A 57,671-nucleotide genomic window follows, 5' to 3' on the forward strand; every position below is an offset into this window, starting at 1 on the left:
CTTTTGATTCGACATTATTGTTCAGTGAAGAGCATATAAAATCTTGACGTCCAACAGAGTATCTACAAAAACACCAATACAGTGTGAAACAAAGATAAAACCTATTTTTGCCACGGAATCCACGGAACCCACAGAAAAATTAAACTGAGATAAGAGCGAAAAGTGCCATGAGATCTTATTAGTAAGAGCAAAAACAGAGCGTAGGACCGGTTTTTGTTCGTGCCATGGCTTTTTTGTACGATTGAATTCGTCCCTATAAACAGCTGACAGCATAAAGCTTGGCTTTAGACCTTGCCCATTAAATATATTTTCAGATCTGATCACTATTTTTCCGTGTTCTTCCGTGTATTCCGTGGCAGAAAAGTCTTTAGTCCATGTTTTTTTCGCTGGGCGCAGCCCTTAAACTTCGTAATAAAGTACGGGTTCGGCTTGGGCTGCGAGTTGTTCGTGCAGCTCAATTTCTGCCATTTCATCGGGCTTTTGGCTGACGCCGCTGGGGCGTAACCCTAGGCGTTTGAACAATTGCATATCGCTGTTTTCATCGGGATTGGGCGTGGTGAGCAGTTTGCAGCCGTAGAAGATAGAATTAGCTCCGGCCATAAAGCACATGGCTTGCATTTGATCGTTCATTTTTTCGCGCCCAGCAGATAAGCGCACATGACTTTTAGGCATCAAGATGCGAGCCACGGCGATGGTGCGAATAAAATCAAAATCATCTAAGTCGGCCTGATTTTCCATCGGTGTGCCTTTCACTTTTACCAGCATATTGATGGGCACACTCTCGGGCTGGCGCGGTAGATTAGCCAGTGCTTGTAGTAACCCTGCCCTGTCTTCAGGACTTTCACCCAAGCCCACAATGCCACCCGAGCAGACTTTCATACCGGAATTACGTACGTTTTCTAGGGTGACTAACCGGTCAGCATAGGTGCGGGTGGTAATAATATCGCCGTAAAACTCGGGGCTGGTGTCTAGGTTATGGTTGTAATAATCCAGCCCAGCATCGGCCAGGCGGTCGGCTTGGTTGTCATTCAACATGCCCAAGGTCATGCAGGTTTCTAGGCCCAGTGCTTTCACCTCTTGCACCATTTTCACCAAATACGGCATGTCTCGCTCTTTGGGATTACGCCAAGCAGCCCCCATGCAAAAACGACTCGAGCCATTATCTTTGGCCTCTTGAGCACGCTCCAGCACGTTTTCCATTTCCATCAAGCGTTCAACTTCAAGTCCGGTGTTATAGCGGGCACTTTGTGGGCAATATTTGCAGTCTTCGGGGCAGGCGCCCGTTTTAATAGACAGCAAGGTGCTCACTTGCACTTCGTTGGCGTCAAAGTGAGCGCGATGCACTTGTTGAGCTTCAAACAACAGGTCGAATAGCGGGCGTTCAAACAATGCCAGTACCTGCTCACGGCTAACTTGCTCACTACTAAAGTGGGGTTGGTTCATTAGCTTGCCTGTATCCTTTCTTATTTTAGTGATGATGATTATTTAGCGGTATTTTGGTTGGCTAGTGTAAGCCCCAATGTTAGCCTGTCAATCATAAACACCAACTCCAGTTTACGACTGATTATTTTATGAACAATCACTTTGACGATACTTTTTCTGCCGATGCCATCAGCAATGCCGAGTTCGATCTACACCACCTTTGGCACCCCTACACTTCGCTCACCCGCCCTTTGCCCTGTTATCAGGTAGAGCGAGCCGACGGCGTATATTTACAATTAAGCGACGGCAGACGACTGATAGATGGCATGTCATCTTGGTGGGCCTGTTTACACGGTTACAATGTGCCCGAGCTAAATGCGGCCGTTACCGACCAGCTAACCAAGATGTCGCATGTGATGTTTGGTGGCTTAACCCATGATCCGGCTATTAATCTGTGCCGCGCTTTAACTGAGGTGTTACCCACCGGATTGGATCGCTTCTTTTTGGCCGACTCGGGTTCGGTATCGGTAGAAGTGGCCTTAAAAATGGCCATTCAATATTGGCATGGCAAAGGCACGCCAAAGACCGTATTTGCCGCGCTAAACAAGGGCTATCACGGAGACACCTTTGGCGCCATGAGCGTATGTGACCCTAAAGGTGGCATGCACAGTTTGTATAACGGTTTTTTGCCCGAGCATGTGTTTATAAAAAGCCCGCAAAGTCGCTTTGGCGGCGACTGGAACCCCACTGATTTGCAGCCACTGGAGGCATTGCTAGCCGATCGCCATCAAGAATTGGCGGCACTGGTGCTAGAGCCAATAGTGCAAGGCGCAGGTGGCATGTGTTTTTATCATCCTGAATTTCTTAAAGGCGCGCGCGACTTGTGCAGTCAGTATGAGGTATTGCTGATTGTGGATGAAATTGCCACCGGCTTTGGTCGTACTGGCAAATTATTTGCTTGCGAATGGGCAGAGATTGCGCCAGACATTATGTGCATTGGTAAGGCGCTTACCGGCGGCTATATGACCATGGCCGCGACGATAACAACCCAGCATGTGGCCGAGACCATTTGTAATGGACCCGCAGGGGTATTGATGCACGGCCCCACGTTTATGGCCAACCCACTGGCCTGTGCGGTGGCGCTAGCCAGTTTGCGTTTGCTGCTAAGCTCACCCTGGCAGGCGCGCATTCAGGCGATTGAGCAGCAATTAACACGCCAGTTAGCGCCCGCGGCCAATTTACCAGCCGTGGCCGATATACGGGTATTGGGGGGCATAGGCGTGATTGAGTTGCACCAACCGCTAGCTGTGGCAAAGGTACAGCAACAGCTAGTGGAGTTAGGGGTATGGATCCGCCCCTTTGGTAAGCTGTTATACGTTATGCCGCCCTACATTATTACGCCCGAAGAACTCAGCCAGCTGACAAAAGCGATGCTAACAATATGTGAAGAGTGAAGGGTAAAGCGAACGACATCAAAAGATAAAGTCTTGCTCATCCGGCATGCCGATACCGGGTCAAGCCCGATGTATGACGTAGCCTGGGTATCTCGCTGTTGCTTCTAACACCTAAGCCGAGATCCTGACGTGCGTCAGGATCTCGGCTTAAAACATCGCGTACACCTTGTTTCTGTAGCCCAACGCTTTAGCTGCCCGCAAAGAGTCGTTACGAGAGGCCTTTAGCTTTACAGTAAGCTGAAACTATCTACAGAGTTCACGACATAAGTGATGCGATATTGCATATGCAGCCGACAATGGTATTTTAACCTTTCGCCAGCCATGCTGATGACCAAATTTAAAAGGGTGATGCCATCAATGGAATTGACGCTGTTTTTACTCGCGACCATCTTAAGTGCTGTTATTACGCTATTGCCGTTATGGAATTATGAGGCTTGGTGGGTAAGAGGATTCGACTTTCCTCGGGTACAGTTTTTTAGTTTCATACTGGTGATTATACTGCTGGTCCTGTGGCGACTCGATTTATCACAGGCAAGCAGCTTGGGATTACTGGCCATCAATCTCGCCTGTCTGCTTTATCATGGCTGGTGGATCCTGCCCTATACACGATTACATTCGCTAGAAGTGAAATCGGCCACTGTCGGCCAAGCACCGCACGCCATCAAAATACTGTCGTCTAATGTGCTGGCCACCAACAACCATGCCGCTTGCCTGATTGACCTGGTGCGTCAACATGACCCCGACATACTGGTAACACTTGAGTCTACTCATTGGTGGCAGCAACAGCTTGCCGTATTAGAAGCAGACTATCCGCATACCATTAAATGCCCGCTGGATAATTTGTATGGCATGCATGTTTACTCACGCCTACCGTTAGAAAACAGCACTATCGAGTATCTGGTGCAAGACGATGTGCCCTCTATGCACTGTTTGGTGAAGCTGGCTGATGGCATCAAAATAAGAGCCCATTTCGTGCATCCGGCACCACCCAGCCCCACCGAGAATGACGAGTCGACCGAGCGCGATGCCGAGCTGTTGGCCGTGGCCAGAAGTGTGGCCGACGCGCATTTACCCGTGATTGTAGCCGGCGATCTCAACGACGTGGCCTGGTCTACCACCACACGCTTATTTAGAAAAATTAGCGGCTTGCGCGACCCCCGTATTGGTCGCGGCATGTTCAATACCTTTCATGCCGAACATTGGTTTATTCGCTGGCCGCTAGATCATTTGTTTCACAGTCATCATTTTCGCGTGATCAAACTGCATCGTTTAACACTCACCGGTTCCGATCACTTTGCGTTACTTACCCACCTTAGCTTTAATCCAAAGCAAGATAATGGTCACCAAGACTTGCAAGTCGACGCCGACGATAAGCAACTGGCCGATGAGAAAACGGCAAAAAAAAACGTCAGTAAAAGTGACGTACCCGAGCTCACCAAGTAGCAACTGACTAGCAATATGGCGCATGCTTAGCGTTATGTAACACGGTTAGTTGTTAATATCTGCTCGCGAGCTTGTATGTTGGCATAACACATCAAGTATAGCTCAGCAGCTGGGGCGCGGTGCGGCGCAGCGCCAAATACACCCGCAGGCTGGCATAGGCGTCGTTGGCAGCATAGCTCTGTTGGGCGCTAGATAACGACGCGCCCGCCCAGTTAGACAGCGTCACCTTTCTGGATTTGGGCAAATATTCGCCCAGCACGATAGCCACTGCGGCCTGCAGCCCCACCTGTTGCTTGTACCCCAACCGCTTCACCGCCCCAGACAACTCTTGGGTAGCGCTTAGCTCGATGCCAAACTTGCGCAGCACCGGCCCTCGGTCCGATTTAAGCCCAAAGCCCACTTTCATTATCTGTGGCGACTGAAGAATATCGGCCAGCAACTGATGCGCAGCGCCATTGCTGGCCAGATGATGAGCCCTAAACAAAAAAGCGTGTTCGGGGGTCGCCAGCTGCACCAGATGCGGGCCGGTGCTGGCCTCCCCCACCATAAAGGTGGGCTTGCTCTCGGTATCAAACCCCAGGTGAGTACAGTTGCTAAGCCGCGCTTGGGCAAAGCTTACTTCCTCGGTGCTCTCCACTAGATGAATGTGCGAACTAGGTAGGCCGCTAAAGGCTGGGAGCTGACGCATCACGTCTTTGCTGGGTCTTTCTAGGTACTGACGAGCGTCCATATCGGCCTCATGTTATTACTTGAATTTTTCTCATTTGAGACAGCTAATATACGCAAACGGCCACATCGGCAAAGGCTTGGTGCTTACATTTAAAGCCACTTTTCAGCCTCGGTCATCACCGTTATTACCCGATTGGGTATCGGCTTGCGTTGCGGTACCCCAAGATAGAGGGTTTCACTAACCGGATGTGTCAGAGCATGGGTGCGCACCAGCTCTGGCTTTGCAAACGCAGCTACCGCATGGGCCGGCAACACCGTAAACCCCAGCCCCATGCTTACCGGCTCCAGTATCAGACTGATCTGATTAGAGAATCCTCTTTTTTCAAACATATTGCTGTGTTGAAACTCAGGATAGTTGGCCCCCAGCAGCAAGCCGGCATGATGAGCACCATCGGGGTGATCAATAAAGCCAAGCCGCATTAACTGTGTCCAGTCAGGCTCGGTTATTGCAGCCGGCGTCACCAGCAAGAGTGGCTCTCGGCCAATGGCTCGGCAGCTCACCTCTGCATGTCTGGATGCTTGGGTCATAAAACCCATATCCACCTCATAGCCGGCAATAGCGGCCTCTATATTGGCGTTGGGCGCAAATCGATAATCAATCACCAGCTTGGGGTACAGGCGTTGTAGTGCCAATAAATGCGGATATAACTTAAGCCCCACACTACCTGGCGACATGATTCTGACCAGCCCTTCAAAGGCAGGATCTGCCCCAATGCGCTGCTCTAGGCTCGACAAAGACTCGATAATCGAACTGGCTTCACGATACAGGCGTTCGCCGGCATCGGTCAGCATAAACTGCTTGCCCTGTCGGATCAGCAAGTCTCGCCCCAGCTGTTGCTCCAACTTTTGCACATGCTGGCTAACGCCAGACTGCGTCATGTGCAGCTGCTCTGCCGTACGGGTAAAATGACCCACCTCAACCAAGGTACAAAAACTGCGTAGCCAGTGGGTATTTATCATTACACTTTGTACTCATTACCATCACAAATGATAATTTTAGATAATCAATTAAGCTTTGTACACTGTCATCTCGTTAAGAAGGAGGAGCAGACAATGAACAAGGTTTATCCTAGAAATTTTTCACACATCGGTATTTCGGTACCCGATCTCGACCGCGCAGTGGAATTTTACACTCAGGTAATGGGCTGGTATCTAATCATGAAGCCTACCGAGATCCAGGAAGACGACAGCGCCATTGGCGAAATGTGTACCGGAGCTTTGGCGCCAAATGGGGCAGCTTTCGCATTGCCCATCTGTCTACCGGCGACCGAGTTGGCGTAGAGCTGTTTCAGTTCAACAATCAGGTTAGCCCAGAAAACAACTTTGAATACTGGAAAACCGGCATCTTCCACTTTTGCGTGCAAGACCCTAACGTAGAAGAGCTGGCCGAGCGCATTGTCGCCGCCGGCGGTAAAAAACGCATGGCAAAGCCCCGTTACTACTACCCGGGCGAAAAGCCGTACCGTATGATTTATATGGAAGACCCCTTCGGTAACATCCTGGAAATTTACAGCCACAGTTACGAGCTAATTTACAGCGAAGGCGCATACTAATACCAATCTAAGTAAGTATGTGATCTGTTTTGAAGTTGAGCGCTACAGGTACAAAGGTCAGCTTTAAGCGCTAATATTTATCCAAGTAAAAGCACAAAAAAATGGTAAATACCAACCCACCCCGAGCGCAGGGTCGCCTTATCTAGGCAAGGAGTATTCGACCTCTCTTTAGGCCGTGCTATGGCTGTTGGTCGATTGAAATCGACCCTACGATCAGGGTGGCTCCTTGTTTTTTGTAGGGGCGAATTTATTCGCACAATAATGGTGGCACGGCCTAAAAGAGACCAACCTACAAAACTAACGTGAGACCTTGACACCCAACAGAGTATCTACAAAAGACATAAAAATCTGATCAGTTAGTTTTCCTGATTGCTATTACTTCAGGTTAAGCTTGAACAAACAGCCTAATCCACCGACATGCTGCAAGCACATCAGTGGATTGGTTGTTGAACCGCTGTATGATCGAGTATAAAGCCGTCCGCTTAAGCGGGTTCAGGCCAGACGAAATCAGGATGCAAACCTTCATAGACCGGGCGACCATCCGATGGCTTGGGGTAGTCTTTTAATGCGTCGTAGAATGCGTGATAAGTGGGCTTGGGGAACGAGGCTTCTTGGTAGCCCATGACGTTGGGCACAGCAACGCGAATGCGTTTCTGTTTGTCATCCAGCATCAGAGCGGCGCCACAATCGGCACAGGTGCAAAGCTCAAGCGGCCCGCTTGGGTTTTCTTTATTGAACGGCTGACGGTTCATTTTTTCGGGATGATCGACCGAGAGATCTGCGTAGTTGAAGAAAGCCACATGCGTGGTCTACTGGCCTGTCACGCCCTTGCAGACATTACAGTGACAAACGTGATTATCAATTGGTTCTGCCTTGGCGTTAATATGAACGTGCTCGCAGCCGCCTGTATATAAACTGGTCATAATCTCTTTCCTTTTGTGCGTATCCAGCTGGAGCGCAACTTCCGTGAAAACAAATAACGACAGAAGCCTTTATGTAGGCCGCCACCGATGACAGTTACAACTGAACATCATTCACACTCGGCAGAGCCGATGCAAATTGTTGAAAATCAGAGATGCTCCCACTGTGGATTGATGCCTTTCGCTCGATAAGTCTAGTAGATCTATTTTGTAAAACAAATACCTGAGTTAACAACAATAATCGCTGTTCTACCCAACCCCGGCAATGCTCAACGGATTAACCAAAATAGTGCTCGATACACATAACAGCGTCCGCCTTGCCCTATGGCCATCGATTAGTCCGACACCGTCAAATAGTAGTCGGGGGTGGTATTCAGCGGGCAGGAATAAAGGTATTCGCCGGCTTCCAGCTCAATTTCATAATCCTGGCTAGCTCCAGTAACTAAGCCGCCGCCGGAGACGCTGGGCAACAGTGCCCGATCTAGCAGGCCTGCTCCCCGCAGCCAAAAACCCAGTTCATAGGGCACATCTCTGTTGGTTACCCTGAAGATATAACGACCGGGTTCTAGCTCCAGAGTGCGAGCCTGTGCCAGCCGTTCAGAGGAGGTCTCGGCGTTAATGCGATCACAATCCGCCTTGGCGTGGGTGACATAACCGTGATCCAGTCCGTTCTCGCTCTCAATAAACTGGCAGCCCGTCTGGGTTAACTCGATGACCATCGGCTCTGCGGCCTGAATGGTATAAGGCAAGACCAATGCCAAGGTACAGACACTGGCGCGTAACAGTGAGGAAAGAAAAAAACTGTTCATGGTATTTACCTCTATGATATCCGGTTCATACAGGACCAATGTCCCTAAGGCTGTCTCGGTATTCAAGAGCCCTGTTAAAGATGACCGGCACAAGCGGCAAAAAGTGCCGAGCTTGAGCGCTATATGCAGGAAGACAATCATCTAGCTTGGGTGTCTTACTTAGTTTTTTCCGAATTCATAGATTAAGGTTATAATCACGCCTTACCAATACCCACTCCCCTTTTGCATTCTAAATCTCGGGCATATCACTGTGAGCACACTCCATCGAAGTAAAAACAACCAAACCAAGCCTGACAGCAAAGGCTTGCACCCGAGAAATCTACACCAGCAAGGCTATGATTTTCCCGCGCTCAAAAAAAGTTATCCGCCACTAGCCCTCTATGTGAAAACAAACGCTCACGGTAACCTTTCCATAGCATTCGCAGATCCACTGGCAGTAAAAGCATTAAATGCCGCGCTATTAAAGCGACACTACAATATTGTCGATTGGAGTATTCCAGAAGGTGCTCTTTGTCCGCCCATCCCAGGCAGAGCCGACTACATCCATTACATAGCTGAGTTGCTTGGGGTTGGCGAGCCCACTACGAGTCTGGTTAATACCCAGCCCAAAATAACTTTACTCGATATAGGTACGGGGGCAAATGGCATATACCCGCTGTTGGCCTGCCAACTCTACGGTTGGCATTGTGTGGGTAGTGATATTAATACTCAGTCGCTGGAGAACGTGGCCTCAATTATCGCTAATAATCCCCAGCTAAACGGCAGCTTCACGCTGCGTACGCAAAAGGATAAACATCATATTTTTGAGGGTATCATTCAAGCGGGAGAATTCTTTGATGTCAGCGTGTGTAACCCACCCTTTCATGCTTCAGCAGATGAAGCACTTAAAGGCAGCATGCTTAAACTCAATAACCTTGCTCGTCATCGCGGTGAGCAAACATCCAACCCCACAGCGCCCACTCTAAACTTTGGTGGTCTAGACGCAGAGCTTTGGTGTAAGGGTGGCGAACAAATGTTTCTAAAAAAATTAATAAAAGAAAGCCACGTTTTTTCAACTCAATGCCGCTGGTTTACCAGTCTGGTTTCGAAAACTGACAATGTGAAGCCTGCAAAAAAGTTGATTCGTAAGCTAGGTGCCGTCGATATACGGGAAATAGAAATGAAGCAGGGAAATAAAATTACCAGAATATTAGCTTGGACGTTCATCTAAGTCTCGCAAGCATTACATCGGGCTAACTAATAGCGTGCAAACAATGTGGTTTCTTCTACTAAGTAATCACGCCCTCCTGTGGAATTCTCGGCCAGCTTACTCCTTAAAAGCTACAGACCTTTTTGCCACGGAAGAAACGCCTCTTTATTTATGAGAAGCACGGAAAAATAGAGATCAGATCTGAAAGTGATCTTTATGGGTAAGAGCCAAACACAAGTGCACCATCATAGGGGCGACAAGGTCTTACCCCCTCAAGGTACATCATCATCGCGTAGGCGGGGACGGGAATCCAAGGCTTGTGGCGCAGATTTGTCAGCCTGCGCTTTTCCTGCAAAGGCACTGGACCCCCGCCTTCGCGAGGATAAAGGGAATCACATAACAGGGATGTTATGTGTTTGAGCGTACAGGGGGCGAGCTTGTCTCGCCGTGACGAGTGGCTTAGCCTACTGCAAACATCCAGTGAATGTTTGCAGTAGGCTAAAGCCGTGAGTGTCATTAATCCGCAGCGGGTCGGTGGAGTTGACTTTTTGTTCGGCTTTTATACAAACAAAAATAGATCAGTTAGTTTTCCAGATTGGTATTATTGTGGGCGGGTGGCAGACACTTCAATTTCAATCAGCCAGCCGGGGACGGCCAAGGCGGCCACTTCTACTGCCGAACGCACCGGCAGATTAGGCTGTTCTGTGGTGCCAAAGAACTTGGTGTAACCCTTCATGAAGCCAGAAAAGTCTACTTTTCCGTCTTCGGCAACCAAAAACACCTGCATGCGATACACATCAGCCATGGTCAGGTTAAGCGATTTCAGATTTTTTTCAATGGCTTGCAGTACCGAAGTCGCTTGCTCTTCCATGGTGCCATAAGCGGCAACCGTGTTGGCCTCGGCGTCAGCATGGATCACACTGGGCACCTGACCGCTCATGTGTACTTGGGTTCTGTTGGCAGGCACTTCAACGGCAAGGGAAATAGGAAAGTCTGAATCAGGTAATTTATGACGAATTACCCCGTCGTCGGCAGCATAGGCAGTTGCCGATGCACCGGTAAGCAGCACGGCGGTTGCAATACCAGATAGAAATGCTTTCATTTATTACTCCTTCAATAGAGCCCCCCGGCAAGGCCGAGGGAGCAGTTAGTGTAGTTAACGATTACTCATTGCTTTAACTTCTGCAAGGGTCGTTTTTTCTTGGTAATCATTACCAAAATTGGTACGAATATAGTTGACCACTTCAACTATTTGCTCATCACTCAGATAATCCTTGAAGTTGGGCATGCCACCCAAGCCATTGAGTAGCACATAAATGGGGTAGCCGGCCGCCGACAGCTTGGCGTTATTGGCAAGAACGGGATAAAAACCGGCGCCCGTGCTAGCTCCTTTACCGCCCTCCATGTGGCAGCCCTGACAGATGCTATTAAACAGCTTTTCACCTGTTTTTTGCTCGAAACTGCCACTTTCAGACACGGTCGGCGTACCGGCTAGCACTGGCAAAGAGGTTAGCGAGCTCATGCCGAGTATAAGAGCAGAGATGGTTAGCTTGTTCATTTTTGACTCCTTTAGGCTTTTTGCTTTTTCTCAGCAACGGCGTACTCATGCAAGCGCTTGATCGCATCTAAAGAAGACAAAATAGCGCCTTCCATCCAGGCCGGAATATAAGAGGCGTGCTCGCCGGCCAATACCACTCGATTATCTATCTCACACAAGTTCTGGTAATGCTCTTTACGGCTTTCTGGAGTCCAAAGACCATAACACCCGTTGGTCCAAGGCACTCGGTGCCAGGCCACCGCGATGCCATTATCGAATTCATCCAGATATTGCGGGTGTATTTTAGCACCATACTCCAGTGTCTTTTTTATCCGCATTTCGGGTGACATGGAGGTAAACTCATAGGCGTTTTCATCCCATAGATAGCCTGCCAGTAGCACCCCTTTACCCGACGAGTGATAGTCGGTGCTGGGGTAGCTGATCATTTCTATTGGCATATCGGTATAGGTAATACCGCCATAAATGTGATCGTCTTCTTCCCAGAAGCGGCGTTTGAACTGCAGCCCCACTTTTACGCCGGTATCGTAAGGGACGGCACGAATGGCACTGGTCAATTTGCTACTGAAGTTGGCAGGGATCTGGCCCAAAATAGACAGCGGAATGGTGCACACACACCAATCGGCAGATTCGGTCATGGTGTCACCCGGATTTTTGCTATCTACATAGCTGACGGTCACGCCTTTATCGTCTTGATGGATCTTGGTGACCTTGCTGCTGTAGCGAATAAGATTACCGACCTCTTTTTCAAAACCCTTAGCAATCATGTCCATGCCACCAATGGGCTGGAAAATAGTGCTTTGATATTCAAACAAGTTACCTGTACTTAAATGCTTCCACAGGCTGGAGTTAAACAGCTCGCCGCGATCCATCGGCTGGGAGTACTGTTCTTTTGGCATTAAACCACCGCCGGGCTCGATATCGAAGCCGCGCGTCAGGCTCGCTTCTATAGACTTAACGTATTTATCGTCGCCGTTAAGCGCGCCCCACTCCCGCATCACCAATAACAAGCGCTCAGTTTCTTCGCGGGTCATGGCTTCATCCAAACCTTTCTGGTTCACACACTTAGCCAGCAGTTCGGCAATATGCCCCTGAAAGTCTGCGTAAACTTCGCGGTAGCGTTTGGGTTTGCCGTCAAAGGCCTTGGTGCTATGCACGTAGGCGTTATGGTTGATTTGATTAAACACTTCCAGCTTTACATCAAACTGTTTACAGTAGTGTAAAACCGCATGGTGATGATAGGGAATGCGCCACGGGCCTGGGTTGATATACAACCCTTCGTCGAATTTACATTCTTGGGTTGCCCCGCCCAGTTCAGTGTATTTGTCGCCACCTCGAATGGTCCAGCAGCGCCCACCAGCTTTCTCGTTGTACTCGAGAATTTTAACCTTATAGCCCGCCTTCTGCAGTTCGAATGCTGCTGTCATGCCAGCAAGGCCCGCGCCCAATACCAAGACGGTTGAACCGGTGGGCGCGCCACTCAACTCATAGTGATCTTTGTCAAACGTAGACTCGCTGGCAAACCCCAACGTAGTCATGGCTTGGTACATGGCGGCGGCACCGGCTGTTTTGCCGATCCATGAAAGTACCGCTCTTCTGCTTATGCCTCGAGTTAGTTCCATATTCGGTGATCTCCTGGGCAGGTATGACGCTAATGGCTTCAAACGTGATCACAGTGGATACCGAATAAACCGTTACGTCATTTGAAGGTAGCCTTGCAGCACGAACAACAATTGTTAGCTAATGGTTAATAAAATTTAGTATCTGACTAGTGACGCCGCAAATGAATTTGTATAAATATTGTTCAGAGCTCAATGTCATCATCGGCTTAGCACTCGATTAACTGCCTTCACCAGATAAGTGTACTGGCAGCGCCTTACCGTCGTTACGCCATCGTTATGCCGCTGTCGTGCGGGGAATCGACCATTAACATCACTATTCCGGTTATGTTATCCTGACCAATCGCATTGTTTATTCACGATAAAATGGTTATGCGAACAACAAAATGAAAAAATTCAAGTTTACAGAGCCAATATACTGACAGCCAACCGGAGACAAATGGTGACCCGACTTAAAAGACTCACCCTACTCACACTGTGGCTGCTCTGTGCTCCCATAATGAGTATGGCGCAGGCCCAAAGCCAAGAACCCACTTCGGCCCCCTCTTACGACGCCTTAGCCGAGGTGCTAGAAAATGAACAATCACGCCAACAGCTGATTAAAGAGCTGCGCAGTCTGGCCGCACAACAGGCCCCCTCAGCCGCGCAAGCTGCTGAGAACGCCACCGACGCGGCAGAACCTTCTTTGCCCAGCCAACTGGCAGAAACTACCAGCGAAATAGCCGGAGGCCTCAGCGATCAGTTCAACAATTTGGTTGAGGTAACGGGTAACTTATTCACCGGTAATGTGGCCGACGATAATGCCGCTTTTAATAGCGCCACCTTTATGAATGCCGCCATTAATCTGGGGTTAGTAGTCTTGGCAACCGCGGTGCTGTTTTGGCTGCTGCGCCGGCTGGCAAGCCCTATTTTTGCTCGCTTTAGTCATTGGTCGCGCCACGGTGAGGGAAAAACTCCGGTATTGCGTTTAGTGGTGTGTGTGGCGTTGGCCTGTTTGGTCGATGTGCTGGCCGTAGGCATTGCCTATGTGGGCGGTAACTTGGTGGCCACTTTTCTGGTCGGAGAAACCGGCGAGCTCACGACTCAAGCCTCGCTGTTTCTTAACGCCTTTGTAGTTATAGAATTATTAAAAGCCGGTCTGCGAGTGCTGTTTTCTTCGCGTTACGAAGGGTTACGCCTGCTGCCGATTGACTCTTCAGAAGCCGCTTACTGGAATCGTTGGCTGGCGTTGCTAATCGGCATGGTCGGCTATGGTGTGATGGTGGTAGAGCCTTTAATCAACATTAATATTTCGTCCACCCTAGGCCAAGGCGTAAATACGCTGATTATGTTTATCGCTTACTTTTATGCGGTAACCGTCATTCTGAAAAACCGCACCCGTCTGCGCCATGCCATTCGAGCTAGAGCCGAGAAAAGCACCCTTGCTGCCGGTCAATTTAGCCTGATACTGTTATCTCGTACTTGGCACTTGCTCGGCCTAGCCTATTTTACCGTGGTGTTGGTACTCACGTTACTCAGCCCAGCCGAAGCCCTACCCTTTGTGCTGTATGCCACGCTTAAAACCTTAGGGCTTGTGGTGGTGGGGATTTTATTGTCTAGCTTACTCAGCCAGACCATAGGTCGACGCATTACCTTGTCGGACGAATTGCGCCGCAAACTGCCTTTGCTCGAGCCACGCCTAAATAGCTATATTCCTGCGGCGCTACGTTTTTTGCGGGTGCTGATTGTCAGCATGGCCGTGTTGCTGATATTCAATGCTTGGTACATCGTCGATTTAAATGCCTGGTACGAGTCTGAAGCAGGCGGCAAGCTGATGGCTAAGATCATTGGCGTAGCCATTATTCTCGCCGTAGCTGCCATGGTGTGGGTGGTGTTGGCCAGCCTTATCGAGCATAAACTGAACCCGGAAACCGGCAACGGTCAGCCTTCTGCCCGCGCGCAAACCTTATTGCTGTTATTTCGTAATGCCGTTGCCATCGCATTAGCAACGCTTACCATTATGATCGCCTTGTCAGAAATTGGCATTAATATCGGCCCACTGATCGCCGGTGCCGGTGTCTTGGGCTTAGCGATTGGTTTTGGTGCACAGAAGCTGGTGCAAGACATTATTACCGGGGTGTTTATTCAAATAGAAAACGCCATGAACACCGGTGACGTAGTGACTTTGGCGGGTATTACCGGCACCGCAGAAAAGCTCAGTATTCGCTCGGTGGGTATTCGTGACTTGAGCGGCACTTACCACATTATTCCTTTTTCTAGTGTGGATACGGTGTCTAACTATATGCGCGAGTTCGCCTTCCATGTGGGTGAATATCGTGTGGCCTATCGCGAAAATATCGATGATGCTATCGCACAGCTGCAAAATGCCTTTGACGAGCTAGCCGTTAGCGAAGATAACAAGCGCGAAATATTGGCGCCCTTAGAAGTAGCGGGTGTAATTGCCTTGGCTGATAGCTCGGTTATTATTCGGGTACGGATAAAAACCACGCCAGGTATGCAGTGGGCGGTAGGTCGTGCCTATAACCGTCTGGTTAAGTTGCACTTTGATAATGCCGGTATCGAAATTCCGTTTCCGCACAGCACGGTGTACTTTGGAGTAGGCAAAGAAGGTCAAGCCCCTTCCGCCAACTTGCGAGTCATGGAGCAAGACTTTGATGTTAATGGTCACCCCGGTGGTCATGCTAAGTCTGGCGAAAATGTCGTTGCCGCTGATAGTAAATCTGCGGTTGCTAATGACGCCCCTAACGATAATGACTAGTGATCTTCGTTAGGTAACAAAAAGGCCGAGCAACTGCTCGGCCTTTTTTATGAATAATGCTCAGTCATAAGCCGAATCAGTTAGTTATGCATCTGTAATCAATGAAACAGCGTCATTATCACCTTCTTGCGCACTACTATTGTTTGGCTATTGCCATTGCTTTACTAATGGGTATAAGTAGAACGGCATAACAGGTGTGGTTCTGTCGTCATTCCCGCGAAGGTGACGATAAAGGTAAGCTAGCCACATAATCCATATCAGTTATGCGTGATTATTTATTGAATTTTTCACTAAGTTAGTTGGCTATCTTATTGCCATCTTATAGGAGCGTAAGTGACCCAGATACACACACCAAGCCCGCATCGGCCTTGGATATTAACCGCACTTATGTTGTTTATGATGCTTGCCGCCATCGATGTCACCATAGTGTCGACTGCCGTCCCGCAAATAGTGGCAGATTTGGGCGATTTCTCGTTATTCACTTGGGTATTCTCTATTTACCTATTAACCCAAACCGTCACTATTCCAATATATGGCAAACTCGCCGATTTATACGGTCGCAAACCAGTATTAATCTTTGGTAGCAGCCTGTTTTTACTGGGCTCGATGGCCTGTGCCGCGGCATGGAATATGCCCAGCCTCATCGTATTTCGCGGTATTCAAGGCTTAGGTGCAGGCGCCATTATGGCGACAGTAAACACCTTGGCGGGGGATTTATACAGCCTAGAAGAGCGTGGCCGAGTACAGGGGTATCTCTCAAGTGTGTGGGGCATAGCGGCAATTTCTGGCCCCATGTTAGGGGGGACTTTTGTTGAGTATCTGACTTGGCATTGGATTTTTTTAGTCAACATTCCGATCGGTTTATTAGCCATTACCTTATTGGTGCTGTTCTTACATGAAAATGTGGTGCGCAAACGCCACCAAATTGACTATTTAGGCTCTGCCAGTATTTTAGCCGGTGTGGGCAGCCTCATTTTTGCGCTGATGCAAGGCGGCACCGCCTGGCCTTGGTTATCGGTGGCCAGCATCAGCGCCTTTGTCGTATCTGCCCTATTGCTAGCGTTTGCCGTATGGACTCAAACCCGTGCAGCAGAGCCCATTATGCCCCTTTGGTTGTGGCGCAACCCGGCACTGGCGGGAGCCAACCTTGCCATGATTGGCATGGGGTTTATTCTGATGGTGCCCACGGCTTACCTCCCCACATTTGCCCAATCGGTATACGGTTTAAATGCTATTAGCGCCGGTTTGGTGCTGGCTGCCATCAGTATCGGCTGGCCCACTGCTTCTACCCTGTCGGTCAAACTGTACTTGCGCATGGGTTATCGCAATACCGCTTTTATTGGCTGCCTGTTTATCCTTATCGCCACAGTCGGTTTTTTAGCATTGCCTTATCAGGTGTCTATTTGGGCTATTGTGCTAGACCAAATACTCTTAGGAGCAGGCTTTGGCTTGTTGTCTACGCCGTTGTTAGTAGGCGCACAAGCATCTGTCGATTGGCACCAACGGGGTGTGGTCACCGGTGCCAATATGTTTTCGCGGTTCTTAGGCCAAAGCTTAGGCATAGCGTTGTTTGGCACACTATTTAATGGCAGCCTAATTAGGCAACTAAGCGAGGCTCCCGCTGCATTGCAGCAGCGTTTGCCGAATAATATTGATGAGGTGGTAACGAAGCTGCAGCAGCCACATTTAGCCGATGATATTACCATTTACCTGCGTCATAGCGTATTTGAGGCGATACACGGTCTTTATGTTGGGTTGGCCGTGGTGGCGGTCTTAATACTGCTGATAGTGGTGTGTAGCCCACGGGAATTTGGCTCGACCCTGCAGCGTAATGAGATAGAGAACGGTGTGTAAACTCTTATATATTAAGTAACCTTGTATCACTAAGAAAAGATATAGGCAGCTAACAAAAAAATTACGCCTGTATTATTTACTGGCGTAATTTTTGAGATGGCTACCGATCGTTTTTTAATGATATTACATCACAAATACCCACCGACTCTCGTTGCCGCTTAACTAAATGACAGATTAGTTTTACGACGGCTGGCTGCAATACCATTAACCATAATCATTCCCCAAACTAGAACGGCAGCTACGGCGAGCACAGTTGCAATGGGCCGTTCAACAAAGGCCGTTAAATCTCCATTTGCCTTAATAATTGAGCGCATGAAGTTGCTCTCGATTATAGGCCCAAGGATTATCGCAAGAATTAAAGGGCCGACTGGAAAGTTATTCTCCGACATGACAAAACCAAGTAAGCCAAATGCCAGCATAATCCAGATATCGAACATCGAGTTATTGGCGGCAAATGCACCCACCATGCAAAAAATCAGTATCAGCGGAAACAGCACACCAGAGGGTATGGAAAGTATATGTCGTGCACCTTTTATTGCTAAAAAGCCGAGCGGAAGAAGTAACAGATTAGCAACGATGAAGACCATGAAGATAGCATTAACCAGCGGCGCTTCATTAACAAACACATCGGGCCCCGGGGTGATGCCTTTCGTCATCAACACACCAATAATAATTGCGGTAACAGTATCACCCGGAATACCAAACACCAGCGCGGGAATATAAGCGCCAGATAATGAGGCGTTATTGGCGGAGCTTGCCGAGATCAGCCCTTCAGGATGACCGGTGCCAAATTTTTCAGGCGTACGCGAAAACTTGCGCGCAATGGCGTAGCTAATCCATGAAGCAATGTCAGCCCCAGCACCTGGCAGTGCGCCAATCAAGGTGCCCAGCACCCCGCTTCGGGCAACACCAAATTTGTACTTCCAAATGAGCGAACCTACACCTGTGAATGGTTTTTTGACCTGTGTTTGCACTTGCGGGCGTGCGCTTTTACTTTCCGGCATGCGTCGGATCAGCTCTGAAATGGCAAACAAGCCAATCAGTACCGGCAAAATAGAAATACCCGCGAGTAAGTCATAATTACCCAACGTGAAACGAGTTTGGCCTGAAACGCTATCCATGCCCACCATTGAGATAGCTAAACCGGCAAACATCGATATCGCACCTTTTAGTGGGTCACCGCCCGACACCAAAATGGCACAAGACAACCCTAGTAACGCGAGCCAGAAGTACTCATCACTGGTAAATTGAATTGCAAAATCAGCAATTAGCGGAGCAAGTGTAGCCAAGCATATAACGCCGATCACACCACCAATCATGGAGCAAGTAACATTAAGGCCCAGCGCCACACCCACCTTACCTTGCTTACCCATAAGATAGGCTTCGTCGGTATACACTGCCGATGCAGGTGTGCCTGGCATGCGGAGCAGCGCACCGGGTAAATCTCCCGCCACTATGGCCATCGCAGTGGCTGAAACTATCGCAGCAATTGCTGGCAAAGGCTCCATAAAGAAGGTAACCGGCACTAATAACGCAGTTGCCATGGTGGCCGTGAGCCCGGGAATAGCTCCCATAAAGAGCCCGAAAATTGAGGCCGCGAGAATGATAAACATCACCTCCCACGTGAACACCATAGAGGTAGCAGCTAGGAAACTATCCATTAGTAAATCACCTTTTCCAAGATACCCAGTTCAAGTGGCACCTGTAAAAGGCGACCAAAAACAACCCAGATAACAGCAGTAGAAACTACAGCAGTAACAATGGATACCGTCCAACTTGGACGATAAAAGAAATATAGCAACAGGCTCAGCAGCACCGCGGCAACTACAGGGAAACCAAGTATTGGCGTCAGTAATATATAGGCAATGATTGCCGTAACTACTGCCAACAAGGTTAAGTAAAAACGTTTAATAGGGACTTCGTTAGCCCATACCATCCAAGGGGCGTTACTACGCAACCCTCGCACAACCAACAGCCCACCAAACGCGATTAATAGTCCCCCTATTACGACAGGGAAGGTCCCTGCCCCATACTCCTGCTGCGGTAAATTAACCAGACCTCTGGAGTTCGTTATTACCAACACCCCAAATAGTACTGTCACTAATCCTGTGATTTTGTCATTACTGCGCATACGACCGTCCTCTGAGTTGTTTAGGCTTAGTTGGCCAGACCAAGCTTTTTAATCGTTACTGCGTTCTTTTCATCTTGTTCCTTCATATAAGCCTCAAACCCGGCGGCATCAGCCCATACAGGACCAAATCCACGGCCGACCATAAAGGATTGAAACATTTCAGAGTGGAAAACCTTATCCGCAGCTATTGCTAAACGTGTGGTCACATCCTCTGGCAAATTAGCAGGGCCAACCAAACCACGCCATGAGCCTTGAGTCCATTCATCACCGGTCACTTCTTTTGCAGAAGGTACCTCTGGGAATGTACTCAATCGATCATTCGACAGTACCGCGAGTGTACGGATGCGGCCTGATTTGCTCATAGACTCTGTTTCTGGCAGTGAATTGAAAACAATATCAACGCCATTAGCTGCAAGCTCTTGTAAACCAGGAGCGGCACCTTCGCTTGGTACTAAGTTGATAGTTTGGGGATCGATACCCTGCTGATCAATAAAACCGGCAAACGACAGGTGATAGGCGGCGCCCGGAGCAGAACCCGAGACGGTAAAGGTATTCGGTTTTGCTTTGATATCGGCCAATGCATCGCTTAGATTTTTCCACGGCGAGTCTGCATTTACAGTAAAGCTTGCGTAATCAACGTTAAGCAAAGCAATAGGCGTGAAGTCGGTGTATGAAATATCCGCCGTACCTATGTTCTTATAGGTAGCGATTTCGGCAGTGCCCAATCCTAGAGTGTAACCATCGGGTCTCGCTCTCTTCATGGTCATGTGCCCAATGACGCCTGCACCACCCGTTTTGTTAACAACATTGACCGGCTGACCAAGCTCTTCTTGGAGTCCCATGGCCAATTGGCGTCCTACAGCATCTGAGCCACCTCCAGCAGACCAAGGCACAATTAAAGTAATAGGCTTAGATGGATAATCAGCGGCACCGTAAGCACTACCAGCAGCAACAGTGAGTACGGTGGCGCAGAGAACATTAGATAATTTATACATTAAAAACCTCATTAATTTTATAGGGTTAAGCAGGTTTTGGGTTCATCTATACCGCAAAAAAATGTGGTGTGAATCCCCATGCAGAGCGAATGTCGGCTGTACTACCTCAAAGACCCCGACTCGCCTAAAGCAGTATCAACGCGACACAAAGATTTTGCAAGTATTTACAACTATGTATTTTATTTATTAATCAAATGTCACAGAAAATCGCTTTAAAAACTCAAATAATGATAACGCAAAGTGAAACCAACACTCACAAGTAAACAGCAAACCATTGAATTTCATCCCTTTATTACCAAAAACCATGTTAAGTGATTTTTTGTAATCAATTTATCTCATCACAGTGCCACCCTAAACAGAATGATACTGACGCCACATTAGTTGTAATTATTTGTTTGCCACCTAGTTTCCCCTGCGCTATATTGTGAACGTCTAACACCCGCAGCAACTGAGCACTCGCTGCACTCATCATGTGAAGCTCATTCTAAAACCCAAGGAATTGATATGTTTAACGATCTGAAAAATAAGAAAGTTCTGGTTACCGGCTCAACTAAAGGTATCGGTTTGGCGGCCGCTCTGGAGTTCGCTAAGCAAGGTGCGGTGGTTGGTATTAATAGTCATATTTTGGATGCTGATGCAGAGCAGGCGATTGCTCAACTTGAAAGCCTCGGCGCTAGCTTCGCCTACTTTAAGCACGATCTCAGCCGGAGTGAGGAATGCGCAGCACTGGTTAGCGAATTTGTAGAACAGTTCGGCGCACTGGATGTATTAGTCAATAATGCTGGCGGCTTAGGCATACGTGCAGGCCTTGAAAGTCTCGATGACGCGGCTTATGACTTGGTTTTTGACCTGAATATTCGCTCGGTGGTTATGACGACCAAGTATGCCATCCCTCACCTAAAAGCCTCTGCTGCTAAAAGTGGTAACACTGCGGCGGTGATAAGCACAGGCTCCATTGCGGGCCGTGAAGGTGGTGGCCTCGGCGCATGCTTGTATGGTGGCTCTAAAGCGATTATCCACAACTTGCATCGTAATTGGGTGAAAGAGTTCACCGCCAGCAATATCCGCTTCAACGTTGTTGCACCCGGTACCATCGACACCGCATTCCATGACGACAAAAGCGTCGAGTTAAAAGAAAAAATCCGCAATTCAATCCCTATGGCCCGCTTCGGTACATCCGAAGAGTGTGCACCTACGTACCTATTTTTGGCTTCACATCAGGCTAGCGGCTACATCACCGGTCAAGTGATTGACGTTAACGGCGGACAGATGTGTCCGTAATCGCTGCTATCTATTGATAGTGCAGCTATTAATGATGCAGCGCGTGGTCACGCCCTTGTGAGTTAGGCAGGGGCGCCTTCTTCATCTTTCTTTAGGGTATTTTTTATGGATCTCCAAGGACACCAGCTTATTGGTCAACAATCTGTCGCAGCGACCGGTAAGCCGATTTACGCCGTTAACCCTGCTACCGGCCAACGCATAGAGCCGGGCTATGGCAGTGGCGCTATGAGCGAAGTTGATCAGGCCTGTCAATTAGCATGGTCGGCATTTGACAGTTTTCGCGAGACGACATTGGCTGCCCGAGCAAATTTCCTAGAGACAATTGCAACGGAAATTGAAGCGCTTGGAGACGTTCTGATCGAACGCGCCATGCTTGAAACCGGTCTGCCTCGTGCAAGGCTAGAAGGTGAGCGTGGCCGGACTTGTGGTCAATTACGGCTTTTCTCTAACGTTATTCGTGCCGGCGAGTGGCTAGACGTTCGCATTGATCCTGCGCTCCCTGATCGCAGCCCCCTACCTCGTGGCGATCTGCGTCAACGACAAATAGCGTTGGGCCCAGTGGCAGTCTTTGGCGCCAGCAACTTTCCCCTAGCTTTCTCAGTTGCCGGTGGTGATACCGCCTCGGCACTCGCTGCCGGTTGTCCGGTCATTGTTAAAGCTCATTCAGCTCACCCCGGCACTTCCGAGCTGGTAGGTCGTGCGGTGCAAAAAGCGGTGGCTATTTGTGAACTACCCGATGGCGTCTTTTCATTACTGTATGGCGCGGGTAACGATCTGGGCCAAGCACTAATTACCGATCCTCGTATTCAGGCTGTTGGCTTTACCGGCTCTCGTAGCGGCGGCACCGCCTTGATGCACACCGCGAATAATCGCCCACAACCCATCCCAGTTTATGCCGAAATGAGTAGCATAAATCCTGTGGTTCTCATGCCGGCGGCATTGGAATCTCGAGCTGACGCTCTGGGGCACGCCTTTATTGCATCACTCAACATGGGCGCAGGACAGTTTTGCACCAACCCGGGGTTGATCTTGGCTATAAAAGGTGAGGCGCTGGGTCGCTTCATGGCGGCTGCGGCTGATGCTGTTGGTAGCAGTGCGCCACAAACCATGCTAACACCAGGTATTTACGCAGCTTACAGCGCGGGGCTTAAGCAATTGCGTGACAGTGGAAAAGTTAGCGAGATTGCTGCTAGCAACCTCCCTACCGAGTCAAAAAGCCCATGCCATAGCACGCTGTTTTTGGCCAGTGCGGCAGATTTTATCAACGATGAAAGATTACACGCCGAAGTGTTCGGCTCCTGCTCGCTGATTATCGAATGCTCGGATATGACCCAGCTACAAGAAGTACTGGAGCACCTTGAAGGCCAGTTGACCGCCACGTTACACATGGATGAAACCGACCACGCCGCCGTTAAAGGGCTGTTACCCACCCTAGAGCGCAAGGCCGGCAGAATTCTCGCCAATACCTGGCCCACGGGTGTTGAAGTATGCCAAGCGATGGTTCACGGCGGCCCTTGGCCCGCGACCTCGAATAGCCGCAGCACTTCCGTCGGAACCGCGGCTATTTACCGCTTCCTACGCCCGGTGTGCTACCAAGACCTTCCGCAAGTACTATTGCCGGAGGCTCTCAGAGACGATAACCCGTTAGCTATCTCGCGCCTGTTAAACGGTATACGCGAGTAACGCCGCTCAATTCACAGGCTGGGATCTCACTCATTGAGCCCAGCCTGTGATACCGCAGCAAAAAACTGAAATGACCCAACGTCATGATCGCGTAGATAAACACCGCAGAAAAAGACAACTAATTACACAATGTAATTTTCAGTCATAAATAATCTGCTTAAATCCGTATCAACTAGCTGCATCCATAACAAAAAACAGAACATTAACCCTATAATAACAACAAGATAGGTAAGGTGGTGATTATTTTTCACCACCAAAATAAAGATGTAAATATTTGTTTGATTTGTTAAGTGAAGACACCTATAGTCTGTTCGTACACTCCAACATCCATAAAGAGAAACTGACATGAGTACACTTGAGAACACCCCAACTAAGACCTTATCCAGCACGGCTAAAGCAGGCCTGATGCGCGCATCTACCGCGTCACTGCACACCATTTTGTTCAAGCGTGGCTTGCGTAACACCTACATCCAAGGTGTGAGCAAGATGAATAACGGCACCGTAAAAATGGTAGGCCAAGCATTCACCCTACGTTACATTCCTGCACGTGAAGACATCGACACGGTAGCCGCCTTCAGAGATCCTCAGCATCCTCAGCGCCTTGCCGTAGAGACAGTTCCTGAAGGCATGATTTTAGTCTCTGACTGCCGTCAGGACGCTTCAGCGGCCAGTGCTGGCAGTATCTTGCTTAGCCGCCTCGAGTACCGTAATTGCGCAGGTTTTGTATCTGATGCTGGCATTCGTGACTCAGAGCATGCCGCGACGATGAAGATGCCGGTTTTTAGCGCAAAAGCTAGCGCACCAACCAACCTGACCAAACACCATGGCGTTGATATTCAAGTACCCATTGGTTGCGGTGGCGTCGCTGTATTTCCGGGTGACGTACTAGTCGGCGACAACGACGGGATCATCGTCATACCGCTCGACATTGCAGAAGAAATCGCTGAAGAAGCAGTGAAAATGGAAGCGTTTGAAGATTACGTACTTGAAAAAGTCCGTATGGGTACACCAGTCATTGGTCTTTATCCACCTAACGAGCAAGCGCAGGCTGAATATCAATCGTATATGGAAAGCCGCTAAAACACTGCAGTAAAAAGGTGCTGCACAAACTAGTAAATAATAAAGATATACATAACCTGACGATAGCGCTGTCGAATTAACTCTCTATAAAAATAAACAAAGAGAAAATAGATAGCGCTCGTTAGGTTATCGTATTGATTAACGAAATCTGCTATAAATATCTACGCGACTAAATTCAAATAATGTTTATATTCCACCGACTTACCTTACATACTATTGAATAATTTGTTAGGACTAACTTTGTGCATATATATTCGCCTAATGCTTAATAATCTACTTCTTTGTGTTTATTTAGGTTATAAGCCACCAGTACTACGTGCGAGTAAAGCCACCTAAAACGGAAACTGCTGTCATGAGTTCGTCTGCCCTATTACCCCGTCATATCGCCGTTCTGGTGCTCGCCCTGCTAGCTTGCTCTTTCGCCGGCAACCATGTGGCCGCACGTATTGCTTTTGATCATGACGCTGGCTTGTTGCTCGCCATACTCAGCCGTTCTGGGGTGACCATGCTGGCGTTACTCTCTTTGATCATTTGGCGGCGTGAATCACTTCGGTTCAAGCCTCAAGCTTGGGGTTGGCAGTTGTTGATGGGACTATTAATTGCCATCCAAAGCTTTTGCATCTATTCCGCCGTTGCACGCATTCCCATTGCATTAACGCTACTGGTGGTTAACCTCGCTCCCATCTTATTGGCTTTGCTTACCTGGGCTCTAGGTGGTTCACGACCAACGGGCCGCGCTAGCTTGTTGATGGGCCTTATTTTGTTTGGCTTGGTACTCGCGCTCGACTTACCGTCTCGTCTCGCCAATCCCGGTGAAATTGATGCCAGCTTTATAGAAGGTATGTTATTTAGCCTCACTGCCGCAGGCGTATTTGCTTGTGCCCTGTGGATTACAGATCACAGACTGGACAGCATGTCTGGCTTAGTACGTAGCATGCTAACGCTTGCGGTAGTATTCACCACGACAACCATAGTCGGCGCAGCAGGGCTGGTTCCGGGCGGAATGAGCTTGCCCACCGCTCCTACTGGCTGGATTGCACTAGGCAGCTTAGCCGTATTATATGGCACTGCATTCTCAGTATTGTTCACCTTTATCACGCGCCTAGATATTGCACGTAACGCGCCAGTAATGAACATGGAGCCCGTAGCCGGACTAATATTCGGCTGGCTAATTCTCGATCAATTTTTAGGCGAAATACAAATTGCAGGTGGGATGATTGTGGTCTGTGGGATAGTCATGCTCGCTTATGCAAAGACGCCTGACAGACAGCCACCAAAACCATCCTAAGGCTGTGAGTCAGGTAAGAATACGCTTCTTTGCTGATGCGTATTATCGGTATTCAGAAACCAAAAACTGCGAAACTGTACGCTATGAAAAATAACAAATAAACAACGACTCACCGTACTTGTTGTTTTTTGTAATAATCATATGCTTCATACTAGGTTATGCACTCTATTATATTAGCTTGTAGAGATATTACCTTGCAGAAAAACCGTTCATAATGCTAAAATTTTGTGATAAGTCAGCCTTTATTTCGAATTTATAGTACGAATAGCAATGCTAGTGAAATTTATGAAGTTCTGTCATATTTTATTGTTAGGCTGAACACTTAGTTAACGTTGTAAAATTTTGTCTTTTTTATGACGTTAATAACCATGCTTGGGGTGCAATTGTGATGCAGATACAAGAACCAAAAATTAGTGGGACGCTCTCATCGATGGTTTACCAGAAGATTCTGATTTCCATTATTAATGGCGAGTATCCAGTGACTGAGAAGCTACCTAGTGAGGCTAAGCTTTGTGAGAAGTACAGTGTTTCTCGACCCGTATTGCGAGATGCGTTAACGCGTCTCAAAGAAGACAACTTAATTGTGTCTCGAAGAGGATCAGGTAGCTTTGTCGTTAAACGACCCGATGAAACCGTGCTTTCATTCTCTAAAATATCCAGCATTTCAGACATTCAACGGTGTTTTGAGTTTCGCACCAACCTAGAAGGCAGCGCCGCAGGTCTTGCTGCCACTCGCCGTACCGCTGTTCAGCTTAACCGCATCATTGGCGCAGCGGAAAAAATCAATGGGGCAAACAATATCCAAGCCGTAGCCAGTGACGAAGATTTTGAATTCCATCTCGCTATTGCCGAGGCGTCTAATAATCAGTATTACTCGACAGTCATGAAGTCACTGCGTGAGAATATTAAAGAGGGTATGAATATCACCCGAACGTTATCATTGCGCTCTACAGATAATAACCGCATCACTCTAGTTCAGGATGAACATGATGCGATTGTGAAATATATCGTAGATGAAGATGCCAAAAACGCAGAGCTAGCGATGAGGGCACACCTGAATAATGCCAGGGTGAGAATGTTTGAGGGAACCGATAGCTAAGTCTCACCCTGTGTTTATTGAGCCCGTTAGCGTAAATACCATGAAGCGGGCTCGGCGGTACGAATTTGCTCAATTTTACCCTGCTGCAAGACATATTCAGCCGCGATTTGATGGCAGAGAAAAAATGGCATGCTTTCAGTAAACCCATAGGCGCCCGCAAAACCAAAGATTAATTGGTCATCAACGTCCACATCATTGGCTATCGCCAAGGTGCCCAATTTATCTAAACTGGTACAAAGTGGGCCATGCAGATCAAAATAATCAGGCTTTGCTGATGACGCTCTGAGCATCGCCACAGGAAAAGGTTGTTCGGTGATTGCTGGGCGCATTAAATGATTAATACCGCCAGCGAGCACTAATTGTTGGTGTTGAAAATTTTCTTTACGATCAACCACCGAGGTCACGTAATAACCCATTTCAGCGACGGCAAAACGGCCTAATTCTAACCAGAGCTCGCTAACACCAGCTTGTGCTTTTATTTTTGCTAAGTCGGCGACAATGGTTGGCCAGCTTAATCTCTGCCCTGTTTGCAGATAATCCACCCCGAGCCCACCGCCTAAATCTAATACCTCTAACGTCATCCCTAGTTGTTCGGCCAGCGATAACAAGGGCGTGACCATTTGTGACCAAAGCTCAAACATGCGTGTATTGCTGAGCATATTTCCCCATTGGAAAATATGTAAGCCATTGATATTTAATGCAGGAAAATCGCTTACTTTGACCGTCTGCCACGCTTGGCAAGATAAACCAAACGGCGTCACTTCATTACCACCTAAAGGATTTTTTTCGCCCTCAGACCACTGTAACTGCACGCGTAACAACACTTGCGGTTGGCAAGATAATTCACTCGCGGCTTGGTTAAGCCACTGCAACTGGTTCAAACTCTCAACTACAAACGTGCGCACACCTTGACTAAGAAAGGCTTTCATTTGCCGCTTTGACTTGGCCGGGCCAGTATTCAGAATGCGCTCGGCGGGCACATCTTGCGCTAATACTTGGCCGAGCTCGCCCTGACTCGCAACATCAAAATTAAACCCCTGCTGCGCTAACGTGGTTATTACGCGCGACAATGGGTTGGCTTTAACAGCAAACCAAAGTTTAATCACGTCTTGGCGCATCAGCATCGACAAGTGTTGCTCAAGAAAGTCTAAATCATAAAGAAAAAAGCCGGCTTCATCTTGCTCGGTGTCAGCACTCTTTTGCAGCGCTGCATTGTGCTCGGCTAGTGGCTCAAGTACCGCAGGTCTAAGCCAGCTTGGCCTCGCTGTCGAATGTTGTATTGCAGTCATTTTTTGCTCCTAACGCAGCACAGATTCAAGCTCTAAAGCGGCATTACTGCTGGCATCGCGGTATTTCACAATTAACGCACACGCCATGTTAAGCCCTTGCTGCTCTGCCCAAGCACCCGCAACAGGTCGGGTACCTGGCACTACTACGGCATTTTCAGGAATATCGGCACCTTTTTCCAATATCACCTGATTAACACAGTCATAAACCGGCACCGACGCCGACAATGACACTCCTGGTGCTATTACCGCGCCTTTTTTCACCACAATGCCTTCAACAATAATCACCCCGGCACCTAAGAAGGCATTATCTTCAATAATGACCGGTCTCGCGCCAATGGGTTCCAGCACACCACCAATTTGCACCGCGGCGGAAACATGCACATGCTTGCCGATTTGTGCACAGGAGCCAATCAGTGCATGGCTATCGATCATAGTGCCGCTATCAACAAAAGCACCAATATTGATATAGGCAGGCGGCATAATAATCACGCCCGGCGCTACATACGCACCACTACGAACCGATGAACCGCCGGGTACCATTCTCACCTGATCGGCAAGGGTAAACTCACGCGCAGCTAGGTTATGTTTATCAATAAAGCCACGATAAATGCCCTCAAACTCGATATTTTCTCCGGCTGCAAATGCCGCTAGAATTGCTCGCTTTACTGCCGTATTGACTTGCCAAGTACCGTTACTATTTTGTTCTGCCGCGCGCACTTTACCGGTTTCTAGATCTGCTAATGTTTGTTGCCAAGTCATGAGTTAACTTCTCGTAAGTTAGTTGAGTCAAAGGTCTGCTATCGATTGTTTTGATGTATTGCCCTCGAACTATTGCCGTTCTAGAGCTTTAAAGCTCTGAAAATATCAAGGACGACGTGTGGCCTTTACGAAGGCCACAAGCTTGCCTCCTATAAAATGACAGTTACAAGGGAATTTCACAACTCAGCGGGGTCGGTTTTGCAAGCTAGTACTCACAGAAATAGCGGGGCTTATTGTTCGCACAGGTAGAGAACTAATACCAATTACAGTAAAAGTCTAACCTATTTAAGCTGGACTAGAGGAAACAGAATCAGCTCCCACGACACGCCATAAACCCATCCATGGGGGCTCGGGAAATGCCATCCTTGGCATTGTCACGGTCGTGGAAGCCGATCTCTGCTACCTCTCCTTCAGCACTGTTATGTCTGCTAACCCCAATCTAAGTAAGTATGTGATCTGTTTTGAAGTTGAGCGCTAGAGGTCCAAAGGTCAGCTTTAAGCGCTAATATTTATCCAAGTAAAAGCACAAAAAATGGGAAATACCACCCCTCCCCGAGCGTAGATACTCTGTTCGGTGTCCAGGTCTCACGTTAGTTTTGTAGGTTGGTCTCTTTTAGGCCGTACCACCATTATTGTGCGAATAAATTCGCCCCTACAAAAAACAAGGAGCCATCCTGAGCGTAGATACGTCGAATTCATTCGACCTCTTTAGGCCGTGCTATGGTTTTTGGTCGATTGAAATAGACCTACAGAAGACATAAAAATCTGATCAGTTAGTTTTCCTGATTGGTATAACCCCACCCACAAGCGGCTCCGTGGTATAGGGGCGGATAAAGGGTTCTACTCCACCGACCATCACATAACAGGGCCAAAAAATGCTCCTGCCGTTTCGGCACTCCCGCCGTCCATGGCGGTCGGATGTTATGTGTTTGAGCGCACATGGGGCGAGCTTGCCTCGCGGTGACGAGTGGCTTTGGCCTGATCGAACATCCAGTGAATGTTCGCAGTAGGCTGAAACCGTGAGTGTCATTAATCCGCAGCGTGTCGGTGGAGTAGAGCCTTTGTTCGACCTTTACATGAAATAAAATCAGACCATTTGTTTAGTGTAATTGGTATAAGGCGGGCTTTATACATGCAGGGGCAGTAATTTGGCAGAGCTTATTGTCGGATCTGATCATCGCGCATCGCTAAAGCCCTTGGCATTGAATTAGATTAAAGGGAGCGATGCGCGTCTATTATGAGGGGTTCCGCAAGATTATGGCGTGATGGGTGAAAGCAAGTCTGGGTTAGTCACCAAGTTTCTTACCCCGTGGGCGTAATCTTCTTCGAACACATTGTCGTTGCACCACTCACCCACGGAGGCAACGTTAACCTTGGCAACTTGCGGGCGAACTCCCCAGCTTACCTGAAAAGGAGAGCCATTTTCATTGTAACTAGGGCCCGTGGTGGAGCCGGCATATTGCACCGATTTTCCTGTGCTGACTGGCAGATTCAATACCTGAAACTTGCCATTTTGCTGACTGATGTCCGTTAATTCAGCAAAGTCCTGAGCTTGGCTATCATTAACCAGCACATATACTTGTGCTTCTACTCGTAACTGTGGGTTTTTAATCGCCTCGTTAAAACAAGCCCCCAGCGTTGGCCCCGGTGCGACTTGTGCCGTTGAATAAACATAATGTACTTCTATGGTGTCACCTGCATTTAGGCTGCCATTCTGGCTGACACAGATATCGCCAGCAATCGGCGCCAGCTCGGCTTTGGTTAACGCGCCCGAATAACGGTAGCCACTAGCATGTCCTTTACCGTCACCATTACCGGCATATTCAGAAAATTCGCCACCCAAATGCTCGGCATTTTTATGAAAATGAATATTACACAGGTTCATTTCGCTATAGGGCGGTGCGGCATTAAACAGCACTCGATTCTCACCTTGAATGGTATTTAGATTACGGGGTGACTGAGGGCCAAATCCTTTATTTTTGGTATTGTCTGCAAGCGTTGCTCTTTGCTCGGCAATCACCTGATCAGTAACTGGTTCGCTTGAATTAACCGGGGTAGTTTTGGCTGCAACATTGAATGAGATGGCAGTGGTTGCCGCTAGTAAAATAAGTGAATTAGTTTTCATCCATTTATCTCCTTGATAATTGTGATGGGTCACAATAAAAAAAGCCCTGCACCATAAGGAGCAGGGGCTATGCTTAGTTTAAGTAATATTAATAATTACTCGGTAGGTTCACCCGAAAAGCCTCTTAACCCCACGACATGTACTTGTTCTTGTTTGCCGTGTACTTTGCGGATCAGCTTATAGGTGGTGCCTTTTTCGGGGCTGATATTTTCTGGTGCCGCTATTAATAACTGCATGTCTTGGCGCTCGCACAGCTCAAACAAGGTGGCGATAGAGCGGGTATCTAGGCGCGCAGCTTCATCTAAGAACAACAAGCGGCACGGCAGCACATCGCGACTGCGCAAATGGCGAGATTCATCTTCCCAGCTTTGCAGCACCATCAGCAAAATCGCCTGCCCGGTACCAATGGCTTCACCGGTAGACAGTGCACCACTTTCGGCACGCAACCACCCGTCGGCTCCGCGCTGCACTTCTACGTCTAAATCAAGATAATTACGATAATCCAATAACGCTTGGCCTAGTACCTGTGGGCTACGATCACCTTGTTCAAGCTGCGGGTTTAAGCGCTGGAATAACTTGCCCATAGCTTCAGAAAAGCTGATTTCTTTACTGCCAAATAAATCCTGATGGCGCCCTTCTTGGTCGCTTAATGCTTCCAACAACCGTGCATAGGTATCTCGAATATTCACGTTTAAGCGCACCCCGCCTACTAAGCCAAAGCTGATGTTCTGCAAGCCTTGGTTAAGTTGGCGAATACGGTTTTGTTCGCGGCGAATAATGGTGTTTATTTTGGCGGCCACTTCGTGAGACGACAGTGACAACTGGCCTTCTCGCTGTTGCAGCTCGTCGGCCAAGCGACCCAGCTCTACTTCCATTTCTTCTAGCGCTTCTACCGGGTCGTCGGCACGAATAATGTCGTGGCGAATACGCGCCTTAAGATGGCTAAACACCAGAATATAAAACTGTACCTTTTGTAGGGTATTGCGCTGGCCTTCGCTAAGACGTAATGCATCACGCAGCTCTTCATCATTGGCCACCGCCATGCGCAGGGCGCCCAATGCTTTATCGGAAATAGAACGTAGCTCGTCGGCCTCTAAATAGGCCAATTCGGGGCGCGCTAAACGCCGTTCAACGTCATGGTCTCTCGCCAACCGCACCACTTTGGCCCAGTTGGCTTTATGGCTCACCAGCGCCTTACGCGCCGCAAAGTAGCCTTGACCGTCTTTGCTCAGTCGTTGACTTAGCGACTCTATTTCACGGTTGCTTACTTGACGCTGGGCCTCGGTTTGGCTGCGCTTGCTGCGCGTGTGCACGAGCTCGTTTTCGCGATCGCGCTTAGCGGCCAATGCCGTTGCTTCCATATCGGGTGCAAGCGTAATGCCCAGTGCGGCAAACTCACTTTGAAACTCATTTAAGGTTTGGCTGCGAGCATCGTGCCCGGTGGTAAGTGCGGTACGCGCCTGCAGTGCATCGGTCACCCGGCCACTCAGTTGTTCTAGGGTAATACTGGCTTTGCGTCGTGCAGCTTCGGCCTGCACCAGCTTGGCTTTTAGGCTGTCGTTCATGGCTGAGCTTTGATCGAGCAATTGCTCGGCATCGGCATAGGCCAAATGGGGCAAGCGCGCCACTAGCTGGGTTAAGGCATAAGTACGGGTTCGCGCCTCGGTTAATTCGGCTTCTGCCGCGGCCACCTGTTGCTGTAACGCATCAAACTCTGCGGGATCTTGGCGTAATACTTGTACTTGCTCGCTCAATCGGCCCAACTTTTGACCATGCAGAGCCATAAAGTCACGCGCTTGAACTAACGCATCTTGCTCGGCAGTAGCCGCGGCTAGTCGTGCATCTGCATCTTGATCGCCGAGTTGGTCTGCCAACGGCAATAAGCGATGCAACAGCGTTTGCTGCTGGCGTAATTGTTCACGCTTGGCCTGCCACTGAGCAAGCTCAGCCGCCGTACTCGCCAAAGTGGCCTCTATTGCCGTTTGCTGAGCCGCCAGCTGTTCAAGCTCGGCTTCTGGGTTGGGGCCAAAGGCGTGTTGCATGCCATCGCTAACGAATTCACTGAGCTGATGATACAAACGGCTTTGCTTTTGCTGGGTAAACGCCGAGTCGGCATACTCGCTATTGGCCGTTTCTAGCTCAAGATTAAGCTGCTCAATTTTGGCCTCACGGGCGGCGCGACCAAATAACGGCTCGGGTGAAAAGCGCGAATAGCGCAGTTGCCGTTCGCCATTTTTCACCCAAATCGCATTATCCAGTTCGGTGGCGTGCAGTACGTCTTCATCGAAGGCATCTGGGTTGCCCTGAATTAAGTACACATCTGCAGGACACGACTCTAGGGCGTGCAACTGGTCAAGCGCCGCTTGTGGGTCGACCACGACAATACCGTTGCGCGCCGGGCCATACAGCGCCTCATAATACGGCGCGTCTTCTACCGCTATATCGTCGTACACATCGGCCAGCAAGGTGCCGCCCAATTGTTCGCACAAGGCGACTAAGCGCGGATCCGCATCACTGCCGCCGTGTAAGCTGCGGATTTGCTGTTCTAGCTGCTGCTTGGTGGTTAGCGACCGCTGCTTGTGCTGCTCTGCACTGTGCTCTGCGCGCAACGCTTGTTGCATGGCCGCCGTTACTTCGCTGCTATCGGCTAGGGGTAAACCCGATAACTCACGCAGTCGGTCTAGTTGCTGTTGGGCTTTATGCCAGGCCGGAGCTTGGCGACGTTTTTCCGCCACTTGCGGGGCAATTTGCCCCTGCTTGCTCTGCTGCTGGCGTTGGTTATCCGCACACTCGGCTAATTGGTCTTCTAGCTCCGCTTTTTGTTCTTCTAGCTCGGCCAGCTGTAGCTCAAGACTGGCTTCATCCTGCACCGGTCTACCTAAACGAGTGAGCTCGGTTTGCAAGGCTTGCGCTTTATCGCGTTTTTGTACGTTTTGTTCGGCTAGGCTGTACTGCTGGCGAATGCTGGTTTCACGGCCCAACAAGGCTTGATATTCACGGCCCTGCTCTAATAATTGATTAGCGCGAGCAAAGGCTTTAGCGCGATCGGCTTGGCCGTCGATGCCTTGTAATAGCGCCAGAGCCTGATCGTATTGTGCTCGTGCCGCCTCGGCCAACGAGAGTTGCTGGCGATGTTCAAGCACTACGCCGGTCAACTCTTGCTCACGTACTTGGTGGGCTTGTTCTTGCGCTTTTGCCTGCTCGGGGGTTAAGTCTGGCAGCCCACATTGCACTTTGGCCTCGCCCAATGCGCTGCGCGCTTGGCGATATTGAATGGCGTGGGTTTGCTGAGTGTCTAGTGCCTGCTGATAATCCGCCAACTGGCTTTTGAGACTATCGACTTCTTCATCGGCCGCTAATTTACTGGCACTGGCGTCTTGATGTTGGTCTTGCAACTCGGCCAGGGTTTCTTGCTGAATGGCCAGCTTTTCTGCTAGCTCGTCCAGTTCATGCTGATAACCCTGAATTTTTTCATTGAGCTTAACGCCGTTTAGCACCCGCGCTAAATGCTCGGAAGCCATGTCTAGCTCTTCGGTCATCATCCGCTCGCGAGCACCTAAGTGCTCGAGCTCATCGGCCAGGTAAATCAGTCGCGCCCGCTCTTCGGCTAAAATCTTGCGTTCGTTAGCCAGAGCCTGACGAGCGGCCAGTGCTTGCTCTGATAGGCGCTTTTTCTCGGCACTGTTACGCACGTAATCCGCCGCCACATAATGGGTGGTTTCGGTAATTAACTGGCGAAAAACATCACGCTGCCGCTGGGTTTCACGAATCGCTTCTAGGGTGCGACGGTTTTCAAAAATAGCCGCTTCCATGTCATTGAAGGCTTGGCGAATACCGGCATTTTCTGGCAATAAATAGTCTTTTAGACTGCGGCTAATGGTGCTGGAAATGCCGCCATAGAGTGAGGCTTCAATGAGGCGATAAAACTTCACTCGGTCGCGCTGATCTTTGAGTTTGCGCGGCGTCACGCCGACATCAAACAAAAAGTGATGATACTCAGTCACGGTATTAAAACGGGTAAATTGCAGATCGCTGGCAACGGCGGCCGCTTTTAGCTCGTTAAGGGAGCGCACCTGACCGCGGCCGTCTTCAAGCTCGGCGAGCAACAACTCGGTGGGCTTGATTTGAGTGCCCATGTTGGCGTTAACGCCACGCACACTAAACGCCGTTAAATTCACTTTGTTATCGCGGTTGGCTACCTGCTCTAGGTGCACGCCAAACCACACTCGCTCCCCTTGGGAGGTGTCTATCTCAATCAGCGAATAACAATGGCCCCGTTGCAGCTTGCCGTATAAGCCCTTATCACGGCTGCCAGACTGGCTGCCCGCTTCGGTGGTATTACGAAAGTGCAGCAGGCTTAAATCGGGGATCAAGGCGGCAATAAACGCCGCCATGGTGGTCGATTTACCGGCACCATTACCGCCCGAGAGGGTCGTCACTAAGGTATCAAGTTCAAAGGTGCGAGCAAAAAAACCGTTCCAGTTCACCATGGTCAGTGAGTGAAACTTACCACGAGCAAACGGCGGCACTTTTCCCTCACTCATGGCTTCCGGCTCTGGCATAGCCGCGCTATTAGGTAACATTTCGGTCATTATACTCACAGTTCATCCTCCTGCTCGTCTTGTTCGGACTCATGTGATTCACTGTCATTAAGGGTGTCATCACCGGCCACCGCTTCACCGTCTCTGATCATGCGCAACTGCAGCTCGCGAGGATCTTCATCGGTGCGCACGTCGGCGGCAAACCGAAACACCGCTTCACTAATACGAAACTTATCTTGGCTGCCAACGGCACTGACCATGCCCAATCGTTTGAGGCGGCGAATGGCACTTTTTAGCTTATCTTGCAGCTTGCGACGGTCTAAATCACTGCCGCCGGCACGTTGATTGACCATACGCAGCAACGCCGTTTCATTGGCCAGCGTTAATACTTCTTCTTGCAAGTCGAGCAACGAAAATACCCCCTCGTTAATCAAGCGGTCGGGGCTTAAATAGAGATAACACAACACCTTACCCACCAGCATTTCCAGCTCGGATAAAATGGAGGTGTTAATTTCGCTGGTCGAACGCGGCCGCAGATAATAAAAGCCCTCTGGCGCACGCATCAGCTCCACTTGATAGCGCTGATAAAACGCCTCTAACTCGGAATAATATTCTTGCAGCAATGAATGTGATTCCAGTTCATCGGCACTAATATGGCGGCCAGTGCGCAGCTGGTTATCCAGCGCCGGAAATAGCGGATTGGCAATGGCTTGGGCCAATCGAGGGGGAAGCGCGAGTTCAGTATTGGTCGATAACATGTGCTTGTACCTTGGCCCCGTGGGCGTTAATGCGTTGCCAGTCTGGCTGGGCGGCACCCAGACACTCGGCGTTGGCATGCCCCAACTTCGCTGCTTCATCAATCAGCAAGCGGGCAATATCAAAATGTTGGTAGTGCGGAAAATCTTCTAAATAAGCGCGCAGTACCGCGGCCATGTCTAATGGACGGCCCGACTCGGAAAACCCGTGCAGATGTTCTCGAATGCGCCCCGACAGCTCGGCGGCTACATCAATCATCTCTTGGTATTCCAGTTCATCGGGCAACTCGCCGGTCACGTCATCGGCATAGGCGGCCAGCGTTTCGGCCCTAAGCTCCAGCAACGGCTCGGCCTGCGCAATGCGCAGCTGCCAGTTATGCAGCTCGAACAGGCGGATAGACTCACGCAACCGTTGGCTAAAGGCGCGGTTTTTGTCCATGTCGATGGCGGTGCGAATAAAGCGGTGCACATGCAAGTCGTAACGTGCCCACAGCTCAATACATTGGCTGCCCCATAAAATAATGGCGTCAAGGCGTGCCTGCAACTGCTGGCACAACGGAGCCAACTCTATGCCACGCGCTTGCTGTTGCAATTGCTCTTCTATATTAAGCAGATTGAGCTGCAAGCCGTGCCCGGCTTTATCGAGGGTGTCTTGTAATTCACGCAGGGTGTGGCCCGTTTCACGCAATAATTGCTCGCAGGCGGCGATGGCTTCGTGCCAGTTTTTATTTAACAGCGCGGCAATATTGGCTTTTACTACGTTTTGTTGCTCATCCATGGCGCGCTGGGTGTCGTCAATGCGCGCCAGCTGATCGACCACCGAATACGTCAGCCGCCCTGCCACGTCTTGCTGCCATTGTTCGGTGCTTGGATTGGCGGCAATGGTGTCGGAAATTTTGTTTAAATCTTGGCTAATTTGCTCTAACTGCAACGACAGTTTAATTTGGCTGACATCGCGCTGCGCGGCAAAAAACTCGACAATGGCCACGCCTAAGCGCGTTAAACGATAGAGGCTGTCGCCATCACCGGCCTCGGCCTGAAAACGACTCAACAGCCGTTGGCGCACTAGGTCATTGATGGCATTGTTGGCGCGGCTCACTTGGGTATCGTCAGCCTGCTCAAAGCCTTTGCTAACAAAGCTAAAGGCATGCAGCAGCTCGGCTTCCGTCAGCTGCGGTTGTTCGCCGTCTCGGCTAAAGATCTGTATGGCCAGCAAAAACGCCAACCGATCTGGCGGCAGGTTTAGCTGACATTGCTCTTGTTTCACCCAACCAATCCAGTCCGGCAGGGTGCGGGACATCTCTGTCATTTTGCTGCTCTCTTTATCCCCTGCGGGGAGCTATAAGCCGTACGTTATAAATTAAAATTTAAAGCGACAAAAACTGTAAAGGGTGAAGCGTTAAGCGGACGCGCTTCGGTCTGGTGTTTCCCTTTGCTCTTCACCCTTTACTCTTCACAAGGCCTTTACCTTAAGACCTTACCAAGTAAAAAATTCGCCCTTAGTCTTAATCTTAATTTTTCCGTGGGTTCCGTGGCGAAAATATCTCTAGTCTTTGAGGTTTAGGGTTCGCTGTTATGTTTACCCCTTCACCCTTTACTCTTTACTCTTTACTCTTCACACGCTACTCATTTAGCTTGGTGTCGGGCGCTCGGCGCTGGTCTTTTTGGCAACAACATGAATATAACGGCCTAAATGCATAAACGGCTCTTGCTTGGCATGGGCCAGTTCCATGGCGATCACTTCGTCGGCCTGCTCCACTCTAATGCGTTTTTCTACCATGTAATCGTGGATCACCCGCACGCCACTACGGGTGGTTATAACAAAGCCAAGCGCTGCCAGCCAGTCATAAACCTGTGGCGGTCGGCAAGGCCAGCCAGGAGTCAACTTTTGACGTCGCTTTTTGACCAAGTCGGCGTATACATAGTCAAAGTGCCCCATCACCAAGCTGTGATACAAAAGCCCATCGCGGTTATAAAACATCAAAGATAGATGACCATCATCCACCAATAACGCCTGCAAACAGCGCAATAAGGTAGCCTGATCCTCTACCCACTCCAATACCGCATGGCACAACACAATATCAAACTGCCCAACATCGGCGACCGTTAACGACTGAATGGGCCCATGAATAAACGTAAATTGCGATAAAATCTCTTTTTCACTGACTTGTTCACGCGCCAGCGCTAGCATTTCGCCAGACAAATCACACAACACCACCTCGTGGCCTAATGCCGCCAGCGGTTGTGACAAGGGGCCAAAGCCGCCACCCGCATCTAAAATGCGCAGCGGTCTGTCATTGGGCAGGCTAGCCAACAGCTCATCTAAATCTCGCTGCACCACGGCCACACGAATGCGACCTTTGGTGGTGCCATAAATGTTGCGGGCAAACGCTTGGGCTTTGCCATCAAAGTTAGTATCAAAATTAGTATTAGACTGCACTGGGTATTTCTTAACGTCTCAGGGGCCGCTATTCTGTCATAACCAGTAGGGTTAACAAATGAGTGTGTGCGTGGGATCAGTTTTTTTGGCGAAAAAATGGCTCGGTAGCCTATTATTACCGCTGCCTTTGTTGCTCATCATCGCTTTGTTGGGCTTATGGCTACTGCAGAGGCGGCATAAACGCAGTGGAACAAGTTTGCTGCTACTGTCTTTGTTTACCTTGTGCTTGCTGTCAACGCGGCCCGTGGCCAATGCGCTTATTGCCCCACTGGAATCACGCTACCCGCCGCATTTGCCGCCGACTGAACTCGCTCAGCCAAGCTCGAACCTGCCGCAAGATATTATCGTGCTGGGAGCAGCCCAAGTCGCAGACTCCTCCTTGCCGCTGTTAAGCCAGCTGGGACAAGCCGCTTTAATACGCATTACCGAAGGGGTGCGGTTGGCCCATGCCTACCCTAATGCTCGACTTATAGTGAGCGGTTATGCGGGGGGCGAAGGCCGCTCTAGTGCCGAGTTATATGCCGATGTGGCGCAAGCCTTAGGCATAGCAGAGTCACGTATTGTTGCCCTGTCCTTGCCCAAAGACACGGCTGAGGAAGCCATGGCCATAGCGCCGCTGATTGAGAACCGTCATGCATTATTAGTCACTTCGGCCAGCCACATGCCCCGCGCCATGGCCTTGTTTCATCATCAAAATGCCACGCCTGAAGCCGCCCCCGTGGGCCATCATGCTAAAGAAAGCCACGCCCAACTGCCGCTATACAGCTATTTGCCCAAAGCTCATTACTTAGTCCGCAGCGAGATAGCCTGGCACGAATATCTCGGTCTCTTAAGTACAGCTATAAGCCGTCAGATAAAGATAGAAACAAAGGCTCATGATTTTTTTGCAACAAAATAGATGACAAAAATGAGGTTATCTTTAACTTACAGCTTATAGCTTACGGCTAACAGCTGCCCGAAGGGCTCTGGTCTTGCTAGAGTCCTGCCTTTATAATGCTTCCATTTATTGTACAGGGATTAAAAAATGACACAGAGCACTCGCCAAACGTTAGTGATGGGTAACTGGAAGCTTAATGGCAGCAAGGCCATGGTGGCCAAGCTGATTAATGCTTTGCAAACCGCAGCAACACAACACCCCGCCGTGGCGGTTGCCGTATGTCCGCCTGTGTTATTTTTGGGTCAGGCTCAGGCACTATTAACTGACAGCCCCATTGCGCTGGGCGCACAAGATGTTGATATACATAACGAAGGTGCCTTTACCGGCGAAAACTCCGCCGTTATGTATACCGAATTTGGCGTGCAATATGTGCTAGTTGGCCACAGCGAGCGCCGCACCCTGCACGGAGAAAGCAATGCCATGGTGGCGGCTAAATTTGCTACCGTACAAAATGCCGGCTTAACGCCGGTGCTGTGTATTGGTGAAACCCTAGCGCAGTTTGAAGCCAATGAAACACAAGCCGTGGTAGAGCGTCAGCTGCAAGAAGTCATCTCCCATTGTGGCATTGAGTCTTTTGCCAAGGCTGTAATCGCCTATGAGCCCGTGTGGGCCATTGGTACCGGCAAAACTGCCACTCCCGAGATTGCCCAAAACGTACATGCCGCTATTCGTACCTTTTTAGCAAGCCTAGATGCCACAGTGGCGGCCAAGGTGCAAATTTTGTACGGCGGTTCGGTAAAAGGCGCCAGTGCCGCCGGCCTATTTGCCATGGCCGACATCGACGGTGCATTAGTGGGCGGTGCCGCCCTGCAAGCAGACGAATTCGCCGCCATCATTAGCGCGGGTTAAAACGTCCCTTCGGGGAGCGATGTGCCTTAAGCCGTACGCTGTAAGCAAAGACTGAAGTATTTTGACTTACGGCGTACAGCGTAAGGCTTCCAGCCGTGTTTTATTTAAACTAGAGAAGCATAAATGATTAAACGCATTGGAGTACTGACTAGTGGTGGCGATGCACCGGGTATGAACGCCGCCATTCGAGCCGTTGTTCGAGCTGGCCTGCACTATAATCTTGAAGTATTTGGTATTCGCAGTGGCTACAAAGGCCTGCATCAAGATGACATTGTGCCGCTAGATCGTCACTCGGTATCCGATGTAATCACTCGTGGCGGTACTTTTTTAGGCTCGGCGCGCTTCCCGGAGTTTAAAGACGAAGCCGTTCGTCTGCAGGCAGTCGAAAACCTGAAAAAACACGCCATTGACGCGCTCGTCGTCATTGGCGGTGATGGCTCTTACATGGGAGCTATGAGTCTCACCGAGATGGGTTTTCCGTGTATAGGTATTCCCGGTACTATCGATAACGACATTGCCGGCACCGACTTTACCATCGGGTTTGACACCGCACTGAACGTGGCCGTAGAGGCCATCGACCGACTACGTGATACCTGCAGCTCACACAATCGTATTTCGGTAGTCGAAATAATGGGCCGCCATTGTGGCGATCTTACCTCCTCTGCCGCCGTGGCCGGTGGTGCCGAATACGTGATTGTGCCGGAAGTGGCGTTCGATCAGGACGAGCTGATTCAGCAAATTCATGAAGGGGTCGCCAAAGGTAAAAAACACGCCATTATCGCCATTTGTGAAAACATGTGTGACGTTAACCGCTTAGCCTACGATATTCAGGCCGCCACCGGTCGCGACACTCGCGCCACCACCTTAGGTCATATTCAACGCGGCGGTACCCCTACTGCTCAAGACCGTATTATGGCTAGCCGCATGGGCGCACGCGCCGTAGAGTTATTACTCGAAGGCTACGGCGGCCGTTGCATGGGGCTACAAAGCACCAACATAGTGCACCACGATATTATCGACTGCATCAAACACTTAAAACGCCCCTTCAACGAAGAAATGTACCAATTGTCGAATACCTTGTTCTAAAGCACCTTCGGTGAGCTGTACGTTTTACGCAGTACGCCTTACGTTAAAGATAAATACCGGCCTTTGTAGTCCAACGCTTCAGCTGTTGGTTCTGCGGAGCAGAAGGGTTTATCTTTAGGCTTATAGCTGACAGCTTTACTCTTAGCGATCGTGTTATCTTTATATGATGAAGTTTAGATGCCGCTACTAACAAAAATCATTGAACTCGCTAATAAACGGTCAAATATTGCAGCACTGTGGCTTTATGGTTCTCGAGCAAGAGGCGATCATCATGCCGACAGTGATTATGATTTGGCTGTCGTCTTTACTCACTGGCTACCTGATGCCCTTTCTCGTAGGTTAAGGCCAGAAGAACTGGCGCTCGCCTCCCACGACCGTAAAATGCCAAGGACGGCATTTCCCGAGCCCGTATGGGGCAGCTTGCTGTCGTGTATCTTTGTTGGGTAATGGAACGAGTATCCAGTGAATATCTCTTGGCTAAGCCCCCTACAATAAAAATTTCTTACGCCCTTGTCCTACTTCCGTGGATTCCGTGGCAAAAATGGTTCTGAGTTTATATTTTCCTCCTCACTCTTTACTCTTGTATAGTTTTTTAGCTCAACCGCCATAAACAGCATTTAAAATACAAGTTATTGTTCTGGATCACGTTTCCTTGTGTGATTAGCTCCTATACTGCATTCGCGTTCAATACCAAATGTACATCAGTAAGGAGAAATACGATGAGTGGATGTTGTGGCGGTTGCGGTGGTGAACATACCCGACAGGAAGAAGAAGAACGAGCAGCAGCAGAGGCCGAAGCTCAGGCTGAACAGCAGCAATCAAAATCTGAGTAAATATCGTGAAGGGTGCCGTGTTTACACCTCCTCCTTCGCTCTTCGTTTTTAGAGTAAAGCGACCGCAACCATGACTTCAGATAGGTCCAGCTCGAGATATCAATAAGACCAAGCAACGCTTGGCTTCCCCCTTCCCCCGTGATTAGCCATAATGACTGCCATTTTGTATTTTTAAGGCCATGGTCTGATGGATAATCTTGATCTGAACTTCATGGTGCTGCTACTGGCCGCCCTAGCCTGCTTTATCGGCGCCTATGTACAAACCGCCATCGGTTTTGGCATGGCCATTATTGCCGCCCCCATCTTGTTTTATCTGGAACCCGCTCTAGTGCCCGGCCCATTGATGGTCGTGCTGCTGGTCATGTGCATGATGAACGGCTGGCGCTTTCGTAAAGGACTAGAGCTAAATCTACTTGCCCCAGCGCTGCTGGCCCGTATTCCCGGCAGCGCTATTGGGGTACTGTTGCTGGCAATGGTCTCTCAACAATCGTTAGCCTTACTTATTGCCATCACCATCATGCTCGGAGTGCTGGTGCGGCTAAAGGACATCGCCCTGCCGATGACCCGCACCAATATGGCGCTGGGCGGATTTTTGTCTGGGGTAATGGGGACCAGCACTACCATCGGCGGACCACCCATGGTGCTCGTGATGCACGGGGCAGACATACACCGCATTCGCGCCAATTTGGCCGGCTTCTTTGTGGTGTCCACCATGATGTCGGTCGTGGCCCTTGCTCTGGGGGGGGTTCTTTCGCTGGAACACCTCAAGTTAGCCCTGCCAATGATACCCGCCGCCCTGCTCGGCAACTGGGTCGCCGCTCGTACTTTACACCTAGTCTCTAAACCCATAACGCACTATGGTTCTTTGCTACTTTGTACTGTTGCCGTTATTGGCATGTTAATTAACACTTTTTATTGAACATCGACCTATATCCACAATATATACGGCATTGTTAAATGTAGCGTAAAGTCCGATAATGGCGGCTGTCATTTTATATTGCCGAGTGATCATGTCTGAATACTTGCTGTTGTTTGTCGGCACCGTACTGGTCAACAACTTCGTACTAGTCAAATTTTTAGGGCTTTGCCCCTTCATGGGCGTGTCTGGTAAGCTTGAAACCGCCATCGGTATGGGTTTAGCCACTACCTTTGTACTGACCCTTGCGGCCGCTTGTTCATATCTAGTGAACCAGTACATTTTGCTGCCTCTAGATTTGACCTATTTACGCACCTTGTCGTTTATTTTAGTGATCGCGGTGGTGGTGCAGTTCACCGAAATGGTGGTGCACAAAACCAGTCCTACACTGTATCGTTTGCTGGGCATTTTCTTGCCGCTAATCACCACTAACTGCGCCGTATTAGGCGTGGCATTGCTGAATATCAACGAACAACATAATTTTATGCAAAGCTTGGTATATGGCTTTGGGGCCGCACTTGGGTTTTCACTGGTATTAGTGTTATTTGCCGCCATGCGCGAACGCTTAGCCGGTGCCGATGTGCCAGCCCCCTTTAAAGGTGCGGCCTTGGCCATGATCACCGCCGGCTTAATGTCTTTGGCCTTTATGGGCTTTACCGGACTGGTGAAGTTGTAATGAACAATATTTTAATCGCCATTGCCGTATTAGCGCTACTGGCGCTTATTTTTGGCTTAATTTTGGGCTTTGCTGCAGTTAAGTTTCAGGTGGAATCCGATCCCATTGTTGAACAGCTAGATGAGCTGTTACCACAAACACAATGTGGCCAATGTGGGTATCCGGGGTGTCGGCCCTACGCCGAAGCCGTGGCCAACGGGGACGACATAAATAAATGCGTGCCGGGCGGCGAAGCCACCATGATCAAAATTGCCGACTTAATGGGCGTAGAGCCCCAGACCTTGGGCGAGGCCGCCGCTGTGCCAGAGAAACGCGTCGCCTTTATTCACGAAGATATGTGTATTGGTTGCACCAAGTGCATTGTAGCCTGCCCCGTAGACGCCATAGTGGGGGCCACCAAAGCCTTGCACACCGTGATTGCAGATGAATGTACGGGCTGCGACTTGTGTGTTGATCCCTGTCCTACCGATTGCATCGAGATGATCCCCATTACGGTCACCCCCGATAACTGGAAATGGCAACTCACGTCCATCGCCATTAAACAGGTAGATTAATAATGTCGCTGTTAGAGAACCTTAAAGCAGGCAAACTGCATCAGTTTCATGGCGGCATTCATCCGTCGCAACGCAAATCTCCTGCCAATCTAACGCCGATTAGCGAAGCCGGATTACCTAAAGAACTGATACTGCAAGTGCGCCAGCACATCGGCCAATCCGCTCAGCTTAAAGTAACGGTGGGCGAGCGCGTATTAAAAGGCCAACTGCTGACCGAGCCGCTTAATCCGATGATGATGCCAGTGCATGCCCCGACCTCGGGCACTATCAGCGCCATTGAAGACCGTCCTGTATGTCATCCTTCTGGTCTGGATGGGCTGTGCATTGTACTTCTTCCTGATGGCCAAGATGAGTGGCGCCCCCGATTTCCGGTGGCCGATTACCGGTTGCTGGACAGTGATGTATTACTCAATCGCATTCATCAAGCGGGCATTACTGGCTTAGGTGGTGCGGGTTTTCCGGCGCACGTCAAACTCACGCCCCGTAAAAACGCCATTAAAACACTGATTATTAATGGCGTTGAATGCGAGCCCTATATTAGTGCCGACGACCGCCTGATGCGCGAGCACCCGCAAGACATTTTGCAGGGCATACAAATATTGCGTCATATCGTGCAACCCAGCACCACCATTTTGGCCATAGAAGACAACAAGCCCGAAGCGATTGCGGCCCTAAAAGCGGCCAATCAAGACGACAACATCGTGATTGTTGCCGTGCCCACCAAGTATCCGTCGGGCGGTGAGAAACAATTAATTGAAGTACTTACCGGCTTACAAGTGCCACGCAAGGGGCTGCCTGCCAATTTGGGTATAGTGGTGCAAAACGTCGGCACCGCCTTTGCCATTAAAAACGCCATTATTGATGACGAACCGCTGATCCGCCGCGTGGTTACCTTAGCCGGTGAAGCCTTTAGCGAGCCAGGTAATGCGTGGGTGCACATTGGTACTCCGGTACGTTACTTATTGCAGCGTTACGGCCTTAAAGCCGAGCTGGAACAGCGGGTGATCATGGGTGGCCCCATGATGGGCTTTACCCTGCACACGGCCGCCGCGCCCATTATTAAGGGCAGCAACTGTATTCTGGCTCCCAAATATGCAGAACTGCCACCGCCACCCGAAGAAATGGCCTGCATTCGCTGCAGTCAATGTGCCGACGCTTGCCCCGCCAGTTTATTACCACAGCAATTATACTGGTATGCGCGCAGCGAAGAACACGACAAGCTCAACAGCCATAACTTATTTGACTGCATAGAGTGCGGTGCCTGTGCGTATGTCTGCCCCAGTAATATTCCGTTAGTGCAATATTATCGAGTGGCCAAGGCCGATATTCGCCACGCCGAACACGAAGCCGTGCAGGCCGACCGCGCTAAGGTGCGCTTTGAAGCACGCCAAGAGCGACTGGCCCGCGAAAAAGCCGAGCGTCAAGCCAGACAAGCCAAAGCCGCCGCCGAGCGTAAAGCACGCATGGCCGAACAAAAGTCCGCCACCGGTGAAGATCCCGTTGCCGCCGCCTTGGCCCGCGTTAAAGCCCGCCAGCAAACCGCGGCACCCGACGACATGGCAGCTGCCCGCGCTGCACGCAAAGAAGAAGCGCGGCGTAACCGTGAATTAAAGCGAGCAGCCCAAGACGATAACGCCCCCGTTGCAAGCACCACCGCCGGCACAGATAAACAAACCGCCGTGGCCGCCGCCATCGCTCGCGCCAAAGCGCGCAAGGCCGCGCAGCAAGCAGAGAGCAGCGAAACGCCTGACGTATCAGCACCCGCTGCGTCTGCAACCGAGCCTACGACAAGCACCGCCGGCGACGATAAAAAAGCCGCCATTAAAGCCGCCGTGGCTCGCGCCAAAGCGCGTAAGGCCGCGCAACAAGCAGAGAGTAGCGACACGTCTAACGCATCAGCACCTGCTGCGCCTGCAACCGAGCCTGTGGCAAGCACCGCCGGCGACGATAAAAAAGCGGCAATAAAAGCCGCCGTGGCTCGCGCCAAAGCGCGTAAGGCCGCGCAACAAGCAGAGAGTAGCGACACGTCTAACGCATCAGCACCCGCTGCGTCTGCAACCGAGCCTGCGGCAAGCACCGCCGACGACGATAAAAAAGCGGCCATTAAAGCCGCCGTAGCTCGCGCCAAAGCACGCAAGGCCGCGCAGCAAGCGCAAAGCAGCGAAACGCCTAACGTATCAGCACCTGCTGCGCCTGTAACCGAACCTACGGTAAGCACCGCTGGCGACGATAAAAAAGCGGCTATTAAAGCCGCCGTAGCTCGCGCCAAAGCACGCAAGGCCGCGCAGCAAGCAGAAAGCGAGCAAGCTGCAGGTGAACAAACGGCAGCTCAAGCAGATGCTCCACCGTCATCTGCAAGCACACCGAAACTCGAAAATAGTGCAGCAGCAACCAATGACGCTACCGACGATGCAGCCGCCGTTAAAAAAGCGGCCATTAAGGCGGCAGTAGCCAAAGCCAAGGCGCGTAAGGCACAGCAAGCTGCAGCTACCTTAGATACACCAGCAAACTCTTTATCAGACAAGGGCGACGAGTCATAATGGCGTTAACCATCAGCAGTTCACCTCACAGCACCGTACCGCTAGACACTCCCACGCTAATGCGGCGCGTCTGCTATTGCCTGATCCCCGGCATTGCCACCCAGTGGTGGTTTTTTGGTGCGGGCAGCCTGATTCAAATTGCCTTGGCTGTACTCACCGCCTATGGCGCCGAAGCGTTGGTATTAAAACTGAGAGGCCGTCGCTTAAGCCAACTTAAAGATAACTCGGCCTTACTAACCGCCATTCTTATCGGTATTGCCTTACCGGCATTGGCACCTTGGTGGCTGGTCGTCATTGGCACCGCTTTTGCCGTTATTGTTGCCAAACAGCTCTATGGTGGCATAGGGCAAAACCTGTTTAATCCCGCCATGGTGGCCTATGTGTTATTGCTGGTGTCATTTCCGTTGCACATGACCAGCTGGCTACCGCCCCTTGAACTACAGCTGTATCCGGTCACCTTTGCCGACAGTGTCTCGGCTATTTTCACCGGCTTTACCTTAGACGGTTTCAGCCCACATCAGCTGCGAGAACTTGCCGATGGCTCCACCATGGCCACCCCGCTCGACACCTTAAAAACCGGCTTCACCCAAGGTCACACTTATAGTGAAATTATCAACAGTCCTATTTTTTCAGACTTAGCCGGCATTGGCTGGCAATGGGTTAACTTGGCTTATTTAGCCGGCGGTTTGGTAATGTTGCGCCTTAAACTGATCAGCTGGCCCATTCCGCTGGCCATTCTCGCCAGTCTGTTACTGTTTAGCTTTATCGGCTTTTTAGTTACCCCCGATGGCACCATAGGCCCCATCTTGCACTTATTATCCGGCGCGACCATGTTGGGGGCCTTCTTTATTGCCACCGACCCGGTATCTGCGTCCACCACCTTTAAAGGTCGCCTTATTTACGGCGCGCTTATTGGGTTGCTCATTTACCTGATCCGCACCTTTGGTGGCTACCCAGACGCCATTGCCTTTGCGGTATTACTGGCCAATATGACGGTGCCCATGATTGATGCGCTCACCAAACCCACCACTTACGGAGCGGCACGCTAATGCTAGAAATGATGCGCAAAAATGCGCTCGTGTTGGCAATATTTGCCTTAGCCTGCACTGCATTCGTGGCACTCACTCACCAGTTAACTCGTCAAACCATTATTGAGCAAGAGCAGGCACAACTGCTGCGAGTGCTGGATGAACTCTTGCCCGGCAGCAGCCACGACGAGCCTTTGTTTGATCACTGCGTGATGCTCACCAATAAGCAATTTTTAGGCAGCAGCGAGCCGTTACCCGTGTTTACCGCCGTTAAAAATGGCCAGGCCCAAGGCTATGCCATTGAAGCGATTGCACCCGACGGTTACAGTGGCGAGATTAAGCTAATGGTGGGCGTTGATACTCAAGGGATACTAAGCGGTGTGCGCGTGCTTAATCACAATGAAACGCCCGGTTTAGGCGACAAAATTGAGCTTAAAAAATCTTCGTGGATGCTGAGTTTTAATGGCAAAAATCTCACCGGTGAAGACGATACTCGCTGGGCAGTGCGCAACGACGGTGGGCAATTTGACGCCTTTACTGGTGCTACCATTACTCCCAGAGCCGTAGTAAAAGCGGTGCGTAAGGTGTTGCTGCTGGTTGGCCAACAACCGCACTTACTCACTCAAGCCCCCGCTTGTGGAGAATCACTATGATCGAGCAATATAAAGACATTATTCGCCAAGGCTTGTGGAGTAACAACCCCGCCTTGGTACAAATTTTAGGGCTGTGTCCGGTGCTGGCCGTCACCAGTACCGTCACCAATGCCATGGGGCTAGGTGTGGCTACCTTACTGGTATTAGTGGGCTCCAATGTGTGTGTCTCACTGGTACGCCAATGGGTACCCAACGAGGTGCGCATTCCCATTTATGTGATGATTATTGCCAGTCTAGTCACCTGCGTGCAGTTACTGATGAACGCCTACACCTATGGCCTGTACCAATCGCTAGGCATATTTATTCCACTTATCGTTACCAACTGCGTGATCATCGGCCGAGCCGAAGCCTTTGCTTCTAAAAACACCGCGCCGTTAGCCGCACTAGACGGTTTAATGATGGGGTTAGGCTTTACCGCCGTGTTATTAGTGCTGGGCGGCCTGCGAGAATTATTAGGCCAAGGCACCTTGTTTGATGGTGCCGAGCTGTTACTCGGCGATTGGGCCAGCAGCCTACGCATCGATGTATTACACCTCGATAACGGCTTTTTATTGGCCATTCTCCCCCCAGGTGCCTTTATTGGTTTAGGGCTAATGATAGCGGCTAAAAACTGGCTAGACAGCCGCTTAGCCGCACTTAAAGCACCCGCGCCAAAAGTTGAAGTCACCCGTGCTCGAGTTACCTCATTATGAATACGCAAAAACGCCGAGAAATTTTAGAGCGCTTGCGCGCAGAAAATCCGCACCCCACTACCGAGCTAAACTTTCGTAATCCATTTGAATTGCTGATTGCGGTATTATTATCAGCGCAGGCCACCGACGTTAGCGTTAACAAAGCCACTATCGGCTTGTTTACCGATGGCCCAACCCCCGCCACCATGCTGGCATTAGGGGTCGACGGCGTAAAAGAGCATATTAAAACCATCGGCTTATTTAATACCAAAGCCGAAAACGTCATTAAAACCTGCACCATGCTCGTTGAGCTACATAATAGCGAAGTACCCGAAAACCGTGCCGCCCTAGAAGCTTTGCCCGGCGTGGGTCGTAAAACTGCCAACGTGGTGCTCAACACCGCCTTTGGCTGGCCCACCATCGCCGTAGACACCCATATTTTTAGGGTTGCCAACCGCACCGCGTTTGCCAAAGGCAAAACTGTAGATGAAGTAGAACAACGGCTATTAAAATGGGTGCCTAGCGAATTTAAGTTAGACGTGCATCATTGGTTTATTCTACATGGGCGCTACACCTGCATCGCCCGCAAGCCCCGCTGTGGCTCCTGCATCATCGAAGATTTGTGTGAATTCAAAGACAAAACCGAGATTTAGGTGAAGCCGTACGCTTTACGTCATAAGCTGTCCGTTAATATATTAAGTGACAGTGACTAACACCTTTTTACAACGGAAGGACACGGAACCCACGGAAAAATAAGGATAAGATCTGAAAGAGATCTTGATGGTAAGGGCTGAGACTAGACTCATGCAAAAGTGACAGGCGAAACAGAGACTGAATATTCAGACTCGTTTAAGCATCGCTCCTTATGCCGTCTTACCGGGTTAGGCCCGGTATCTCGTTCTTGGCTTTAGCACTTGTAGGCGAACGCTTGCTCTCGCATTATGCCGCAGGCGTAAATCTTCAAACCATCCAGCTTCGCAACGCCAACAAAAACACCCCCGTGCTTTGCAGCTGCGGGGGTGTTTTTGTAGCGTACGGCTTAAAGCGTATCGCAGCCCGAAGGGCTTAGGTTATAAGTCTTTATTGCGGTCTTCAAAGTCTTTAATTTGTTGTTCGGCTTCGTCTTTACTCACGCCATAAGCCTCTTGGATTTTACCCGCTAACTCCTGCCTTTTGCCGCTAACTTCGTCAAGTTGATCATCAGTCAACTTGCCCCATTGGTTTTGCACCTTACCTTTAAATTGCTTCCAGTTACCTTCCACGATATCCCAATTCATATTGTCCTCCGTAGACTACTGTTTAATAAATAGTAATATGCCAACTTAAGTTTATTCGTCATAAATAGCAGTAACGAAATAAAGCCCTTTGCGTTGATGGCTTAAAAAGCATAGCTCGCTTATTACCACACAGCCACCGCCATAAGTGCCAGTCAGACTGATAGCGTCGCAGCAGTTCAGTACGGTTTTATCTGATACAATATCACCATTAAAAACAACCTATAAAGCAGTTACGCCATGCTCTATAGACACACTTAGGAAGATAACATTATGCGAATTCTACACACCATGCTGCGCGTAGGTCACTTGGATAAATCGATCGCTTTTTATACCGATGTAATGGGTATGAAGCTGCTGCGCACCAGCGAAAATGCCGAGTATAAATATACGCTGGCATTTGTAGGTTATGGCAAAGAAGAAGACGAAGCCGTATTAGAGCTTACTTATAACTGGGACACCGACAATTACGATCAAGGCACCGCCTATGGTCATATTGCCATTGAAGCAGACGATATTTACGCCATGTGCGAGCAAATTCGTGACGCCGGCGGCAAAGTCATTCGTGAGCCTGGCCCGGTAAAAGGCGGCAGTACCGTTATAGCCTTCGTTGAAGATCCAGACGGTTACAAAATTGAACTAATCGCCAAAGATGACGCAGGTAAAGGGCTGGGCGACTAAAACACAGCTGGAAGCGGTCAGCTGTCAGCGATCAGATACTGATCAAGCCGGAACTAAGAGCTATTTCTGCCACGGAATCCACGGAAAGGTCACAAGCGACAATATTTTATTCTTGGTAAGAGCTCGATTTCTGATGACCCAGTGCTTGGCCCTTACCATAAATAATCTCTTTCTGATCTAATCACTATTGTTCCGTGGATTCCGTGGCAAAAAAGTCTTAGTCTTTGATCTTAGCTGAACGCTTAAAGCTGACGGCTTATAGCTCCCAAAAGGGTCTAACTTAACGCAATGGCAAAGTGACATCTTCAAACAGCTGATCACGCTCTTCTGCCGTTTTTAACGAAATGGCCTTGTCTACTCGCTCTCGCGTGAGATGCGGGGCGAAGCGTTCCATAAAGTCATACATATAGCTGCGCAAAAACGTTCCCTTACGAAAGCCTATTTTAGTGGTGCTAGATGCAAATAAATGACTGGCATCAATGGCTACTAAGTCGGTATCTTGTATGGGGTCTATCGCCATGCTGGCTAGCACACCAATACCGATACCTGCCCGCACATAGGTTTTAATAACATCGGCATCGGTGGCCGTAAATACCACCTTGGGCTCGAAACCCGCCTTATTAAAAGCAATGTCTAACTCGGAGCGCCCCGTAAAACCAAACACATAGGTCACTAGCGAGTAACGCGCAATATCGGCAATCTCAGGCTTTTCAATATCGGCTAACGGATGATCTTTAGGTACCAAAATGCAACGGTTCCAGTGGTAACACGGCAACATAATCAAATCTTGATATAAATGCATGGCCTCGGTTGCGATGGCAAAATCTGATGCGCCCTTAGCCACCGACTCACTAATTTGTACCGGCGTACCTTGATGCATGTGTAACGACACCTTAGGATAGCGATGAATAAAGCCCTTTATTATGTCGGGCAATGCATAACGCGCCTGAGTGTGAGTAGTAGAAATGTTCAACGAACCCTGATCAGGGTGCGTGTGCTGGCTGGCCACCGCCTTAATACTTTCGACCTTACCCAAAATTTCGCTAGAGATGCGAATAATGTCTTTACCTGCAGGGGTTACCCGCGTTAAGTGCTTGCCGCTTCGCTCAAACACTTGGACTCCCAACTCATCCTCTAACATGCGTACTTGCTTACTAATGCCCGGCTGCGAGGTATAAAGGCTCTCGGCCGTGGCAGACACATTTAAGTTATGATTGGCAACTTCAACTATGTAACGTAACTGCTGCAGTTTCATTGGGATCTCACATTTTGATAGCGGCGATATGGCTAAGCTTATCAGATAAGGTAAACATATCCTTAAACGAGCTCTTAATAACTATAAGTTATATAGCAAGTAATTATAAAATCAACAATTCGTTAGCAATTGAGAGATGGGCATTAGCCAAAACCTCAGGACTGGGGTACCATTTATTTTTATCTCTTACCATAACCGAGCCGCCGATATATGACGTTGACCCTGATCCTCGTAGCCATAGGCGCCCTGCTTTTTTTGGTCATCATTTACAATATTTTGCAACAGTACTGGCAAAAAAAAGAAGCAGAGAAACGAGTCCTACTGCTCAAGCATAAAAATATTATTAACGAAACAGACGAGCTTTTGCTAAACGCCAGTCAGCTACCCTTTAGCAAAGAGTTAGTGATCGCTTTGTACAATCGTATTTTGTACAGCTTGCAAACCATGCAGCAACAAGACCCTAATAATGAACAAGTAAAAGCTCGGCGCATAAATATTGAGCAACAAATACAGCACGTAAAAGATAACTACCAAATGGAACAAGCCGGTTTAAAGTCTCCCGACTCGGATCAACAAGCCATTCAGCTACTGCAAATAATAAAGCGATTACGTACGGTGCTGCGTATTGAGCACAATAAAGGCAACGTAGGTAACCAAGTTTTTGTACAAGAAGACCGTCGGCTAGAGTTAATACGCCTAAAAATTAACTTGGCTAATCTTGCAAAACGGGCTCGCACAGCATTAACCAATAAAGATGCCGGCATGGCTCGCCAAATGCTTAAAAAAGGCCTAACCGTACTGGAACAAATACCTGATAAAGACGAACAACTTAAAAGCATAGAAAGCAATTTACAACAACGCTTAGGTGAACTCACCACCACCCAGAAAAAAGAACAGCAAGCGCAACAAGCCCGAGAAGAAGAACAAGAAAAATCTGAACTCGATCTACTATTTGAGCCAAAACGAAAATGGTAGCGCCTACTCCTGCGTTAGAAAATATACTGAGCCATCTTCCTCATTTTTTGCATGAGCTAGAACAAGGTGTACTGGATCACGGCTTATCACCCAGCATAGGTACGATGGATCATGTGTGTTATCGCGCCTTAGATAATGCAGAATACCTCACCCTACGAGCCGAGCTGGCCCAATATGGCGAAGTCTTAGTGGAAGGCATGATCGGTCATAGGCCCATTATTACCTTTAAGCTATTTCAACCGCTGGCCAGCCCCTTCGGCGCGATTCCGAGCCTTGAACTGGCGGCCCCAAAAGCGGGCAAGCAACATACCCACGGGCTAGAACACGGCGAAATAGTAGTACCAAATCTACAACAACTGCTTAGCGACTATCCTTGGATCCCGTTTAACACCAAGGGCCTACAGGGTCACGCCCCCGAGGTAACCTTAAGCGTAGCGCCTTATCAAATTAAGTTTCACTGCCTCAGCCTAGCCGACACCATAGCGCTAGAAATTGCCCACAATCAAGTTATACCCGTACCTGAAGATTACTTTCAAATAACACTTTAAGTTTAAAGCGGAAGCTCTGCTCTCGTAAAGACAACACCTTCGTCATTGCGAGGAGTGCAACGACGCGGCAATCCATGTTTTGGTATTGCACGGCCCTGTAGAGTGGATTGCGTCGCTACGCTCGCAATGACGGCGTAAGTGACAAAGCAAAGCGTCAGGCTACAAGGGCTCTTCGCTTGAGATGCAAACTTAACCCCGCAGTAACTAACAATACCAGCCACATGCCTACTGCCACTCCGGGTAAGCCTGCGGATTCCCAAAATGGGAATAAATATAGGCCGCCGAGGCTTGCTCCCAAATAATAAAATACCAAATACAGTGACGACGCCAAGGCACGGTGGTGTTGTACGCTGCGCCCTACCCAGCTGCTGGCACAGGCATGGGACAAAAAGAAAGCAAAGCTGTCGACGAATAGCGCCAGCAAAATAACCGATAACTTACCACTGAATAGGCCTAAATTACCGATAGCCATCATAGTAATAGCCGCTAATAAGGTCTGACATAAACCAAAGCGATTGATCAGCCAGCCGCTGATGCCCGAGGCAAAGGTCCCGGTCAAATAGGTTAAAAACAATAACCCCAAGGCCGCAGGCGCCATGTGAATGGGCGGAGCCGATAAATAAAACGCCACGTAAGTGTATTGATTTAAAAACACCATAAAGTTAAGCCCGCCCACCAGATAAATGGGCCACAGCAGTGGGTTTTTAACATGGCTTAATAACGCAGCGCCCCCCTGCCCTTTATTCGTCGGCACAAAATTTTTCGATGCCGGCAGCCATTTCAATAACGGCAACCACACTAACAGGCTAGCAGCCGCTAACACCATAAAGCTGGTTTGCCAGCCGCCTCCCCATTCGGCCAACAAGCCGCCGAATACTCGCCCAGCGATGCCGCCCAGTGAATTAGCTGCAATATAAATACCTATGCTGGTGACTAACGCTTTGGGAGTAAACTCCTCTCCCATGTAGGCCACCGCAGTCGCGGGTAATCCGGCTAAAAAGAATCCTTGTAACCCGCGAGCAATCAGCACCCCACTAAAGTCAGTTAACTGCGAGATAAGTAACCCCAACAGCAAAGCTGCCAGCAAACAGCCCATCATGACGGGTTTTCGCCCTAATTGGTCCGCTACGCGCGCCCAAAATAACAAGCCGATGGCGAGCCCTAATGTTGAAATAGACAACACCCAGCTGGCAGATAAAGCAGACACGTCAAAGTCCTGCGCCAGCAAAGGCAACAGAGGCTGAGCGATGTACAAATTAATAAATACCAGCATAGAGCCTAAGCCTAATGCTAATGTTGCACGCCACCATAAGGGGGTTTTTAGGTCGATCATGAATGATTGCTCCTCGATCACAGCCTTGACCTTAACGTGGGTTGACGTATAAATAAAATATATAAAAATGATGAAAATAATAATAAATTGTTATGTTCGGGAAAACTTAGCGCCCGGCGCCAAGTACCCAAGCTAGATAGGGGAACATAGTGTTAAAGACCAAGGGCTCTCTCGCAACAAAAACCACAGAACAACACGGAAATATTGTGACCAGATCTGAAAGAGATTTTGATGCTAAGAGCTAAAACAGAAGCAACTCTGGGCTCTCAGAAATGGTGTCTTGTAGTGTGCCTCTCTTAATCTACGGGGTTCGGCACGGTTTGATGTTTTAAACAGTGGCGCCTGGGTTGTAATACGAGAACAAGTGTTCGCCTCAAAGAGCGCGCTCTATTTAACCTTGGCGCCGTTATTGGGTTTAGGTCTTACCCAATAAAATTTTCTTTTCAGATCTTATTACTATTTTTCCGTGGGTTCCGTGTTCTTCCGTTGCAAAAAAGGTTTGGGTTTGAGTCTTATTTACGTCTGCCCCTGGCTCTTATAAGGATAAAATATGCTTGATGTGAAATGGCTACGCCAGTTTGCGGCAGTGGCTCGCGAGGGCAATATTACCCGTGCCGCTAAGCAGTTGCACTTGGCGCAACCTGCCGTAAGCATGACCCTAAAAAAGCTAGAGCAACAGCTTGGTGTAGCCTTGTTTGATCGCCGCCAAGGCCGATTACACCTGACTACCGAAGGTGAGCGCTTATATCAACATGCTCGGCAAATTATTAATGCACTCACCTTAGCCGAACAAGACATGGCCGCATTGCAAAACCTCAGCAGTGGTGAGGTGTGCATCGGCATTCCCAGCATGTTGGGATCCTTTTACTTTCCGCCGCTGCTTATGGCCTTTAAACATCAATACCCTGGGCTGTCTATTCGAGTAGAAGAGGCGGGTACTCAAGATGTATTGGCTAGATTATGTCAGGGGCAATTGGGATTAGGGATAGTACTTACTGCCTCTTTACCCCCCGAGCTTACTGGTTTGCCATTATTGCGCGAAGAGATGGTGGCGGTAGTCAATGAAGATCACCCTGCTCGCACACTGCCATTTATCACCATGGAAGCATTTTTAGCCGAAGAGCTGGCGTTATTTCGCCACGGATTTTTTCACCGTGAATATATAGACGCCATGGCCAAAAAAAGTGGCTTAGAGCCACGCATTGGTTTTGAGAGCAATTTAATTCCATTATTAAAAGCGGTAGTCCGCCAAGGCTTTGCGATTACTACTTTCTTGCGCATGGCAATAAAAGACGATCCCGATTTATTTGCCGTGTCATTTGCCGAACCCTACTTTTTAGATTTGTGTCTCGCGTGGCCCAACAACCGCCCACTATCGCGCGCCGAACAAGCCTTTGTTGAGTTTATGCAGCGGTCAGCGCTAACCCCTTCGGGGAGCTGTACGCTTTAAGCCGTACGCTATCAGTTAAAGATAAATCCAAGAGCTCTTTCTGTCACGCTTGTTTGTTACGAAAAGCACGGAACCCCCGGACGAAGAGCTACAAGGCAAGAGCATATCTATTGTAAGGCCTTACCGCCGTTACGCTGTACGCCGTAAGTTAAAGATAAACGCCGGGCCATATTTTTCGTACAGCGTACGACTTAAAGCATACAGCGACACACGGGCTCGTCTTTCTCTCATCGCTGACAGCTGACAATTTAATGCTTAGATTTCCCTCTTTACAGCTCCAAACAAAGACGTTATAACATAACAAACTTATATGGAGCTAGTTATGTCTGTTAAACCCCTGCTGTTCATCCTTCCCTTGTTACCCCTCACCGCACAAGCGTTGCCCGGTGTGCATCAACATGGCTTTGGCCGATTGAGTTTGGCCCAGGATCAGCAACAGCTGATGCTGGAACTATTTGCCCCGGCGGCAGATATTGTTGGCTTTGAGCATGCCCCCAACAATGCCGAGCAGCACACTCAATACCGCGAAGCACTGGCCCGCATTCAAAATGCCGACCTGCTCTTTACCTTGCCCAGAGCGGCAGGCTGCCAGTTGATAGCCAGCCAGCTGATTGAACAGGATGAAGACACATTGAATGAGG

50 protein-coding genes (1 of these 50 running past the window's edge) are annotated in these 57,671 nt (G+C 49.5%); 29 read left to right on the forward strand and 21 right to left on the reverse strand.

The window, feature by feature from the left end:
* Positions 1-399 precede the first annotated feature (399 nt).
* Entirely contained in the window at positions 400-1,443 is a 1,044-nt protein-coding gene (bioB, locus tag ACFQ1C_RS08515; RefSeq protein WP_379558179.1) for a biotin synthase BioB, read from the reverse strand.
* A 167-nt stretch (positions 1,444-1,610) separates the two neighbouring features.
* On the opposite strand from bioB, the gene bioA reads away from it, so the two are divergent.
* The gene (bioA, locus tag ACFQ1C_RS08520; protein WP_379558403.1) at positions 1,611-2,876 is read left to right on the forward strand and encodes an adenosylmethionine--8-amino-7-oxononanoate transaminase; all 1,266 of its coding nucleotides are present in this window, start codon (positions 1,611-1,613) and stop codon (positions 2,874-2,876) included.
* 357 nt (positions 2,877-3,233) lie between these two features.
* Complete coding sequence (locus tag ACFQ1C_RS08525; protein ID WP_379558180.1) at positions 3,234-4,319, forward strand: endonuclease/exonuclease/phosphatase family protein; 1,086 nt, start codon at positions 3,234-3,236, stop codon at positions 4,317-4,319.
* Between the two features lie 91 nt (positions 4,320-4,410).
* On the opposite strand, the gene ACFQ1C_RS08530 is transcribed toward ACFQ1C_RS08525, so the two are convergent.
* Together ACFQ1C_RS08530 and ACFQ1C_RS08535 are read right to left on the reverse strand one after the other, a co-directional pair.
* Entirely contained in the window at positions 4,411-5,049 is a 639-nt protein-coding gene (locus tag ACFQ1C_RS08530; RefSeq protein ID WP_379558181.1) for a 3'-5' exonuclease, read from the reverse strand.
* Between the two features lie 89 nt (positions 5,050-5,138).
* Positions 5,139-6,008: a LysR family transcriptional regulator gene (locus ACFQ1C_RS08535; protein WP_379558182.1), complete on the reverse strand. Its 870-nt coding sequence runs from the start codon at positions 6,006-6,008 to the stop codon at positions 5,139-5,141.
* Between the two features lie 93 nt (positions 6,009-6,101).
* Between ACFQ1C_RS08535 and ACFQ1C_RS08540 the strand changes: the two genes are divergently transcribed.
* Together ACFQ1C_RS08540 and ACFQ1C_RS08545 are read left to right on the forward strand one after the other, a co-directional pair.
* Positions 6,102-6,329 (forward strand): VOC family protein, encoded by a 228-nt coding sequence (locus ACFQ1C_RS08540; RefSeq protein ID WP_379558183.1) that lies wholly within the window; start codon positions 6,102-6,104, stop codon positions 6,327-6,329.
* Entirely contained in the window at positions 6,254-6,601 is a 348-nt protein-coding gene (locus ACFQ1C_RS08545) for a VOC family protein (RefSeq protein WP_379558184.1), read from the forward strand. The genes ACFQ1C_RS08540 and ACFQ1C_RS08545 overlap by 76 nt, the downstream gene beginning before the upstream one ends.
* 482 nt (positions 6,602-7,083) lie before the next feature.
* On the opposite strand, the gene ACFQ1C_RS08550 is transcribed toward ACFQ1C_RS08545, so the two are convergent.
* Positions 7,084-7,401 carry a hypothetical protein gene (locus ACFQ1C_RS08550; RefSeq protein WP_379558185.1) on the reverse strand — a complete coding sequence of 106 codons (318 nt, stop codon included), beginning with the start codon at positions 7,399-7,401 and terminating at the stop codon, positions 7,084-7,086.
* Positions 7,402-7,856: 455 nt separating this feature from the next.
* Positions 7,857-8,330: a hypothetical protein gene (locus ACFQ1C_RS08555; RefSeq protein WP_379558186.1), complete on the reverse strand. Its 474-nt coding sequence runs from the start codon at positions 8,328-8,330 to the stop codon at positions 7,857-7,859.
* Between the two features lie 250 nt (positions 8,331-8,580).
* Here ACFQ1C_RS08555 and rlmF point away from each other — a divergent pair, with 250 nt between their 5' ends.
* Entirely contained in the window at positions 8,581-9,540 is a 960-nt protein-coding gene (rlmF, locus tag ACFQ1C_RS08560; RefSeq protein ID WP_379558187.1) for a 23S rRNA (adenine(1618)-N(6))-methyltransferase RlmF, read from the forward strand.
* A 580-nt stretch (positions 9,541-10,120) separates the two neighbouring features.
* Here rlmF and ACFQ1C_RS08565 read toward each other — a convergent pair.
* The 3 genes from ACFQ1C_RS08565 to ACFQ1C_RS08575 are packed head-to-tail and all read right to left on the reverse strand — an operon-like array spanning position 10,121 to position 12,696.
* Positions 10,121-10,621: a RidA family protein gene (locus ACFQ1C_RS08565; RefSeq protein ID WP_379558188.1), complete on the reverse strand. Its 501-nt coding sequence runs from the start codon at positions 10,619-10,621 to the stop codon at positions 10,121-10,123.
* Between the two features lie 54 nt (positions 10,622-10,675).
* Entirely contained in the window at positions 10,676-11,077 is a 402-nt protein-coding gene (locus ACFQ1C_RS08570) for a c-type cytochrome (protein ID WP_379558189.1), read from the reverse strand.
* Positions 11,078-11,088: 11 nt separating this feature from the next.
* Positions 11,089-12,696, reverse strand: coding sequence for a flavin monoamine oxidase family protein (locus tag ACFQ1C_RS08575; RefSeq protein WP_379558190.1), 1,608 nt, complete (start codon positions 12,694-12,696; stop codon positions 11,089-11,091).
* Positions 12,697-13,192: 496 nt separating this feature from the next.
* Here ACFQ1C_RS08575 and ybiO point away from each other — a divergent pair, with 496 nt between their 5' ends.
* The gene (ybiO, locus tag ACFQ1C_RS08580) at positions 13,193-15,451 is read left to right on the forward strand and encodes a mechanosensitive channel protein (protein WP_379558191.1); all 2,259 of its coding nucleotides are present in this window, start codon (positions 13,193-13,195) and stop codon (positions 15,449-15,451) included.
* A 333-nt stretch (positions 15,452-15,784) separates the two neighbouring features.
* The gene (locus ACFQ1C_RS08585) at positions 15,785-17,305 is read left to right on the forward strand and encodes an MDR family MFS transporter (RefSeq protein WP_379558192.1); all 1,521 of its coding nucleotides are present in this window, start codon (positions 15,785-15,787) and stop codon (positions 17,303-17,305) included.
* Between the two features lie 158 nt (positions 17,306-17,463).
* On the opposite strand, the gene ACFQ1C_RS08590 is transcribed toward ACFQ1C_RS08585, so the two are convergent.
* Genes ACFQ1C_RS08590 through ACFQ1C_RS08600 form a run of 3 tightly spaced genes read right to left on the reverse strand, consistent with a single transcriptional unit; the run spans position 17,464 to position 20,431 of the window.
* The gene (locus tag ACFQ1C_RS08590) at positions 17,464-18,918 is read right to left on the reverse strand and encodes a tripartite tricarboxylate transporter permease (RefSeq protein WP_379558404.1); all 1,455 of its coding nucleotides are present in this window, start codon (positions 18,916-18,918) and stop codon (positions 17,464-17,466) included.
* A gap of 47 nt (positions 18,919-18,965) precedes the next feature.
* The gene (locus tag ACFQ1C_RS08595; protein ID WP_379558193.1) at positions 18,966-19,436 is read right to left on the reverse strand and encodes a tripartite tricarboxylate transporter TctB family protein; all 471 of its coding nucleotides are present in this window, start codon (positions 19,434-19,436) and stop codon (positions 18,966-18,968) included.
* A gap of 26 nt (positions 19,437-19,462) precedes the next feature.
* Positions 19,463-20,431 (reverse strand): Bug family tripartite tricarboxylate transporter substrate binding protein, encoded by a 969-nt coding sequence (locus ACFQ1C_RS08600; protein ID WP_379558194.1) that lies wholly within the window; start codon positions 20,429-20,431, stop codon positions 19,463-19,465.
* A 504-nt stretch (positions 20,432-20,935) separates the two neighbouring features.
* Here ACFQ1C_RS08600 and ACFQ1C_RS08605 point away from each other — a divergent pair.
* From ACFQ1C_RS08605 to ACFQ1C_RS08625, 5 genes are all read left to right on the forward strand, one after another.
* Positions 20,936-21,712 (forward strand): SDR family NAD(P)-dependent oxidoreductase, encoded by a 777-nt coding sequence (locus ACFQ1C_RS08605; RefSeq protein WP_379558195.1) that lies wholly within the window; start codon positions 20,936-20,938, stop codon positions 21,710-21,712.
* A gap of 105 nt (positions 21,713-21,817) precedes the next feature.
* A complete protein-coding gene (locus ACFQ1C_RS08610) occupies positions 21,818-23,395 on the forward strand; it encodes an aldehyde dehydrogenase (NADP(+)) (protein ID WP_379558196.1) in 1,578 nt (525 codons plus the stop codon).
* A 345-nt stretch (positions 23,396-23,740) separates the two neighbouring features.
* Positions 23,741-24,475 (forward strand): ribonuclease activity regulator RraA, encoded by a 735-nt coding sequence (locus ACFQ1C_RS08615; protein ID WP_379558197.1) that lies wholly within the window; start codon positions 23,741-23,743, stop codon positions 24,473-24,475.
* Positions 24,476-24,827: 352 nt separating this feature from the next.
* A complete protein-coding gene (locus tag ACFQ1C_RS08620) occupies positions 24,828-25,763 on the forward strand; it encodes an EamA family transporter (protein ID WP_379558198.1) in 936 nt (311 codons plus the stop codon).
* A 388-nt stretch (positions 25,764-26,151) separates the two neighbouring features.
* Positions 26,152-26,862: a FadR/GntR family transcriptional regulator gene (locus tag ACFQ1C_RS08625; RefSeq protein ID WP_379558199.1), complete on the forward strand. Its 711-nt coding sequence runs from the start codon at positions 26,152-26,154 to the stop codon at positions 26,860-26,862.
* A 26-nt stretch (positions 26,863-26,888) separates the two neighbouring features.
* Here the strand turns inward: ACFQ1C_RS08625 and ACFQ1C_RS08630 are convergent, their stop codons facing one another.
* The 7 genes from ACFQ1C_RS08630 to ACFQ1C_RS08660 form a co-directional block, all read right to left on the reverse strand.
* Positions 26,889-28,151 (reverse strand): PLP-dependent decarboxylase, encoded by a 1,263-nt coding sequence (locus ACFQ1C_RS08630; RefSeq protein ID WP_379558200.1) that lies wholly within the window; start codon positions 28,149-28,151, stop codon positions 26,889-26,891.
* Between the two features lie 9 nt (positions 28,152-28,160).
* On the reverse strand, positions 28,161-28,910 hold the full coding sequence (locus ACFQ1C_RS08635) for a 2,3,4,5-tetrahydropyridine-2,6-dicarboxylate N-succinyltransferase (RefSeq protein ID WP_379558201.1): 750 nt from the start codon (positions 28,908-28,910) through the stop codon (positions 28,161-28,163).
* Between the two features lie 1,255 nt (positions 28,911-30,165).
* Positions 30,166-31,035 carry a delta-class carbonic anhydrase gene (locus tag ACFQ1C_RS08640; RefSeq protein WP_379558202.1) on the reverse strand — a complete coding sequence of 290 codons (870 nt, stop codon included), beginning with the start codon at positions 31,033-31,035 and terminating at the stop codon, positions 30,166-30,168.
* A 95-nt stretch (positions 31,036-31,130) separates the two neighbouring features.
* Complete coding sequence (gene mukB / locus ACFQ1C_RS08645) at positions 31,131-35,627, reverse strand: chromosome partition protein MukB (protein ID WP_449290067.1); 4,497 nt, start codon at positions 35,625-35,627, stop codon at positions 31,131-31,133.
* Between the two features lie 5 nt (positions 35,628-35,632).
* Entirely contained in the window at positions 35,633-36,334 is a 702-nt protein-coding gene (mukE, locus tag ACFQ1C_RS08650; protein WP_379558203.1) for a chromosome partition protein MukE, read from the reverse strand.
* The gene (mukF, locus tag ACFQ1C_RS08655) at positions 36,315-37,640 is read right to left on the reverse strand and encodes a chromosome partition protein MukF (RefSeq protein ID WP_379558204.1); all 1,326 of its coding nucleotides are present in this window, start codon (positions 37,638-37,640) and stop codon (positions 36,315-36,317) included. The genes mukE and mukF overlap by 20 nt, the downstream gene beginning before the upstream one ends.
* Before the next feature lie 321 nt (positions 37,641-37,961).
* Positions 37,962-38,771: a methyltransferase domain-containing protein gene (locus ACFQ1C_RS08660; RefSeq protein ID WP_379558205.1), complete on the reverse strand. Its 810-nt coding sequence runs from the start codon at positions 38,769-38,771 to the stop codon at positions 37,962-37,964.
* A gap of 85 nt (positions 38,772-38,856) precedes the next feature.
* Between ACFQ1C_RS08660 and ACFQ1C_RS08665 the strand changes: the two genes are divergently transcribed.
* From ACFQ1C_RS08665 to nth, 12 genes are all read left to right on the forward strand, one after another.
* Positions 38,857-39,669, forward strand: a complete 813-nt coding sequence (locus ACFQ1C_RS08665) for an ElyC/SanA/YdcF family protein (RefSeq protein WP_379558206.1) — start codon at positions 38,857-38,859, stop codon at positions 39,667-39,669.
* Positions 39,670-39,795: 126 nt separating this feature from the next.
* The gene (gene tpiA / locus ACFQ1C_RS08670) at positions 39,796-40,557 is read left to right on the forward strand and encodes a triose-phosphate isomerase (protein ID WP_379558207.1); all 762 of its coding nucleotides are present in this window, start codon (positions 39,796-39,798) and stop codon (positions 40,555-40,557) included.
* 123 nt (positions 40,558-40,680) lie between these two features.
* Entirely contained in the window at positions 40,681-41,643 is a 963-nt protein-coding gene (gene pfkA / locus ACFQ1C_RS08675; protein ID WP_379558208.1) for a 6-phosphofructokinase, read from the forward strand.
* A 177-nt stretch (positions 41,644-41,820) separates the two neighbouring features.
* Complete coding sequence (locus ACFQ1C_RS08680) at positions 41,821-42,090, forward strand: nucleotidyltransferase domain-containing protein (protein ID WP_379558209.1); 270 nt, start codon at positions 41,821-41,823, stop codon at positions 42,088-42,090.
* Positions 42,091-42,663: 573 nt separating this feature from the next.
* Positions 42,664-43,395, forward strand: coding sequence for a sulfite exporter TauE/SafE family protein (locus ACFQ1C_RS08685; RefSeq protein ID WP_379558210.1), 732 nt, complete (start codon positions 42,664-42,666; stop codon positions 43,393-43,395).
* A 91-nt stretch (positions 43,396-43,486) separates the two neighbouring features.
* The gene (rsxA, locus tag ACFQ1C_RS08690; RefSeq protein ID WP_379558406.1) at positions 43,487-44,068 is read left to right on the forward strand and encodes an electron transport complex subunit RsxA; all 582 of its coding nucleotides are present in this window, start codon (positions 43,487-43,489) and stop codon (positions 44,066-44,068) included.
* Positions 44,068-44,622 carry an electron transport complex subunit RsxB gene (rsxB, locus tag ACFQ1C_RS08695; RefSeq protein ID WP_379558211.1) on the forward strand — a complete coding sequence of 185 codons (555 nt, stop codon included), beginning with the start codon at positions 44,068-44,070 and terminating at the stop codon, positions 44,620-44,622. The genes rsxA and rsxB overlap by 1 nt, the downstream gene beginning before the upstream one ends.
* A 2-nt stretch (positions 44,623-44,624) precedes the next feature.
* Positions 44,625-47,162, forward strand: a complete 2,538-nt coding sequence (rsxC, locus tag ACFQ1C_RS08700; RefSeq protein ID WP_379558212.1) for an electron transport complex subunit RsxC — start codon at positions 44,625-44,627, stop codon at positions 47,160-47,162.
* Positions 47,162-48,211: an electron transport complex subunit RsxD gene (gene rsxD, locus ACFQ1C_RS08705; RefSeq protein WP_379558213.1), complete on the forward strand. Its 1,050-nt coding sequence runs from the start codon at positions 47,162-47,164 to the stop codon at positions 48,209-48,211. The genes rsxC and rsxD overlap by 1 nt, the downstream gene beginning before the upstream one ends.
* Positions 48,211-48,843, forward strand: coding sequence for an electron transport complex subunit RsxG (rsxG, locus tag ACFQ1C_RS08710; RefSeq protein WP_379558214.1), 633 nt, complete (start codon positions 48,211-48,213; stop codon positions 48,841-48,843). The genes rsxD and rsxG overlap by 1 nt, the downstream gene beginning before the upstream one ends.
* Entirely contained in the window at positions 48,840-49,535 is a 696-nt protein-coding gene (locus tag ACFQ1C_RS08715) for an electron transport complex subunit E (protein ID WP_379558215.1), read from the forward strand. Before rsxG ends, ACFQ1C_RS08715 begins: the two co-directional genes overlap by 4 nt.
* On the forward strand, positions 49,532-50,167 hold the full coding sequence (nth, locus tag ACFQ1C_RS08720) for an endonuclease III (RefSeq protein ID WP_379558216.1): 636 nt from the start codon (positions 49,532-49,534) through the stop codon (positions 50,165-50,167). Before ACFQ1C_RS08715 ends, nth begins: the two co-directional genes overlap by 4 nt.
* A gap of 417 nt (positions 50,168-50,584) precedes the next feature.
* Here nth and ACFQ1C_RS08725 read toward each other — a convergent pair whose 3' ends face one another.
* Positions 50,585-50,791, reverse strand: coding sequence for a CsbD family protein (locus ACFQ1C_RS08725; protein ID WP_379558217.1), 207 nt, complete (start codon positions 50,789-50,791; stop codon positions 50,585-50,587).
* Between the two features lie 270 nt (positions 50,792-51,061).
* On the opposite strand from ACFQ1C_RS08725, the gene gloA reads away from it, so the two are divergent.
* Positions 51,062-51,469: a lactoylglutathione lyase gene (gene gloA / locus ACFQ1C_RS08730; protein ID WP_379558218.1), complete on the forward strand. Its 408-nt coding sequence runs from the start codon at positions 51,062-51,064 to the stop codon at positions 51,467-51,469.
* A gap of 280 nt (positions 51,470-51,749) precedes the next feature.
* On the opposite strand, the gene cysB is transcribed toward gloA, so the two are convergent.
* The gene (gene cysB, locus ACFQ1C_RS08735) at positions 51,750-52,724 is read right to left on the reverse strand and encodes an HTH-type transcriptional regulator CysB (protein WP_379558219.1); all 975 of its coding nucleotides are present in this window, start codon (positions 52,722-52,724) and stop codon (positions 51,750-51,752) included.
* A 210-nt stretch (positions 52,725-52,934) separates the two neighbouring features.
* Between cysB and ACFQ1C_RS08740 the strand changes: the two genes are divergently transcribed.
* Together ACFQ1C_RS08740 and ACFQ1C_RS08745 are read left to right on the forward strand one after the other, a co-directional pair.
* Positions 52,935-53,699 carry a DNA repair ATPase gene (locus ACFQ1C_RS08740; protein WP_379558220.1) on the forward strand — a complete coding sequence of 255 codons (765 nt, stop codon included), beginning with the start codon at positions 52,935-52,937 and terminating at the stop codon, positions 53,697-53,699.
* Positions 53,693-54,247: a VOC family protein gene (locus ACFQ1C_RS08745; protein ID WP_379558221.1), complete on the forward strand. Its 555-nt coding sequence runs from the start codon at positions 53,693-53,695 to the stop codon at positions 54,245-54,247. Before ACFQ1C_RS08740 ends, ACFQ1C_RS08745 begins: the two co-directional genes overlap by 7 nt.
* Before the next feature lie 154 nt (positions 54,248-54,401).
* Here the strand turns inward: ACFQ1C_RS08745 and ACFQ1C_RS08750 are convergent, their stop codons facing one another.
* Complete coding sequence (locus ACFQ1C_RS08750) at positions 54,402-55,580, reverse strand: MFS transporter (RefSeq protein ID WP_379558222.1); 1,179 nt, start codon at positions 55,578-55,580, stop codon at positions 54,402-54,404.
* A gap of 550 nt (positions 55,581-56,130) precedes the next feature.
* Here ACFQ1C_RS08750 and ACFQ1C_RS08755 point away from each other — a divergent pair.
* Both ACFQ1C_RS08755 and ACFQ1C_RS08760 read left to right on the forward strand, forming a co-directional pair.
* A complete protein-coding gene (locus ACFQ1C_RS08755) occupies positions 56,131-57,030 on the forward strand; it encodes a LysR family transcriptional regulator (protein ID WP_379558223.1) in 900 nt (299 codons plus the stop codon).
* A gap of 322 nt (positions 57,031-57,352) precedes the next feature.
* A protein-coding gene (locus ACFQ1C_RS08760) for a DUF2796 domain-containing protein (RefSeq protein WP_379558224.1) crosses the window boundary here: on the forward strand, positions 57,353-57,671 show its 5' portion. The gene runs 266 nt beyond the window's last position; 319 of the gene's 585 nt are visible here — the first part of the coding sequence; it begins with the start codon at positions 57,353-57,355; its stop codon lies off the right edge, out of view.

It is taken from the genome of Oceanisphaera ostreae (genome assembly GCF_042676125.1).
Lineage (GTDB): Bacteria > Pseudomonadota > Gammaproteobacteria > Enterobacterales > Aeromonadaceae > Oceanimonas > Oceanimonas ostreae.

Bases quoted from the DNA above. Each gene is read 5' to 3' on its own strand.
- bioB (WP_379558179.1), bottom strand. From the start codon at position 1,443: ATGAACCAACCCCACTTTAGTAGTGAGCAAGTTAGCCGTGAGCAGGTA.
- ACFQ1C_RS08525 (WP_379558180.1), top strand. From the start codon at position 3,234: ATGGAATTGACGCTGTTTTTACTCGCGACCATCTTAAGTGCTGTTATT.
- ACFQ1C_RS08530 (WP_379558181.1), bottom strand. From the start codon at position 5,049: ATGGACGCTCGTCAGTACCTAGAAAGACCCAGCAAAGACGTGATGCGT.
- ACFQ1C_RS08535 (WP_379558182.1), bottom strand. From the start codon at position 6,008: ATGATAAATACCCACTGGCTACGCAGTTTTTGTACCTTGGTTGAGGTG.
- ACFQ1C_RS08540 (WP_379558183.1), top strand. From the start codon at position 6,102: ATGAACAAGGTTTATCCTAGAAATTTTTCACACATCGGTATTTCGGTA.
- ACFQ1C_RS08555 (WP_379558186.1), bottom strand. From the start codon at position 8,330: ATGAACAGTTTTTTTCTTTCCTCACTGTTACGCGCCAGTGTCTGTACC.
- ACFQ1C_RS08565 (WP_379558188.1), bottom strand. From the start codon at position 10,621: ATGAAAGCATTTCTATCTGGTATTGCAACCGCCGTGCTGCTTACCGGT.
- ACFQ1C_RS08570 (WP_379558189.1), bottom strand. From the start codon at position 11,077: ATGAACAAGCTAACCATCTCTGCTCTTATACTCGGCATGAGCTCGCTA.
- ACFQ1C_RS08575 (WP_379558190.1), bottom strand. From the start codon at position 12,696: ATGGAACTAACTCGAGGCATAAGCAGAAGAGCGGTACTTTCATGGATC.
- ybiO (WP_379558191.1), top strand. From the start codon at position 13,193: ATGAGTATGGCGCAGGCCCAAAGCCAAGAACCCACTTCGGCCCCCTCT.
- ACFQ1C_RS08590 (WP_379558404.1), bottom strand. From the start codon at position 18,918: ATGTTTATCATTCTCGCGGCCTCAATTTTCGGGCTCTTTATGGGAGCT.
- ACFQ1C_RS08595 (WP_379558193.1), bottom strand. From the start codon at position 19,436: ATGCGCAGTAATGACAAAATCACAGGATTAGTGACAGTACTATTTGGG.
- ACFQ1C_RS08600 (WP_379558194.1), bottom strand. From the start codon at position 20,431: ATGTATAAATTATCTAATGTTCTCTGCGCCACCGTACTCACTGTTGCT.
- ACFQ1C_RS08605 (WP_379558195.1), top strand. From the start codon at position 20,936: ATGTTTAACGATCTGAAAAATAAGAAAGTTCTGGTTACCGGCTCAACT.
- ACFQ1C_RS08610 (WP_379558196.1), top strand. From the start codon at position 21,818: ATGGATCTCCAAGGACACCAGCTTATTGGTCAACAATCTGTCGCAGCG.
- ACFQ1C_RS08615 (WP_379558197.1), top strand. From the start codon at position 23,741: ATGAGTACACTTGAGAACACCCCAACTAAGACCTTATCCAGCACGGCT.
- ACFQ1C_RS08620 (WP_379558198.1), top strand. From the start codon at position 24,828: ATGAGTTCGTCTGCCCTATTACCCCGTCATATCGCCGTTCTGGTGCTC.
- ACFQ1C_RS08625 (WP_379558199.1), top strand. From the start codon at position 26,152: ATGCAGATACAAGAACCAAAAATTAGTGGGACGCTCTCATCGATGGTT.
- ACFQ1C_RS08630 (WP_379558200.1), bottom strand. From the start codon at position 28,151: ATGACTGCAATACAACATTCGACAGCGAGGCCAAGCTGGCTTAGACCT.
- ACFQ1C_RS08635 (WP_379558201.1), bottom strand. From the start codon at position 28,910: ATGACTTGGCAACAAACATTAGCAGATCTAGAAACCGGTAAAGTGCGC.
- ACFQ1C_RS08640 (WP_379558202.1), bottom strand. From the start codon at position 31,035: ATGAAAACTAATTCACTTATTTTACTAGCGGCAACCACTGCCATCTCA.
- mukB (WP_449290067.1), bottom strand. From the start codon at position 35,627: ATGACCGAAATGTTACCTAATAGCGCGGCTATGCCAGAGCCGGAAGCC.
- mukE (WP_379558203.1), bottom strand. From the start codon at position 36,334: ATGTTATCGACCAATACTGAACTCGCGCTTCCCCCTCGATTGGCCCAA.
- mukF (WP_379558204.1), bottom strand. From the start codon at position 37,640: ATGACAGAGATGTCCCGCACCCTGCCGGACTGGATTGGTTGGGTGAAA.
- tpiA (WP_379558207.1), top strand. From the start codon at position 39,796: ATGACACAGAGCACTCGCCAAACGTTAGTGATGGGTAACTGGAAGCTT.
- pfkA (WP_379558208.1), top strand. From the start codon at position 40,681: ATGATTAAACGCATTGGAGTACTGACTAGTGGTGGCGATGCACCGGGT.
- ACFQ1C_RS08680 (WP_379558209.1), top strand. From the start codon at position 41,821: ATGCCGCTACTAACAAAAATCATTGAACTCGCTAATAAACGGTCAAAT.
- ACFQ1C_RS08685 (WP_379558210.1), top strand. From the start codon at position 42,664: ATGGATAATCTTGATCTGAACTTCATGGTGCTGCTACTGGCCGCCCTA.
- rsxA (WP_379558406.1), top strand. From the start codon at position 43,487: ATGTCTGAATACTTGCTGTTGTTTGTCGGCACCGTACTGGTCAACAAC.
- rsxB (WP_379558211.1), top strand. From the start codon at position 44,068: ATGAACAATATTTTAATCGCCATTGCCGTATTAGCGCTACTGGCGCTT.
- rsxC (WP_379558212.1), top strand. From the start codon at position 44,625: ATGTCGCTGTTAGAGAACCTTAAAGCAGGCAAACTGCATCAGTTTCAT.
- rsxD (WP_379558213.1), top strand. From the start codon at position 47,162: ATGGCGTTAACCATCAGCAGTTCACCTCACAGCACCGTACCGCTAGAC.
- rsxG (WP_379558214.1), top strand. From the start codon at position 48,211: ATGCTAGAAATGATGCGCAAAAATGCGCTCGTGTTGGCAATATTTGCC.
- ACFQ1C_RS08715 (WP_379558215.1), top strand. From the start codon at position 48,840: ATGATCGAGCAATATAAAGACATTATTCGCCAAGGCTTGTGGAGTAAC.
- nth (WP_379558216.1), top strand. From the start codon at position 49,532: ATGAATACGCAAAAACGCCGAGAAATTTTAGAGCGCTTGCGCGCAGAA.
- ACFQ1C_RS08725 (WP_379558217.1), bottom strand. From the start codon at position 50,791: ATGAATTGGGATATCGTGGAAGGTAACTGGAAGCAATTTAAAGGTAAG.
- gloA (WP_379558218.1), top strand. From the start codon at position 51,062: ATGCGAATTCTACACACCATGCTGCGCGTAGGTCACTTGGATAAATCG.
- cysB (WP_379558219.1), bottom strand. From the start codon at position 52,724: ATGAAACTGCAGCAGTTACGTTACATAGTTGAAGTTGCCAATCATAAC.
- ACFQ1C_RS08740 (WP_379558220.1), top strand. From the start codon at position 52,935: ATGACGTTGACCCTGATCCTCGTAGCCATAGGCGCCCTGCTTTTTTTG.
- ACFQ1C_RS08745 (WP_379558221.1), top strand. From the start codon at position 53,693: ATGGTAGCGCCTACTCCTGCGTTAGAAAATATACTGAGCCATCTTCCT.
- ACFQ1C_RS08750 (WP_379558222.1), bottom strand. From the start codon at position 55,580: ATGATCGACCTAAAAACCCCCTTATGGTGGCGTGCAACATTAGCATTA.
- ACFQ1C_RS08755 (WP_379558223.1), top strand. From the start codon at position 56,131: ATGCTTGATGTGAAATGGCTACGCCAGTTTGCGGCAGTGGCTCGCGAG.